This window comes from Pseudomonas oryzihabitans, from assembly GCF_032027545.1.
Classification (GTDB): Bacteria; Pseudomonadota; Gammaproteobacteria; order Pseudomonadales; family Pseudomonadaceae; genus Chryseomonas; species Chryseomonas oryzihabitans_F.
The window spans coordinates 1-54364 of sequence record NZ_JAVSJB010000011.1 but is presented as its reverse complement, the minus strand read 5'-3'; the positions used below and the strand labels follow the sequence as shown (position 1 = coordinate 54364).

Annotated in this window: 63 protein-coding genes, 1 tRNA gene and 4 pseudogenes (1 of these 68 cut by a window edge); 50 read left to right on the top strand and 18 right to left on the bottom strand. The window is 63.5% G+C overall.

All coding sequences use genetic code 11. The annotated features are described in order from the left end of the window. The 3 genes in view from RND78_RS18180 to RND78_RS18170 are tightly spaced (at most 21 nt apart) and all read left to right on the top strand, a layout consistent with a single transcriptional unit that may run on beyond the window. On the top strand, positions 1-426 hold the 3' portion of the coding sequence (locus RND78_RS18180) for an ATP-binding protein (RefSeq protein WP_312730932.1). The gene continues 1596 nt to the left of window position 1, outside the view; 426 of the gene's 2022 nt are visible here — the last part of the coding sequence; the start codon falls outside the window, past its left edge; its stop codon occupies positions 424-426. Between the two features lie 21 nt (positions 427-447). Next, positions 448-1008 carry a cob(I)yrinic acid a,c-diamide adenosyltransferase gene (locus RND78_RS18175; RefSeq protein ID WP_312730930.1) on the top strand — a complete coding sequence of 187 codons (561 nt, stop codon included), beginning with the start codon at positions 448-450 and terminating at the stop codon, positions 1006-1008. Then, entirely contained in the window at positions 1005-2063 is a 1059-nt protein-coding gene (locus RND78_RS18170; RefSeq protein ID WP_312730929.1) for an ion transporter, read from the top strand. The genes RND78_RS18175 and RND78_RS18170 overlap by 4 nt, the downstream gene beginning before the upstream one ends. Here the strand turns inward: RND78_RS18170 and RND78_RS18165 are convergent. Beyond that, positions 2044-2898, bottom strand: a complete 855-nt coding sequence (locus RND78_RS18165; RefSeq protein ID WP_312730927.1) for an ATPase — start codon at positions 2896-2898, stop codon at positions 2044-2046. The two genes, RND78_RS18170 and RND78_RS18165, sit on opposite strands and share 20 nt — an antisense overlap. Before the next feature lie 252 nt (positions 2899-3150). On the opposite strand from RND78_RS18165, the gene RND78_RS18160 reads away from it, so the two are divergent. Further along, positions 3151-3447 carry a hypothetical protein gene (locus RND78_RS18160; RefSeq protein ID WP_312730926.1) on the top strand — a complete coding sequence of 99 codons (297 nt, stop codon included), beginning with the start codon at positions 3151-3153 and terminating at the stop codon, positions 3445-3447. Here the strand turns inward: RND78_RS18160 and RND78_RS18155 are convergent. Then, a complete protein-coding gene (locus RND78_RS18155; protein WP_312730924.1) occupies positions 3423-4367 on the bottom strand; it encodes an NAD(P)-dependent oxidoreductase in 945 nt (314 codons plus the stop codon). The two genes, RND78_RS18160 and RND78_RS18155, sit on opposite strands and share 25 nt — an antisense overlap. An 83-nt stretch (positions 4368-4450) precedes the next feature. After that, positions 4451-5350, bottom strand: coding sequence for a LysR family transcriptional regulator ArgP (locus RND78_RS18150; protein ID WP_312730923.1), 900 nt, complete (start codon positions 5348-5350; stop codon positions 4451-4453). A 98-nt stretch (positions 5351-5448) separates the two neighbouring features. Between RND78_RS18150 and RND78_RS18145 the strand changes: the two genes are divergently transcribed. Both RND78_RS18145 and RND78_RS18140 read left to right on the top strand, forming a co-directional pair. Beyond that, positions 5449-6048 (top strand): LysE/ArgO family amino acid transporter, encoded by a 600-nt coding sequence (locus RND78_RS18145; protein ID WP_312730920.1) that lies wholly within the window; start codon positions 5449-5451, stop codon positions 6046-6048. 62 nt (positions 6049-6110) lie between these two features. Further along, positions 6111-7076 carry a HAMP domain-containing protein gene (locus RND78_RS18140; protein WP_312730919.1) on the top strand — a complete coding sequence of 322 codons (966 nt, stop codon included), beginning with the start codon at positions 6111-6113 and terminating at the stop codon, positions 7074-7076. A 7-nt stretch (positions 7077-7083) separates the two neighbouring features. On the opposite strand, the gene RND78_RS18135 is transcribed toward RND78_RS18140, so the two are convergent. Further along, positions 7084-7698, bottom strand: a complete 615-nt coding sequence (locus RND78_RS18135) for a pseudouridine synthase (protein ID WP_312730916.1) — start codon at positions 7696-7698, stop codon at positions 7084-7086. Positions 7699-7748: 50 nt separating this feature from the next. Here RND78_RS18135 and RND78_RS18130 point away from each other — a divergent pair, with 50 nt between their 5' ends. Further along, on the top strand, positions 7749-8780 hold the full coding sequence (locus tag RND78_RS18130; protein ID WP_312730913.1) for an MBL fold metallo-hydrolase: 1032 nt from the start codon (positions 7749-7751) through the stop codon (positions 8778-8780). A 40-nt stretch (positions 8781-8820) separates the two neighbouring features. On the opposite strand, the gene RND78_RS18125 is transcribed toward RND78_RS18130, so the two are convergent. The 4 genes from RND78_RS18125 to RND78_RS18110 all read right to left on the bottom strand — a co-directional run bounded on the left by RND78_RS18125 (position 8821) and on the right by RND78_RS18110 (position 11723). Further along, positions 8821-9282, bottom strand: a complete 462-nt coding sequence (locus tag RND78_RS18125) for a hypothetical protein (RefSeq protein ID WP_312730910.1) — start codon at positions 9280-9282, stop codon at positions 8821-8823. Continuing rightward, entirely contained in the window at positions 9279-9938 is a 660-nt protein-coding gene (locus RND78_RS18120) for a SatD family protein (RefSeq protein ID WP_312730909.1), read from the bottom strand. The genes RND78_RS18125 and RND78_RS18120 overlap by 4 nt, the downstream gene beginning before the upstream one ends. A 371-nt stretch (positions 9939-10309) precedes the next feature. After that, positions 10310-10645: a protealysin inhibitor emfourin gene (locus RND78_RS18115; RefSeq protein ID WP_312730908.1), complete on the bottom strand. Its 336-nt coding sequence runs from the start codon at positions 10643-10645 to the stop codon at positions 10310-10312. A 16-nt stretch (positions 10646-10661) separates the two neighbouring features. Beyond that, positions 10662-11723 (bottom strand): M4 family metallopeptidase, encoded by a 1062-nt coding sequence (locus RND78_RS18110; protein WP_312730906.1) that lies wholly within the window; start codon positions 11721-11723, stop codon positions 10662-10664. Positions 11724-11856: 133 nt separating this feature from the next. On the opposite strand from RND78_RS18110, the gene RND78_RS18105 reads away from it, so the two are divergent. Next, positions 11857-11930, top strand: a tRNA-Gly gene (locus tag RND78_RS18105). A 510-nt stretch (positions 11931-12440) separates the two neighbouring features. Here the strand turns inward: RND78_RS18105 and RND78_RS18100 are convergent. Continuing rightward, positions 12441-12722, bottom strand: a complete 282-nt coding sequence (locus tag RND78_RS18100) for a HigA family addiction module antitoxin (protein WP_312730904.1) — start codon at positions 12720-12722, stop codon at positions 12441-12443. A 12-nt stretch (positions 12723-12734) separates the two neighbouring features. Continuing rightward, positions 12735-13013, bottom strand: a complete 279-nt coding sequence (locus RND78_RS18095) for a type II toxin-antitoxin system RelE/ParE family toxin (RefSeq protein WP_312730902.1) — start codon at positions 13011-13013, stop codon at positions 12735-12737. A gap of 216 nt (positions 13014-13229) precedes the next feature. Here RND78_RS18095 and RND78_RS18090 point away from each other — a divergent pair, with 216 nt between their 5' ends. From RND78_RS18090 to RND78_RS17965, 26 genes and pseudogenes are all read left to right on the top strand, one after another. Further along, positions 13230-13454, top strand: a complete 225-nt coding sequence (locus tag RND78_RS18090) for a tail protein X (RefSeq protein WP_312730900.1) — start codon at positions 13230-13232, stop codon at positions 13452-13454. Between the two features lie 22 nt (positions 13455-13476). Continuing rightward, positions 13477-13791: a phage holin, lambda family gene (locus tag RND78_RS18085; protein ID WP_312731064.1), complete on the top strand. Its 315-nt coding sequence runs from the start codon at positions 13477-13479 to the stop codon at positions 13789-13791. Continuing rightward, the gene (locus tag RND78_RS18080) at positions 13788-14594 is read left to right on the top strand and encodes an N-acetylmuramidase family protein (protein ID WP_312730897.1); all 807 of its coding nucleotides are present in this window, start codon (positions 13788-13790) and stop codon (positions 14592-14594) included. The genes RND78_RS18085 and RND78_RS18080 overlap by 4 nt, the downstream gene beginning before the upstream one ends. Further along, a complete protein-coding gene (locus RND78_RS18075; RefSeq protein WP_312730894.1) occupies positions 14591-14788 on the top strand; it encodes a hypothetical protein in 198 nt (65 codons plus the stop codon). The genes RND78_RS18080 and RND78_RS18075 overlap by 4 nt, the downstream gene beginning before the upstream one ends. Further along, positions 14785-15141, top strand: a pseudogene (locus RND78_RS18070) (LysB family phage lysis regulatory protein); the annotation flags it as partial. The gene RND78_RS18075 and the pseudogene RND78_RS18070, both read left to right, overlap by 4 nt. After that, the gene (gene lysC / locus RND78_RS18065) at positions 15062-15331 is read left to right on the top strand and encodes an Rz1-like lysis system protein LysC (RefSeq protein ID WP_312730892.1); all 270 of its coding nucleotides are present in this window, start codon (positions 15062-15064) and stop codon (positions 15329-15331) included. The pseudogene RND78_RS18070 and the gene lysC, both read left to right, overlap by 80 nt. Continuing rightward, entirely contained in the window at positions 15315-15830 is a 516-nt protein-coding gene (locus RND78_RS18060; RefSeq protein WP_312730889.1) for a phage tail protein, read from the top strand. Before lysC ends, RND78_RS18060 begins: the two co-directional genes overlap by 17 nt. Before the next feature lie 90 nt (positions 15831-15920). Beyond that, positions 15921-16202, top strand: a complete 282-nt coding sequence (locus RND78_RS18055) for a phage tail protein (RefSeq protein WP_312730887.1) — start codon at positions 15921-15923, stop codon at positions 16200-16202. A 68-nt stretch (positions 16203-16270) separates the two neighbouring features. Continuing rightward, a complete protein-coding gene (locus tag RND78_RS18050; RefSeq protein WP_312730884.1) occupies positions 16271-16861 on the top strand; it encodes a phage baseplate assembly protein V in 591 nt (196 codons plus the stop codon). Next, positions 16858-17202 carry a GPW/gp25 family protein gene (locus RND78_RS18045; protein ID WP_312730881.1) on the top strand — a complete coding sequence of 115 codons (345 nt, stop codon included), beginning with the start codon at positions 16858-16860 and terminating at the stop codon, positions 17200-17202. The genes RND78_RS18050 and RND78_RS18045 overlap by 4 nt, the downstream gene beginning before the upstream one ends. Continuing rightward, positions 17199-18107 (top strand): baseplate J/gp47 family protein, encoded by a 909-nt coding sequence (locus tag RND78_RS18040; protein WP_312730879.1) that lies wholly within the window; start codon positions 17199-17201, stop codon positions 18105-18107. Before RND78_RS18045 ends, RND78_RS18040 begins: the two co-directional genes overlap by 4 nt. A 2-nt stretch (positions 18108-18109) precedes the next feature. Then, complete coding sequence (locus RND78_RS18035; RefSeq protein ID WP_312730877.1) at positions 18110-18724, top strand: phage tail protein I; 615 nt, start codon at positions 18110-18112, stop codon at positions 18722-18724. After that, positions 18721-20847: a phage tail protein gene (locus RND78_RS18030; protein ID WP_312730875.1), complete on the top strand. Its 2127-nt coding sequence runs from the start codon at positions 18721-18723 to the stop codon at positions 20845-20847. Before RND78_RS18035 ends, RND78_RS18030 begins: the two co-directional genes overlap by 4 nt. An 11-nt stretch (positions 20848-20858) precedes the next feature. Then, on the top strand, positions 20859-21389 hold the full coding sequence (locus tag RND78_RS18025; protein ID WP_312730872.1) for a hypothetical protein: 531 nt from the start codon (positions 20859-20861) through the stop codon (positions 21387-21389). Beyond that, positions 21386-21817: a hypothetical protein gene (locus RND78_RS18020; RefSeq protein WP_312730870.1), complete on the top strand. Its 432-nt coding sequence runs from the start codon at positions 21386-21388 to the stop codon at positions 21815-21817. Before RND78_RS18025 ends, RND78_RS18020 begins: the two co-directional genes overlap by 4 nt. Positions 21818-22039: 222 nt before the next feature. Further along, positions 22040-22945, top strand: a complete 906-nt coding sequence (locus RND78_RS18015; protein ID WP_312730867.1) for a baseplate J/gp47 family protein — start codon at positions 22040-22042, stop codon at positions 22943-22945. Further along, entirely contained in the window at positions 22935-23504 is a 570-nt protein-coding gene (locus RND78_RS18010; protein ID WP_312730864.1) for a phage tail protein I, read from the top strand. The genes RND78_RS18015 and RND78_RS18010 overlap by 11 nt, the downstream gene beginning before the upstream one ends. Next, entirely contained in the window at positions 23504-25363 is a 1860-nt protein-coding gene (locus tag RND78_RS18005; protein ID WP_312730861.1) for a hypothetical protein, read from the top strand. Before RND78_RS18010 ends, RND78_RS18005 begins: the two co-directional genes overlap by 1 nt. Before the next feature lie 10 nt (positions 25364-25373). After that, positions 25374-25799 carry a phage tail assembly chaperone gene (locus RND78_RS18000; RefSeq protein WP_312730859.1) on the top strand — a complete coding sequence of 142 codons (426 nt, stop codon included), beginning with the start codon at positions 25374-25376 and terminating at the stop codon, positions 25797-25799. 175 nt (positions 25800-25974) lie between these two features. Continuing rightward, positions 25975-27141 carry a phage tail sheath protein gene (locus RND78_RS17995; protein ID WP_312730857.1) on the top strand — a complete coding sequence of 389 codons (1167 nt, stop codon included), beginning with the start codon at positions 25975-25977 and terminating at the stop codon, positions 27139-27141. Between the two features lie 45 nt (positions 27142-27186). Then, a complete protein-coding gene (locus tag RND78_RS17990) occupies positions 27187-27702 on the top strand; it encodes a phage major tail tube protein (protein ID WP_312730855.1) in 516 nt (171 codons plus the stop codon). 53 nt (positions 27703-27755) lie between these two features. Then, the gene (locus tag RND78_RS17985; protein ID WP_312730853.1) at positions 27756-28061 is read left to right on the top strand and encodes a phage tail assembly protein; all 306 of its coding nucleotides are present in this window, start codon (positions 27756-27758) and stop codon (positions 28059-28061) included. An 8-nt stretch (positions 28062-28069) separates the two neighbouring features. Continuing rightward, positions 28070-28189, top strand: coding sequence for a GpE family phage tail protein (locus RND78_RS17980; protein ID WP_081049684.1), 120 nt, complete (start codon positions 28070-28072; stop codon positions 28187-28189). 16 nt (positions 28190-28205) lie between these two features. Further along, entirely contained in the window at positions 28206-30722 is a 2517-nt protein-coding gene (locus RND78_RS17975; protein ID WP_312730848.1) for a hypothetical protein, read from the top strand. A 5-nt stretch (positions 30723-30727) separates the two neighbouring features. Beyond that, positions 30728-31171, top strand: coding sequence for a phage tail protein (locus RND78_RS17970; protein WP_312730846.1), 444 nt, complete (start codon positions 30728-30730; stop codon positions 31169-31171). After that, positions 31168-32451: a contractile injection system protein, VgrG/Pvc8 family gene (locus RND78_RS17965; protein ID WP_312730844.1), complete on the top strand. Its 1284-nt coding sequence runs from the start codon at positions 31168-31170 to the stop codon at positions 32449-32451. Before RND78_RS17970 ends, RND78_RS17965 begins: the two co-directional genes overlap by 4 nt. 98 nt (positions 32452-32549) lie before the next feature. Here RND78_RS17965 and RND78_RS17960 read toward each other — a convergent pair whose 3' ends face one another. Then, positions 32550-32726, bottom strand: a complete 177-nt coding sequence (locus RND78_RS17960; RefSeq protein ID WP_312730842.1) for a hypothetical protein — start codon at positions 32724-32726, stop codon at positions 32550-32552. Positions 32727-33121: 395 nt separating this feature from the next. Beyond that, on the bottom strand, positions 33122-33466 hold the full coding sequence (locus RND78_RS17955) for a helix-turn-helix transcriptional regulator (protein ID WP_312730840.1): 345 nt from the start codon (positions 33464-33466) through the stop codon (positions 33122-33124). A gap of 84 nt (positions 33467-33550) precedes the next feature. Between RND78_RS17955 and RND78_RS17950 the strand changes: the two genes are divergently transcribed. From RND78_RS17950 to RND78_RS17920, 7 genes are all read left to right on the top strand, one after another. Next, the gene (locus tag RND78_RS17950) at positions 33551-33781 is read left to right on the top strand and encodes a DNA-binding protein (protein ID WP_312730837.1); all 231 of its coding nucleotides are present in this window, start codon (positions 33551-33553) and stop codon (positions 33779-33781) included. 85 nt (positions 33782-33866) lie between these two features. After that, on the top strand, positions 33867-34163 hold the full coding sequence (locus RND78_RS17945) for an ogr/Delta-like zinc finger family protein (RefSeq protein WP_312730835.1): 297 nt from the start codon (positions 33867-33869) through the stop codon (positions 34161-34163). Beyond that, a complete protein-coding gene (locus RND78_RS17940; protein ID WP_312730833.1) occupies positions 34160-34357 on the top strand; it encodes a hypothetical protein in 198 nt (65 codons plus the stop codon). Before RND78_RS17945 ends, RND78_RS17940 begins: the two co-directional genes overlap by 4 nt. Before the next feature lie 79 nt (positions 34358-34436). Further along, a complete protein-coding gene (locus RND78_RS17935; RefSeq protein WP_312730831.1) occupies positions 34437-34682 on the top strand; it encodes a hypothetical protein in 246 nt (81 codons plus the stop codon). After that, a complete protein-coding gene (locus RND78_RS17930) occupies positions 34679-34900 on the top strand; it encodes a hypothetical protein (protein ID WP_312730828.1) in 222 nt (73 codons plus the stop codon). Before RND78_RS17935 ends, RND78_RS17930 begins: the two co-directional genes overlap by 4 nt. Before the next feature lie 11 nt (positions 34901-34911). Beyond that, positions 34912-37749, top strand: coding sequence for a toprim domain-containing protein (locus tag RND78_RS17925; RefSeq protein ID WP_312731061.1), 2838 nt, complete (start codon positions 34912-34914; stop codon positions 37747-37749). 86 nt (positions 37750-37835) lie between these two features. Next, a complete protein-coding gene (locus RND78_RS17920) occupies positions 37836-38042 on the top strand; it encodes a helix-turn-helix transcriptional regulator (protein ID WP_312730827.1) in 207 nt (68 codons plus the stop codon). Positions 38043-38051: 9 nt separating this feature from the next. On the opposite strand, the gene RND78_RS17915 is transcribed toward RND78_RS17920, so the two are convergent. Beyond that, positions 38052-39248, bottom strand: a complete 1197-nt coding sequence (locus tag RND78_RS17915) for an integrase family protein (protein WP_312730823.1) — start codon at positions 39246-39248, stop codon at positions 38052-38054. Between the two features lie 733 nt (positions 39249-39981). Between RND78_RS17915 and RND78_RS17910 the strand changes: the two genes are divergently transcribed. From RND78_RS17910 to ilvA, 4 genes and pseudogenes are all read left to right on the top strand, one after another. Next, entirely contained in the window at positions 39982-41130 is a 1149-nt protein-coding gene (locus RND78_RS17910; RefSeq protein WP_312730820.1) for a fatty acid desaturase, read from the top strand. A 9-nt stretch (positions 41131-41139) separates the two neighbouring features. Then, positions 41140-41871: pseudogene (locus RND78_RS17905) on the top strand (2OG-Fe dioxygenase family protein). Between the two features lie 10 nt (positions 41872-41881). Beyond that, positions 41882-42784 carry a DMT family transporter gene (locus tag RND78_RS17900; RefSeq protein ID WP_312730817.1) on the top strand — a complete coding sequence of 301 codons (903 nt, stop codon included), beginning with the start codon at positions 41882-41884 and terminating at the stop codon, positions 42782-42784. 20 nt (positions 42785-42804) lie between these two features. Continuing rightward, positions 42805-44304, top strand: a pseudogene (gene ilvA, locus RND78_RS17895) (threonine ammonia-lyase, biosynthetic); the annotation flags it as partial. Between the two features lie 355 nt (positions 44305-44659). On the opposite strand, the gene RND78_RS17890 reads toward ilvA, so the two are convergent. Then, a complete protein-coding gene (locus RND78_RS17890) occupies positions 44660-46837 on the bottom strand; it encodes a response regulator (protein ID WP_312730811.1) in 2178 nt (725 codons plus the stop codon). Between the two features lie 248 nt (positions 46838-47085). On the opposite strand from RND78_RS17890, the gene cycA reads away from it, so the two are divergent. Beyond that, entirely contained in the window at positions 47086-48465 is a 1380-nt protein-coding gene (gene cycA / locus RND78_RS17885; protein WP_312730809.1) for a D-serine/D-alanine/glycine transporter, read from the top strand. A 16-nt stretch (positions 48466-48481) separates the two neighbouring features. Here the strand turns inward: cycA and RND78_RS28355 are convergent, their stop codons facing one another. From RND78_RS28355 to RND78_RS17870, 3 genes and pseudogenes are all read right to left on the bottom strand, one after another. Continuing rightward, complete coding sequence (locus tag RND78_RS28355; protein WP_409457076.1) at positions 48482-49207, bottom strand: DUF4113 domain-containing protein; 726 nt, start codon at positions 49205-49207, stop codon at positions 48482-48484. A 102-nt stretch (positions 49208-49309) separates the two neighbouring features. Beyond that, positions 49310-49429: pseudogene (locus RND78_RS28350) on the bottom strand (hypothetical protein); the annotation flags it as partial. 155 nt (positions 49430-49584) lie between these two features. After that, the gene (locus RND78_RS17870) at positions 49585-49821 is read right to left on the bottom strand and encodes a helix-turn-helix domain-containing protein (RefSeq protein WP_231357025.1); all 237 of its coding nucleotides are present in this window, start codon (positions 49819-49821) and stop codon (positions 49585-49587) included. A 103-nt stretch (positions 49822-49924) separates the two neighbouring features. On the opposite strand from RND78_RS17870, the gene RND78_RS17865 reads away from it, so the two are divergent. From RND78_RS17865 to RND78_RS17855, 4 genes are all read left to right on the top strand, one after another. Beyond that, a complete protein-coding gene (locus tag RND78_RS17865; RefSeq protein ID WP_312730804.1) occupies positions 49925-50494 on the top strand; it encodes a hypothetical protein in 570 nt (189 codons plus the stop codon). Beyond that, the gene (locus tag RND78_RS17860) at positions 50491-51870 is read left to right on the top strand and encodes a DEAD/DEAH box helicase family protein (RefSeq protein WP_312730801.1); all 1380 of its coding nucleotides are present in this window, start codon (positions 50491-50493) and stop codon (positions 51868-51870) included. The genes RND78_RS17865 and RND78_RS17860 overlap by 4 nt, the downstream gene beginning before the upstream one ends. Before the next feature lie 227 nt (positions 51871-52097). Continuing rightward, entirely contained in the window at positions 52098-52337 is a 240-nt protein-coding gene (locus RND78_RS28345; RefSeq protein ID WP_409457075.1) for an antitoxin Xre/MbcA/ParS toxin-binding domain-containing protein, read from the top strand. 87 nt (positions 52338-52424) lie between these two features. Continuing rightward, positions 52425-52610, top strand: a complete 186-nt coding sequence (locus tag RND78_RS17855; RefSeq protein ID WP_312730798.1) for a hypothetical protein — start codon at positions 52425-52427, stop codon at positions 52608-52610. A gap of 100 nt (positions 52611-52710) precedes the next feature. Here RND78_RS17855 and RND78_RS17850 read toward each other — a convergent pair. Continuing rightward, positions 52711-54364 (bottom strand): AAA family ATPase (locus RND78_RS17850; RefSeq protein WP_312730796.1); only part of this gene is annotated, 1654 nt, incomplete at its 5' end.

Genomic DNA, 54364 nt, shown 5'->3' with positions numbered 1-54364 from the left:
CGCACCCTGTCCATCATTCGTGAATTCGATCCGACCCTGGGGCCAGTGCCGGTGATCGCCAACGAGCTGGAGCAGGTGCTGCTCAACCTGCTGAAGAACGCCGCCCAGGCCATCCACCTGCGCGATGACGAGGAAGAAGGCGAATACGGTCGCATCACCCTGCGCACCAAGTTGCGCGGCGGCTGGGCGGAGATCCAGGTGGAGGACAACGGCATCGGCATCCCCGAAGACATCTGCAAGCGCATCTTCGAGCCCTTCTTCACCACCAAGGAAGTGGGCCAGGGCACCGGCCTGGGGCTGTCGGTGTCGTACTTCATCATCACCAACAACCACAAGGGGCAGATGGAGGTGCATTCCACGCCCGGCGTAGGGACCTGCTTCACCCTGCGCCTGCCCCTCGTCCAGGCCGATTTCGACGCGGCCTAGGACCTGATCAGGAGCAGCGCCATGGGTTTTCGCCTCACCGAGATCTACACCCGCCAGGGCGACGCCGGCGACACCGGCCTCGCCGACGGCAGCCGAGTGCCCAAGGACCATCCGCGCATCGAAGCCATCGGCGCGGTGGACGAACTCAACAGCGCGCTGGGCCTGCTGCTCGCCGACCTGGCCGAAGACGCGCGCCTGGCCGAGGTGAGCGAGGCCCTGGCGCCCTGCCAGCACCGGTTGTTCGATCTCGGCGGCGAGCTGGCCATGCCCAGCTATCGCGCCCTGCAGCCGGTGGAAATCGAGCGTCTGGAGCAGGCCATCGATTACTGGAACGCCGAACTGGGTCCGCTGGAGAACTTCATCCTGCCCGGTGGCTCCCGCGCCGTGGCCCAGGCCCATGTCTGCCGCACCCTGGCGCGCAGTGCCGAACGCCGCTGCCGCAGCCTGCACGCGGTCGAGCCGCTGGAAGGCCAGGGCCTGGCCTATCTCAATCGCCTGTCCGACCTGCTGTTCGTCGCCGCGCGCATCGTCGCCCGACGCCAGGGGGTGAGCGAGGTGCTCTGGCAGGCTGCGCGGCCATGAGCAGCGCGCCCACCGCGCCACCCCCGCGTCGCCACGAGGGCCTGCTGGCGCTCTGGGACGGCCTGATCCTGATCCTGGTCTGCGTCAACCTGGCGCTGATCCTGTTCGACAGCCTCTATGCCCTGGGGCCGCTCAATCTCGCCCTGGCTTCACTCTTACCGGGCTTCCACGCCTTCTATGGCGAACGTATCCACGCCCACTTCACCAGTATCGACCTGGTGTTCGTCGCCTTCTTCATCGCCGACGTGCTGCTCGGCTGGCTGGTGGCGGTGGTCGAGCGGCGCCATGCCCGCTGGTATCACTATCCCTTCATCCACTGGTACGACGTGCTCGGTTGCATCCCCCTGGGCGGCTTCCGCCTGCTGCGGGCGCTGCGCATCATCTCGCTGCTGCTGCGCCTGCAGCGCCTGGGGCTGATCGACATGCGCCACTGGCGGCCCTACCGGCTGTTCGATCACTACTACCAGTTGCTCATGGAAGACCTGTCGGACCGGGTGATGATCAAGATCTGCGGCGAGTTGCAGGACGAGTTGAATACCCGTGACGACTTCTCCCAAAACGTCATCGACCGGGTCATCCGCCCGCGCAAGCAACGGCTGATCGACGGCATGGCCCTGCGCATCCAGACGTTGGTGGAACAGGGCTACGCGCAGAATCGCGCGACCCTGGAGCGACTGGTAGGGGACGTGGTGCAGCGCGCGTTGGACGACAACCCCGATCTCGCCCGCCTCAAGCGGCTGCCCATGGGCGAGCGCCTGGCCGACACCCTCGACGGGGTGCTCACGGATATCGTCAACGGCCTGGTGCGGGAGGCGGCGGCCAGCCTGCGTACCCGTGACTTCCGCGCCCTGGCCAGTCGCCTGGCCGATCACGGCTTCGACCAGAGCCTGCCCAGCGGCGCCCAGGACAGTGCCCTGGACGACGTGCTGGTGGAAATCCTCGAGGTCTTCAAGCAGAAGGTCCTGCAGCGCCGGCTCGATCAGCTCGATGGCGAACTCTGGCCGCAGGAATGGCAACGTAGCGAGATCGATCCGCTCAACGCGCCCCGGCGCTGATCTGCTGCTGCAGGTTCTGCACCTGGCTCTGCAGGGTGGTGATGTTGCGCGTGGTCTGCAGGCGGAAGGCGTCGAATTCCTTGCTGTCCGGGCCGACCGGGCGGGCGTCCAGCTCGCTGCGCAGCACCAGTAGATCCTGCTGGACGTCGCCCAGTGCCTGGCTCTGGCCGCTCTGTTTCTTCAGCGTGGCGATGTCTGCCTGCAGCGCCTTGTTCTGGGCGTTCAGACTGGCCACCTGCTCGGCCAGGTTGCCGGCCTGGGCCACGCCGTTCTTCAGCGCGGCCTGCTCGTCGGCCAGCGCCTTCAGCCGCGTGTCCACCTCGGTACTGCCGGTCTGCACGGTCTGCACCGCCGTGGCGAGATTCTGCAGGCGATTGTCCTGGGCCTGCTGGTTGTCGGTCACGCCCTGTTGCTGCCGAGTGAGCTCGGCGACCTTGGTCTGCAGCGTCTTGACCTGCAGCAGCAAGGCCTCGCGGCTGGTGGTGCCGGAGGATTCGCTTTCCACCAGCTTGCCGGAGATGTCTCGCAGGCGGCCCTGGGCATCCTCGCTGATGCGGGCGAAGTTTTCCTGGGTGGCCACCACCTGCTCCTGCATCAGCAGCAGTTGCTGGTGACTCCACCAGGCGACGCCGGCCAGCGCCAGGGTCAGAGCGGCGACCAGCACCCACAGCGGCGCGGTGGAGGGGCTGCGACGAGGCGAACGGGAGTGCCTGGCGGCAGGCTCACGATAGGTGTCGTCGGGATCGACCGGCTGGCGACCGACGGGGCGGCGATCATCACGCTCCGGCGTCAGACTCGGTACGTTGTCCATTTCATCGAGAAGATCGTTGCGCATGGCAGACCTGTGAGCAAAGGCGGGAAGACGAAATCGCGGCCAGTATAGCGGTCGTCACGACCAGCGCGCGGTAGCCGGCTGGGGCTTTCATTACGGGATCGTGCACCGAAACGCAGTCTGCGTCGATATCACTGCGCCATCACGGCGCAGGGTCAGCCGCTGTAGCTATTACCGAGCCCGCTTTTCCTGACGATAGCGCTATTGGTATGTGCTTTGCGTCACAAACTACCTCAAGCCAAACGGGAGGTGAGCATGGAATACAGCAAGGCATTCTTCGATTGCCTCGGCGCACTGCGTCGTCGACTGCGGCAGGAGCAAGGCCTGGTGATTCGCTTCGACGAGGCCGAGGCGGTTTCGCGAATGCTGGCGGCCAGCCAGGCCTCGGACGACCCTGAAACCCGTGAACTCGGCGAGCGCCTGGCGAGGCTGAGCGGCTTGGTGCCGGTGGTGGCCCCGCTACCGTCCGTGGCGGAGACGGCGGGCTCGACCTATGTCAGCCAGGAATTTCTCGCGGCCACCCGCCGCTACACCGGTCCGCTGCGCGGCTGACGCTGAACCGGACGATATTCCTCCAACGCCGCCCAGCAGCCGGCCTCTGGGCGAAAGCCGAAGGCCTCCTGGGCGGCGCGGACATCGAGGGTGAAGGGGCGATCCAGTAGTTCGGGCCAGCGCGCCTCCTGGCGCGGGGTGCGCAATCGCGCATAGAGCGCGCGCGGACTAAAGGCCGGCGCCTGGGTCACCGCCGGCAGCTCGAAGCGCCGCAGCAGGAAGTTGATGGCATCCCAGCACACCAGCGGCTGGCCGTCGCTGAGGTTGAACACCTTGCCACTCGCGGCCGCGGGCTGCTCCAGCAGCAGCGTCACCAGCGCCTGGCGCAGGCTGGCGGCGCTGGTGAAGTCCCAGCGATTGAGGCCGTTGCCACGGCGCCAGAGTTGCTTGGCCTTGGCGCGTTCGAGCAGCCAGCGCGCCCAGTCACGGTCGGCCAGGCCAAGCACCTGCGCCGGACGCAGCACCGTCACCTGAGGGCCGAATTCCCCGGCGGCCAGCGCCAGGCGCTCCAGTTGCAAGCGCAACTGGGCCTCGACGCCGCGGGGCTTGATCGGCACCTGGTCTTCCTTGAGCCCTTCGCCGCCGCCTTCGTAGACCCGGGCGGAAGAGACGTAGACGAACTGGGCCACCCGCTGCTGCAGGCAGGCTTCGATCAATACATGGCCCTGGCTCAGGGCCGCGGTGGGCGGTACGCCCGCCACGTCGGCGCAATGGGCGATGGCGTCGATATCGTCGCACAGGGCCACCACCTGCTCGGGCTGGTCGAGCAGCGCCGGACGATACTCGGCGCCACGCTCGACCAGGGCGTCGAGGGTCGCGCCAGGTCGTCCGTGCACCCGCACCAACTGGCCACGGTCGAGCAGATCGCAGGCCAGGCCTGCCCCGAGCGCTTCGCTGGCGCCCGTGATCAAGATACGCATGTCGCTAGGATTCCCCAAAAGGTGCCGCGGCCGCGCCGTGGCGACCGGGCGGCCAGTGTAACCAAAGCCCCGGACGGGCGCCGCTAGTCACGTACCAGCCAGTCGCCGGCGCTGCGCTCCAGGTGCCGCGTCAGGGCCTGCAAGGCGGCGCCGCCATTGCGCCAGTGATGCCAGAACAGCGGCACGTCCACCCAGAGCCCCGGCGCCAGGTCGACCAGGGCGCCACTGGCGCGGGCGGCAGCGCTCTGGATGTCCGGCAGTAGGCCCCAGCCGATGCCGCTCAGGGTCATCTGCAGGAAGCCTTCGGCGGAGGGACAGAGGTGGTAGTCGAAGGGATCGGTGATGCCCAGCTGCTCCAGGTAGCGGTGCTGCAGCCGGTCGTCCGGGCCGAAGACGATGGCCGGTGCCCGCGCCAGCGCCAGCGCCAGCGCCCGGGGGTCCGGCAGGCGGGCCAGTTGCCGAGCACGGAATTCCGGACTGGCCAGGGCCCGATAGCGCATGGCACCCAGGGCGCTGACCCGGGCGCCGGCCAGGGGCTGGCCACTGGCGCAGAGACAGGCCGCCACTTCGCCCGCTCTCATGCGCCTGAGCACCACGTCCTGGTCTTCCACCACCAGATCCAGCAGCACCCCTTGCGCCCTGACCCAGGGGCCGACCGCCAGCGGCCACCAGTTGGCCAGGCTGTCGGCATTGAGGGCGATGCGTAGCCGTTGCGGCGCCTCTTCGGCCAGTCCCGGTACCTCGCTGCCCAGGTCCGCCTCCAGCAGTCGCACCTGCTGGATATGCCGCAGCAGGCGCAATCCCGGCGCGGTGGGCTGGGGTGGCGTCTCCCGGACCAGCACCGCCTGGCCGACCCGGGCTTCGAGCAGCTTGATGCGTTGGGAGACGGCCGACTGCGACAGCCCCAGCCGCCGGGCGGCCCGTTCGAAACCGCCCTCTTCCACCACGACGGCCAAGGCCTCGAGCAATTTGTAGTCGATCATCGATTTGGCTAATGCTGCATAAGGAATATTGGTTTTTCTTATACCCTCGAACCCGGCAAGGTGGCAGCCATTCCACGACGGCAAGGCACCTTCACCTAATGAATAGCTACTTCACCGGCCTCTTGACCATGGCCAGCCTGATCATGGCGCTGGGCGCGCAGAACACCTACCTGCTGGCCCAGGGACTGCGTCGCGAGCACCACCTGGCCATCGCCGCCTTCTGCCTGACCTGCGACGTGATCCTGGTAGCCGCAGGTGTGCTGGGCCTGGCCGCGCTGATCCAGCACAGTCCGTTGCTGGTGGTGATACTGCGCTGGGGCGGCGGCGCCTTCCTGCTCTGGTACGGCGCCCAGGCCTTGCGCCGGGCCTGGCGGCCAGCCGCCCTGGGCAGCCTGGAAGCCGTGAGTCCGCGTAGCCGGCGCCAGGCGCTGCTGGCCGCGGCGGCGGTCTCCCTGCTCAATCCCCACGTCTACCTGGACACGGTATTGCTGGTGGGTTCGCTGGGCAGCCAGCAGACGGCGCCCCTGGCCTATGTGTTCGGTGCCGCCACCGCCTCCCTGCTGTGGTTCTTCGGCCTCGCCCTGGGCGCTGCCTGGGCCGCACCCTACCTGGCACGCCCCCGGGTGTGGCGGTTGATCGATCTGCTGGTGGCCCTGGTGATGTTCGCCGTGGCTGCGCAGTTGCTGCTCTCCGCCTGAGACTGGCCTTGACCGCGCGGGAGCCCTAAGCTGCGACTCTGCTTTCCGTATCGAGATCCGTCATGCCCTTTGCCCGCTCGCTCCGTAGTCAGAGCCTGCTGCTTTTCGGCGGCAGCCTGCTGCTGATGCTGCTGATCGCCCTGGCCGGCTTCGCCCTGCTCTCCCGCGAGTTGAATCGCTACCAGAGCCTGGTGGAGGGCCCCTTGGAACGTCTGGTGGAGATCGACGACACCCACCTGGCCTTCAAGATTCAGGTACAGGAATGGAAGAACCTGCTGCTGCGCGGCAGCGATCCGGACACCGCCGAACGCTACTGGCAGGCGTTCCTGACCCAGGAGAAAGAGGTCGACCAGCGCTTGCAACGCCTGGCTGCCAGCGTCGACGAAGATCTGCGGCCGCGCCTGACGGCCCTGCGTGCCCAACATGCCCGGCTGGGCGAGCGCTATCGCGCCGGCCGCGCGGCCTACCTGGCCAATGGCCGCGATCCGCAACGGGGCGATGCCGAGGTCCGCGGGATCGACCGGGAGACCGCCGAAGGCTTCGCCACCCTGGTGGCCGAGTTGCACGGCCGCACCGCCGCCCAGGTCGCCACCATCCGTGCCGAAGCCCAGCGCGACATCCTGCTCGGTGGCCTGGCGCTGTTGCTCTGTGGCGGCGGCCTGCTGTTCCTGGGCGTGCGTCTGGTGGAGCGGCGACTGGTCGATCCATTGGTAGCCTGCGCCCGGCAACTGGGCCAACTGGCCCGTGGGCGTTTCGGCGAACGCCTGCCGGTCGGGCGGGACGACGAGCTGGGCCGCCTGACCCAGAGTACCAACCTGTTGCGCGACGCTGCCGTGCAGCACACCCACGACCTGCGCCATCAGGCCGCCGAAGTCGAAGCCCTGAGCGCCCTGCTGGCCGCCCAGCTGCTGACCGAACCCGGCCAGCCACCGCGGAACCTCGACACTCAGATGCTGAAGGACGTCAGTCGGCGCCTGGCCGATGTCGCCCGGGATCTGCAGGACGCCGCCACCCAGCGCCAGGATTGACGCCGAGCTACAGGGCCGGCGGCACCTCGCGCCACTCACCCGGTGCCAGGTCGTCGAGTGTCCAGGGCCCGATCCGCACCCGTACCAGACGTAGCGTCGGCAAACCTACCGCCGCCGTCATCCGTCGCACCTGGCGATTGCGCCCTTCGCGGATGGTCAATTCCAGCCAGGCGGTCGGCACGCTCTTGCGAAAGCGCACCGGCGGATCACGCTCCCAGAGCGCGGGTGCCCCGGCCAACAGCCGTGCCTCGGCGGGCAGGGTCGGACCATCGTTAAGCTCCACGCCCTGGCGCAGCCGTTGCAGTTGCTCTTCGGTAGGCGTGCCTTCCACCTGGGCCCAGTAGGTCTTGGGTAGCTTGTGCTTGGGATCGGCGATGCGCGCCTGCAACTGGCCATCGTTGGTCAGCAGCAGCAGGCCCTCGCTGTCGCGATCGAGCCGGCCAGCAGGATAGACGCCCGGCACTGCGACGAAGGCCTTCAGGGTCGCGCGGCCATCGGCGTCGGCGAACTGGGTCAGCACATCGAAGGGCTTGTTGAGCAGCAGCAACCGCGGCGTGGCCGGCGGCGCCTTGGCCTGGCGACGGGGCCGGGGGCCGGCAGCGGAGCGGGGATTTCGCGACATGGGGATCTAAGGGGTAAGCTGGGTCGTTGAGTCTAATCCTCCGAGGTCCCATGCGCATCTTTCGTCCGCTGTGGCTGATCCATCTGCTCACCCTGGCCGGTTGCGCCTCCTCCGCCTATGAAGGCCCGTGCACCGACCATTTCGATGGCGAGCGCTTCGTCAATCTCGCGCCCCGCGAGGACAAGAGCCTCTGGACGCTGCTCAAGTGGCAGTTCACCCGGACGCGCCCCCAATGGACCTGGCAAGACGGGCCTACCGTGCCGACGCGACCGGAAGCCCGCGTCGAGGGCGGTGAGTTGCGAGTGACCTTCGTCAACCACGCCACTCTGCTGATCCAGTACCAGGGCCTGAACATCCTCACCGATCCAGTCTGGTCGGAACGGGTCAGTCCTTTCAGCTTCATCGGTCCGAAACGCTATCACGCCCCCGGTGTGGCGCTGGACGACCTGCCCCCGCTGGACCTCATCTTCGTCAGCCACAGCCACTACGATCATATGGACCTGGCGACCCTGAGACGCCTGGCCGAGCGCGCGCCCCTGACGCCGGTGGTGACGCCGCTGGGCAATGCCGAATTGATCCGCCGCGAGACCGGCTTCGTCATGGTGACGGAACTGGACTGGTGGCAGAGCCTGCCGCTCAAGGACGCTATCCGCCTGCACCTGGTGCCGGCGCAACACTGGTCGGCGCGCAGCCGTTTCGACACCAACCGCCGGCTATGGAGCGGCTTCGTGCTGGAGGCGCCAACGGGACCGGTCTACTTCGCCGGTGATACCGGCTGGGGCCCGCACTTCGCCCAGATCCGCGAGCGGCTGGGCGCGCCCCGCTTTGCCGCCCTGCCCATCGGCGCCTACGAACCGCGCTGGTTCATGAAGGACAGCCACCTCAATCCAGACGATGCCGTGCGGGCGCACCAGGCCCTTGGCGCCGCGAGCAGTCTGGGTATTCACTTCGGCACCTTTCCGCTGAGCGACGAGGAGCAATTCGCCCCGCCTCGCGATCTGGCCAATGCCCGGGCACTGCACGGATTGGCGGACGCCAGCTTTCGCACCTTGGCGCCGGGCGAGGCCTGGTCGGTGCCCTGAGGTCGCGTTGCCGAGAACGCCTGGCTCTTCCGCTTCGGTGTCAGACGCCGCCTTTCGTCGTTCCCATCAGCGGCGGTAGCGATGAGCCGCTCAGCCAATCCAGCAGAGTGGCTCTCATGCCGATCCCCAGCTGCTGGTCATAGATCATCCAGGCACCTGTGACCAGAATGGCCCAGAGAATGCTGAACAGCGAACCGACCAGGAAGTATTCGGCGAAGTCCTGCTGATCCAACTCCTTGAAGCGGGCCACGGTCTTCAGCGCGATCACCGCGGCCAGGATTTCCCAGCTGTTGCTCAGCAGGCCCGCTGCCAGTAGCAGGCGCTCGAGCCAGCCGATGAGCCGCCCTGCCGAGTAGGCACTGGCCGTAGCTGAACCGGCCACCTGGGGTCGCTTCAAGCCGATGAGCAATGTGCGACAGAGGACGTTGCCCAGCACGGTGAGCAAGAAGAGCGCACAGCCCGTGTAAACCAAGGCATGCAGCCCAAGCAGCAACCCGGTCATCTTGCGTCCCCTCGACCATCCAGAGCGGCCAGCACCTCCAGCATGGCGTTCCACTGATGAACGTAGGCATCGAAGTGGCCGGAGGTTCTTATCTTGTAGATGCTCTTGACCGACACCCGACGCTGCTCGGCCAGCGCCGCGACGGCCTGCCCCCCCAGCAACGCCGCTATATCGCTCAATTGACGTTGGGTCCAGCCACTTTCGATCACCGTCAGGCCAACCCCTAGCGCCTCGAGGGCCGTTTCCAATAGCGGCTCTTTCGACAACGAAAAACCATAGCGGGAAATCGCTGGCTTCTCATTGAGCTTGTGCCGGGCGCGACTCAAGCCGGGGCCCATCATGTTCCAGGCCTGCTCCCTATTCACCGCCGTCTCTATCTCGACCAGCCCCAGCACGAAACGACAGTCGATAGCGCGTTGCAACAGGTCCAGGCGCATAGCACGCAACAATCTGGCCGCGGCATCCAGGGAGGTCAGCAGCCCTTGGAATTCATCCCCCAGCGTGATGGTGAGCGGCGAGGCCAAGTCTGCAGCGTAGTGGCGATTGTGCTGCGCCACGGACTCATTGAAGGCCCGGTGCAACGTAGCGACATCGGCGGCGCCCTCGCTGTGCACCAAGTCCCCCATCAGCACCGCGAATGTCTGAGCTTTTTTCACCTGCTTTTGGTTCCTTTCCGCCAATACAACCAAAAATGGGCGAATAACTTTTTTTCACCCGTAAACGGTAGAATACCTGCAGTTTGACGGCTCTCTTGGCGAAAAGAAAGACGAGGGCTTTTCCCGCCATCCCGCTATCCTTAGAACCTGTTCACGATCTCGCGAGCTAGCGCCAAACAAGGCCTAGGCGGCCCCACGAAAACACCTGAGGAAGCGGACCGGGCTTGCGCGCGAGCTTACGAGTGGTAAATGAGCATTGCGACGGGGCCACCTAGGTGGTGGCTGGCCTTCCAAGGCATTTTCAACGCCGTTTGGCCGACGCGCAGCAGATCATGAACAGGTTCTTACAGCTAGGCGCCATACGCAGGTGCTCACTCGACCAAGCCTTTGTCCCACAGCCGCACCAGCTCGCTGGGGGCGCGGTCCTCGGGAATCAGCAGGGTCAGTTCGTCTTCCTGCTCGGCAGGTTCCGGTCGGAAACGCAGCTCCACCTTGAAGTAGCGCTGGTCACCGCGTCCGACCTGGGTCGGCTCGCCGGACTCCGGCAGGCAACGTTCCAGTACCGAGCAGATGCGCCCGCGTTGGGCACTGTCGTACTGGCCGAATTCGATCTCCCGCGGCTTGCTCAGCGCATGCAGGGGCGCGAAGCCCCCCTGTCGCGAGAGCCGCACCACGGTGTCCTTGCCCAGGGGGGGTAGTTCGCGCATCGCGGTACTCCTTGCGTTAGCTAAGGGTGACACCCACGCCAGCCCAGGCCTCTTCGACCGCCTGCACCTCGGCCGACTCGGCACCGAAGCGGCGCCCGGCGTTGGAGACGGTCAAGCGGGCGAAGGCGGCGAAGTCCGCATCGTTGGCCAGGCGACTGTCGCAGAGGGTGTCATACCAGATCGGTCCGGCCTTTTCCCAGGCATGGCCACCCAGGGCCAGCGCGGCAAGGTAAAAGGCCCGATTGGGAATACCCGAGTTGAGATGGACACCGCCATTGTCTTCCCGGGTCTCGATGTAGTCACGCATATGGCCGGGCTGGGGGTCCTTGCCCAGGGTCGGGTCATCGTAGGCCGTTCCCGGCTCGGCCATCGATCTCAGGCCCTTGCCGTTGATCCGCTCGGTGAGCAGCCCGGTGCCGATGATCCAGTCCGCCTCGGCGGCCGTCTGCTTGAGCTGGTACTGCTTGACCAGGATGCCGAAGACATCGGAGACCGATTCGTTGAGCGCGCCGGACTGGTTGAAGTACACCAGCCCCGCTTCGCTCTCGGTGACGCCATGCACCAGTTCGTGGGCGATGACGTCCAGGGCGATGGTGAACCTGTTGAAGATCTCGCCGTCGCCGTCGCCGAACACCATCTGCTCGCCGTTCCAGAAGGCGTTCTGGTAGTCCTGGCCATAGTGGACGGTGCCGGCCAAGGGCAGGCCCTGACCGTCGATGGAATTGCGGCCGAATACGTCATTGAAGAATGTGAAGGTGGCGCCCAGGTAGTCGTAGGCTTCGTCCACCGCCACATCGCTGACGGCTGCCTGCCCCTCCTGACGTACCAGGCGCCCCGGCAGCTGCATGGCGTTGCCGGCATCGAAGATGCTGCGTTGCGGACTGGCATCATCGGTCCGCGGCAGGGAGCCAACCGGTGCCTGGCGTACCCCGGGCCGGCCGGGATTGTGCAACAGGCTCTGGACATGGCTCAGGGTGGTCAGCGCGCAGGAGCGCTGGTGCTCGTCGCCATGATCGATGATGCGGCCAAGAATATAGGGGGGAATCACCCCCTGGATGGTGCCCTGGTTGCGAGACATGCGCGCCCTCCTCCTATGGGGACAGCGTCCCCGGTCACCGCTGCGTGCGGCCTCTACTGCTTGGACCGCAAAACCACCAGACGACTCCCGCCTCTTCACCCCGGCGCAGGCTTCTGGTACAAAGGCACCCCACGCGGGCGTCGTATAATGGCATTACCTGAGCTTCCCAAGCTCATGACGAGGGTTCGATTCCCTTCGCCCGCTCCAGATTTTATGCGGCTTTCAGCGGTGAGAGCCAGTCGCCAGGCAAGCTGGTGACAGTTTTGGTGACAGTTGCCGTCCAGCGCCGCACCGACCTCTACCCACCCTCCTCCCGGCCAATAGCCCCTTTTCAGCGCCGGGCCAGGGGCTGGCGTTACCGCCGTTACCCACCTTTCGAAAGCCTCTGTACGCCTTGGCCGACCTGGCTTTCGGCCGTTTTTCGTGGCTGTTCCCTGGCCGTTATCCAGGGTTCTTAAGTAACAAAATGGACTGTTACCCAAGATTCTTCAGAACCCCTCTGGCAAGCGGCTTCGCGTCTGAAGAACGGTCGCGGTAACGCAGGCGGAACGCGCCGACGGCAAGGTCTGGACGCCAGGCCAGACGCGGCCTGTAGCCCAAACCGACGCGGCGGCGGAACGCGGGTAACGGCAGGCGTACCCCCTACCCGTACAGGATTCCCCCAGGCATGCAAAAGCCCCTGGCAGCTCGCGCTGTCAGGGGCTTTTGCATTGCGGCTCAGGCGGCGGCGATTCGCTCGACCGCCGGCTGTTCGGCTTGCTCGGCCTGCCACTGGTCGTAGGCGGCCTGCATCGACAGCCAGAAACGGGCAGTGGACAGGCCGGCGCGCTCCAGACGCACGGCGAGATCGGCACGAATCGGCTTGCGGCCGTGCACCACGCCGGACAGGTAGACGCGACTGAAGTGCAATCGGCGCGCGGCCTCGGCGATCTTGATCGGGGTCTCCTCGAGCACCGTTTCCAGAACGGCGCCGGGATGCGGGGGACTGTGCATGGCCATGGGGCCTCCTGTTCAGTGGTAGTCGAGATAGTCGAGCAATTCGGTATCGGCGCCGTCGAAGCGAAAGATCACCCGCCAGTTGCCGCTGACGGACAACGACCAGTAGCCGGCCAGGTTGCCCTTGAGCGGATGCAGGCGGAATCCGGGCATGTCGATCTCCTCCGGCGCCGCGGCCTGATCCAGTACCCCCAGCACCAGGCTCAGCCGCCTCGCGTGGGCCGCCTGGATGCCCCGGGTGCTACCGGTCTCGAAGAAGGCTTTCAGGCCCTTGTGCTTGAAGGTCTTGATCATCGGCAAAGTGTAATCTTTTGGTTTACACCCAGCAATACCTCTCGTCCCTCTGCTTGTCACCTACCCGCCTACAACTCCCACGCGTTGCCGCGTCGCGGTGGTCGTTCGACCATGACCAGGACTACCTCTATGCCGACGAGACCCCGGCAGGGTCGACCCAACTCCAACTTGTCCTTTCTCCCGCCCGAACCGGCCGCGTCCCGAGGAGCTGCGCTGATGACCACCGTTCTGCGTACCCAGCAAGGCGACACCCTCGACCTCGTCTGCCTGCGGCACTACGGCTACACCCGCGGCGTCACCGAGGCCGCTCTCGACCACAACCCAGGCCTCGCCGAATTCGGCCCGGTCCTGCCCATCGGCACCCCCGTCACCCTGCCAGATGTCCCCACCACGGCCACCGCCGGCACCGCCGCGCAACAGCCGGTGAACCTCTGGGATTGATCCCATGCGCGAGAAACCCGACATGCCCGACCGCCCCGATACCTGGGCCTTCCTGATCGCCTGGTTCCAGGACCACTGGCCTTCCTTCTATGCCGGCCTGATCGGCACGGGAATCGCCGCCCTGCGGGTCGCCTACGGTGGCGGCAGCTGGCGCCAGATGCTGCTGGAGGCACCGCTGTGCGGCCTGATCACCGTCAGCGCCTGTGGCGGCTTCGAACTGTTCAACCTGTCCAGCACCACGGCGCCGTTCTTCGGCGGGATCATCGGCCTGCTCGGCGTCGAAGGCGTACGCAAGCTGGCCGATCGCTACCTCGACCGCAAGGTGGATATGCAATGAGCGCGCCCCTGCGCCAGGGCGACCAGGGCCAGGCGGTCTGCGACCTGCAGGCTGCCCTGCGGGCCCAGGGTCTCGACCTGGACACGACGGGCGCCTTCGACGCAGCGACCCTGGCCGCCGTACAGGCCTTCCAGCGGCGTGCCGGCCTGCCGGCGGACGGCCTCGCCGGTCCGCGCACCCTGGCGGCCCTGGCCGGCCCCACGGATTCCCGCCAGCTCGCCCCAACCGATCTGCAGCGCGCCGCCAGCACCCTGGCCGTGCCCCTGGCCGCTATCCAGGCGGTCACCGAGGTCGAATCCCGCGGCAGCGGCTTCCTCGACGACGGCCGCCCGGTGATCCTCTTCGAACGCCATGTCTTCTACGCCCGCCTGGTGGAACGTCGCGGCCGCGCCACGGCCGAGCTGCTGGCCCAGGACTATCCCACCCTGGTCAATCCACAACCCGGTGGCTACGGTAACGGCGCCAGCGAATGGCAACGGCTCACCCTGGCCCGCCAGCTCGACGAGAACCTGGCCCTGGAGTCGGCCAGCTGGGGCCTGTTCCAGATCATGGGCTACCACTGGCAGACCCTGGACTACGCCGATATCCAGGACTTCGTCGCCCGGATGACGAGCGGCGCGGCCGCGCACCTGGAGGCCTTCGTGCGCTTCCTGCACGCCCAACCCGGGCTGCTGCAGAGCCTGCGCGCCGGCAAATGGGCGGACTTCGCCCGTGGCTACAACGGGCCCGGCTATGCCCGCAATCTCTACGACATCAAGCTGGCGCGCGCCTTCGCCCGCTACCAGGCGGAGTCCGCTCGATGAGCCACGACCCGCAGCGCCCCAATCGTGATGGCGACGTCTTCATCCTGCCGGCCGGTGCGTCCCTGGAGGACGCCGAACGCCTGGCCGAGGCCATCCAGCGCACCAGTCCGGGGGTCAAGGCCATCGTGGTGGTCGGCGATCCCCGCCACTTGGATCGCGCGGCGCTCGACCACGCCGGCTGGCGACCGCTATGAACGGGCTGGCGGCACGGCTGCTCGGTGCCCTGGCGCTGCTGATCGGCTGCGTCCTGCTCAGCCTGTGGCTGCATGCGCAGCAGTTGCGCCTGCAACTGGCCGGCGCCGAGCTCGACAGCGCCCGCCAGGCCGCTGGCACGGCCCAGGCCGAACTGCGCCAGCTGCAGCAGGTGCTGGACCAGCAACGCACCGCCCAACGCCAACTCCAGACCACCCAACACGACCTGCGCCGCGAGCTGGATCTCCGCCGGCGCCGGTTGCAGGAGCTCGAAGATGAAAACCGCGATCTCAAGGCCTGGGCTGCTCAGCCTCTGCCTGCTGCAGCTCGCCGGCTGCGCCAGCGCCCCACCCTCGACGGTGCCGGTGCTTACCGTGACTGGCTGTCCACTGGTGACGCCCTGCCAGCTACCGGCCACGGCGCCGCGCAGTAACGGCGACTTGCTCGCCGACGCCGACACCTTGGAGGCAGCGTGGGCCGACTGCGCCGCCCAGGTCGACCAGATCTACACCCTGCAGCAGGCCCACCATGAACAAACCCGCTAGTCTTCGCGCCCAGCTGCTCGCCAGCATCCCGGAACTGCACGACAACCCCGACCGCCTGGCGCTCACCGTCACCCAGGGCCGGCTGCACTGCACCGGCGCCACCAGCCTGTCCTGGGAGTACGCCTACCAGCTGCGCCTGAGCCTCAGCGACTTCGCCGGCGACGTCGACCTGGTGCTCCTGGCACTGCTGCTCTGGGTACGGGACAACCAGTCCGACCTGCTGGTCAATCTCGACCAAGCCGCCCAGGGCATCGGTTTCGAGCTGACCGCGACCGGCCTGACCCTGCTGCTGCCGCTCACCGAAAGAGTGGTGACCGAGCGCCAGGCGGACGGCTCCTACCAACTGAGCCGCCCCGCCGAGCCACACTACAGCCCCTACCTGGACGCCGGTACCTGGCAGCTGTCCACGGCGGATGGCGACCTCAGCCAATGGCAGTCCAGCGCCGCTGGGGATGCCGTGGCGCTGGCCATGCCGCATCCCAAGCGCAGCCAGGGCTGAGGCGATTGCTGGTCGTCGTCGCGACGTCGACCGGCGCCCGGGCGCGCAACGTCGCCCTGCTGGCCAGCATCAAGTATTGAAGGAGTGCCCATGGACAAGCTCGTCTATCAACTCGACCATGCCGGCTTATATCTGGGCGAGACCGTCGCCGACGCCTCGCCGCTCGATCCCGGCGTCTATCTCCTGCCGGCGCGTTGCGTGGAAACGCCGCCGCCCCCCCGTTGGGAGGACAGCCAGTGGCCGCGCTGGAACGGCAGCGCCTGGCACCTGGTCAACCGGCCCAAGGCCTTCGCGGCCGGGGACCCGCTCGACAAGCTCAAGGCCTTCCTGGCGGCCAACCCGGACGTCGCCCGGCTGATCGGCACCGCCTGAGCTTGTCGGCCACGTGCCGACAACGCCCACTAGCTGCGTGGCGCCCGGGCGAGCGCCATGCTGGCGGCATGAACGAATTCGCCGCGCTCTCCCGCCTCCTCGAGAACCTGATCCGCCTCGGCACCATCGCCGCGGTGGATCACGGCAGTCTCACCGAACCACGCGCCGCCCGCGTCCGCGTGCAGAGCGGTGAATTGCTGACCGGCTGGCTGCCCTGGCTGACCCTGCGCGCCGGCAGCAGCCGCGAGTGGGATCCGCCGACCCTGGGCGAGCAGGTCGTGCTGCTCAGCCCCAGCGGCCAGACCCCCCAGGGCATCGTCCTCTGCGGCCTGTTCAGCCAGTCGCTGCCAGCCAATGGTGATCGCGCGGACCTGCATCGACGCACTTACCCCGACGGCGCCGTCATCGAGTACGACAGCCAAGCCCATCGCCTCAGCGCCGTGCTGCCCGAAGGCGGGGTCACCCAGCTGACCAGTACCGGGGGCATCACCATCGTCGGCCCCATCACCCACCAGGGCGACTACACCCAGACCGGCAACCAGCATGTCACCGGCAAGGTGACCGTGAGCCAGGACGTGGTGGCAGCCGGCATCAGCCTGGTCAAGCACACCCACGGCGGCGTCCAGAGCGGCGGCAGCCAGACAGGAGCACCCGCATGAATCGCAACACCGGCCAGGCCCTGGGCGACCTCGAGCACCTGCAGCAATCGGTCACCGACATCCTCACCACGCCGATCGGCAGCCGCCTGATGCGGCGCGACTACGGCTGCGACCTGTTCCGCCTCCTCGACCAGCCGCTCAACGCCGCCCTCGGCCTGCAGGCCAAGGCGGTCGCGGTGATCGCCCTGCTGCGCTGGGAGCCGCGCCTCAACCTCACCCATATCGATCTGGTCCAGGGCGAGCGCCCCGGCCAGGCCTTCATCGAGCTGGAGGGCTACAGCACCGTCAACGACGCGGCCGTCAGCCTGCGCGCCCCGCTGCTCCTCGGGGGCCTGTCATGACCACCTTCACTCCCATCGACCTGAGCCAACTGCCGGCGCCGAGCGTGGTCGAGCCACTGGACTTCGAAAGCCTCCTGCAGGCGCGCAAGGAGCGATTGGTCAGCCTCTGGCCCGCGGCCGAGCAGGCCACCCTGCGCGCCCGCCTGGCGCTGGAATCCGAGCCGTTGACCAAGCTGCTCGAGGAAAACACCTATCGCGAACTGCTGCTGCGCCAGCGCGTCAACGAGGCAGCCCAGGGCACCATGCTGGCCAAGGCCCGTGGCAGTGACCTGGAGCAGATCGCCGCGGGCGTCAACCTGACGCGCCTGGTGGTCACCCCCGCCAACCCCAGCGCCGTACCGCCTACCGCCGCCGTGCTGGAAACGGACGACGCCCTGCGCGAGCGGGTGCAGATGGCCTGGGAAGGCCTCAGCGTGGCCGGGCCGCGCAATGCCTACATCCTGCATGCGCGCAACGCCAGCGGTCAGGTGGCCGACGCCAGCGCCACCAGCCCCAGCCCCGCCGTGGTGACCGTTACCGTGCAGAGCCTGGACGGCGACGGCAGCGCCTCGGCCGAGTTGCTGTCCACCGTCAGCCAGGCCCTCAATGACGAAGACGTGCGCCCGGTGGGTGATCGCCTGATCGTGCAGTCCGCGCAGATACTTACCTACCAGGTCAAGGCCGTGCTGCACCTGGCCAATACCGGTGCCGAGGGCGAAGTCATCCTGGCTACGGCTCGCCAGCAGTTGGCCGCCTATGTGAATCAGCGCCGCCGTCTCGGCGTGCGGGTGTCGCGCTCCGGTATCGACGCCGCGCTGCACGTGGCTGGCGTGGCCTGGGTGGAGCTGCAGGACTGGCAGGACCTGACCCCCACCGAAGCCCAGGCGGCCTACTGCACCGCTACCAGCGTCACCCTGGGCGCCTGACCATGAGCAACCGGCTACCGCCCAACAGCACCCAATTGGAACGTCTCGCCGCCGAGGCCCTGGCCGGCATCGGCGAGGTACCGGTTCCACTGCGCGACCTGGCCGATCCCGACCGCTGCCCCGAGGAATTGTTGCCCTACCTCGCCTGGGCCCGCTCGGTGGACCGCTGGGACAGCACCTGGAGCCCGGAGACCAAGCGCCAAGTCATCAAGTCGGCGTACTTCGTCCACGCCCACAAGGGCACCATCGGCGCCCTGCGCCGGGTGGTGGAACCCCTGGGCTACCTGATCCGTGTCCGCGAGTGGTGGCAGGAGAGCCCGACCGGCACTCCAGGCACCTTCCGCCTGGACGTCGGCGTGCTCGACAGCGGCATCACCGAGACCATGTACGACGCCATGAGCCTGCTGATCGACGATGCCCGCCCGATCGGCCGGCACCTGGTCGGCCTGGCCATCAGCCTGGAAACCCGCGGTGTCGCCAACCTCGGCATCGCGACTTACCAGGGCGAGATCCTCAGCGTCTACGCCTACCAACCCGACGCCATCGTCGTCAGCGGCCAGGCCCTGCTCGGCGCCGGCAGCACCCACATCCTCGACACCCTGAGCATCTATCCATGAGCCAGACCTACTACGCTATCCTCACGGCCATCGGCGAGGCCAAGCTGGCCAACGCCGCCGCGCTCAACACCACCTTGAAAATCGCCAAGATGGCGGTCGGCGATGGCGGTGGCGCGGTGCCCACGCCCACGCGCACCCAGACGGCCCTGGCCGGCGAGTGGTACCGCGCCGGCCTCAATACCCTGAGCGTCGATCCCAACAACAGCAGCCAGATCATTGCCGAACTGGTCATCCCCGAGGCCAGCGGCGGCAACTGGATCCGCGAGATGGGCCTGTACGACGGCGACGGCAACCTGATCGCCGTGGCCAATACCCCACCCAGCTACAAGCCGCAGCTAGCCGAAGGCTCCGGCCGCACCCAGGTGCTACGCATGATCCTGGTGGTCAGCAGCACCAGCTCCGTGGAATTGAAGATCGATCCCAGCGTCATCCTGGCCACCCGGCAATACGTCGACGACGCCATCACCGTGGCGGTCAACCGCCTGGACAACAAGCAGTCGGTGCGGGTGGCCACCACGGCGAACCTGGCCCTGTCCGGCACGTCCACGGTCGACGGCATCGCCCTGGCCGTGGGTGATCGCATCCTGGTGAAGAACCAAGACACCGCCAGCCAGAACGGCCTCTATCTGGTCGCGCCCGGTACCTGGAATCGTGTTCAGGATGCCGACGCCAATAGTGAGGTCACCCCGGGCCTGACCGTCTACGTCGAGCAAGGCACCGCCCAGGCCGATACCCTCTGGAAGCTGGTCACCGATGCGCCCATTTCCTTGGGGACCACGGCGCTGAACTTCGCTGACATTACCAGTGGCTACGCGCCGCTCAAGTCGCCGACCTTCACCGGCGATCCCAAGGCGCCAACGCCGCCGCGCTTCGACAACGACACTAGTCTTTCCACCACCGAGTACGTCAAGGCAAAGGGCCTTGAGTTCTCAGCGATTAAGGACATCGACGCAGTCGGCGCGACCCTGGTAGCTGATGATGTCGGCAAGGTCATTCGGATCAACCTGCCGGCGACCGGCGCCGTGGTGCTGCCTGCTCTGTCCGCGCTGCCGGTGGGGGCTGCGCTGCTGCTCAAGAACACCTCCACTTCGACCCTGGTAGTGGTTACGCCCGCAGCTGGCGAGACCTTGTCACAGGCGTTAACGCTGCCCCCGCTGTGCTCGGCTTTGCTGGTTGCTCGCCCTGAAACGCAGGGATGGATGGTGCTCGGCGGTGCCGCTGAGGCGTTCGCGGCTGTCAGCTCGAACGTTATCGGTCAGCTGGGATTGCGAAACCGGCTGATCAATCCGTCGTTCTACTACTGGCACAGAGGCGCGACCCGGACGCTTTCGGGCCAAGGCCTCTACATCGCTGATCGATTCATCGCGAACAGCGGTAGCGGCGTATGTACCGTCGCTGGTCGAGTGCATGGTGCGGGTTCTGGTCTTGGCATTAGCTATCTCAACTGGCAGCAAACGACCGCTAGCAGCAACTCGCCATCCCTGACGCAGCGGGTAGAGTCGGTGCGAACGCTGGAAGGCAAAAAAGCGACCTTTTCGCTTTCTGGGTCGGCGTCTGTCGCTCTGAACTGCACCGTCATTCTTCGCCAATACTTCGGAAGTGGCGGAAGCCCCAGCGCCACGGTCGATACCGTAGTTGGCAGCATCACCCTGCAAAATGTCGGTCGTCAGTCAATCACGTTCGATGTCCCTTCTATCAATGGAAAGACTATCGGGACGAATACCGACGACTTCCTCGAAATATTGTTGCTCATGCCGTCCGGCGCCACTTTTACCTTCAATACCTGGGATTGGCAGCTCGAAGAGGGAGCCATTGCGACGCCGTTTGAGATAAGGCCACTAGCGCTGGAGCTCATGCTTTGCCAGCGCTACTGCGAAGCCGGCTATTACCTGCTGGAAGGCTACTGCACCAGCGGCGGTGGCGCCGGCATCAGCTATTGGGTCGAGTTCAAGGTCCCGAAGCGGGCTATTCCGACCGTCACGCTGTCGGCTACGGCCGGCGTGAACATGGGCGCACATGCCGTCCAGGGTGCGAGTTCTATCGGCTTCCAGCCTCGAGCCGCTGCAAACAGCGCAGCGCAATCCTACATCTCCGGCAACTACCTGGCCGAAGCCGAACTCTGAGGGCGAACACCATGACCAATCCCCTATACAAACTGGCCACCGGCGGCGTGATTCGCCTGAGCGATGGCGCCTTCATTCCGCAGGACCAGGCGAATCGCGACTTCCGTGCCTACCAGGAATGGATCACAGCAGGCGGGACTGCTGCCCCGGAGTACTCTCTGGAGCAGCTCAAAGCAATTGCCCTGGCCAACCTGGATACCAGCTGCGCTGCCAGCATCACCGAAGGCTTCACCTCCACCGCCCTCGGCACCGCCTACGGCTATCCCTCCAACGCTACCGCCCAGAGCAACCTGCAGGCTTCCGTGCTGGCCTCACTCATTCCCGGCCTGGCCGAGGACTGGACCACCCCCTTCTGGTGCCAGGACGCCACCGGCACCTGGGCCTACCGCCCGCACACCGCTGCCCAGATCCAGCGCGTGGGCACCGATGGCAAGGACGCCATCAATGCCTGCATCGCCCGGAAGATCCAGCTCGAAGAGCAACTGGCCAAGGCCACCACCGTCGCCGAGGTCGAAGCCACCACCTGGACGCCACCGCAGTGATCCGCCTGGCCCTGTACAAGGCGCCGGGCGACACCTACGACCGCCTCATCCGCGCCTGGACCCGCAGCCCCTACTCACACTGTGAGCTGGTGCTACCGGACGGCCGTTTCGTCACCAGCTCGCCGCGGGACGACGGCGTGCGCGCCAAGGTGATCGACCAGGACCCAGCGGTCTGGGACTTCCTGCCCCTGCCCTGGATCCAGGCCGCTCACGTCGAGCAGCTGCTCGAGCAAGAAACCGGCGCCGGCTACGACTGGCTCGGCATCCTCGGCAGCCAGGTGCTCCCCGCCGGCATCCAGAGCCGGTCGCGCTGGTTCTGCTCCGAGTTCTGCGCCCAGACCCTGGGCCTGCCGCTGCCCCAGCGCTACAGCCCCGGCCAGTTGGCCGAGGCCGTGCGCTGGGCGTCGAGTCTGCGCCCGATCTTGTAACGGCGCCCGCTACAACTCCCACCCCGCGCCCCCTACGCGCGAATCCGCCAGCCTGTGCAGCGTAATCCTTCCCAGCGCCTCCCACATGACTGATCCAACAACGCCCTGGCGCCCGTCCTCCTTCGGGCGTCGCCGCCACCAACCTCACCCCATCCGCGCTCTAGAAGAGCGGGAGCGTGCGTCTGGCACCTCCCGTTTGCCCCATATCAGCGGAGTCCACCCATGATCGACCTCTCCCAACTCCCCCCGCCTACCGTGGTCGAGACCCTCGACTACGAGACGCTACTGGCCCAGCGCAAGGCGCGTCTACTCGCCCTCTGGCCGGCGGCCGAGCAGGCAGCCCTGGCCGACCGGCTAGCTCTGGAATCCGAGCCGCTGACCAAGCTGCTCGAGGAGAACACCTACCGCGAGCTGCTGCTGCGCCAGCGTATCAACGAAGGCGCCAAGGCCACGCTGTTGGCCTATGCGATCGGCGCCGACCTGGAGAACCTGGCAGCTTGGTATGGCGTCACGCGGGCGCTAGTGACCCCGGCCGACCCTGATGCCAAGCCACCCCGCGCAGCCGTCTACGAAAGCGACGAACGCCTGCGCCAGCGCACCCAGCTGGCCTTGGAAGGCTTCACCACCGCCGGCTCGCGTAACGCCTACCGCTACCACGCCCTGTCCGCCTCGCCTCAGGTCAAGGACGTGGCCATCCTGCGGCCGCTCCAGGGCATGGTTCGGGTGGTGGTGCTCGCGGCCGCGGGCGACGGCGCTCCCGACGCGGCCCTGCTGGCTCAGGTCGCGGCCGCCCTGGATGATGAAGACGTACGCCCGCTGTGCGACACCGTCGAGGTCAGCGCCGCCGCGGTCCTCTCCTACCAGGTCAAGGCCACCCTGCAGCTCTATCCCGGCCCCGAGCTGACCGTGGTCCGGCAGAACGCCCTGGCAAAGGCCGAGGCCTATGTCACCGAGCGCCATGCCCTGGGCAAGGATGTCACCCGCTCCGGCCTGTTCGCCGCCCTGCACCAGAGCGGCGTGCACAACGTGCGCCTGGTCAGCCCGGCCAGCGACCTCGCCGTGACCGCCGAGCAGGCGGCCTATTGCAGCGCCATCAGCCTGACCACGGAGGTTGCCGATGATGCCTGAGTCGCTGCTGCCACCCAACCGCACCCGTCTCGAAACGGCCCTGGCCGAGGCCAACGCCGACCTCGCGGCGCTGCCGGTGCCACTGCGTGACCTCTGGAATCCCTGGCAATGCCCGGCCGGCCTGCTGCCCTGGCTGGCCTGGGCAGTCTCGGTGGACGACTGGGACGCCAACTGGGGAGAGGACAGGAAGCGCCAGGTGATCGCCGACTCGGTGCGTATCCATCGCCACAAGGGCACCCGCGGCGCGGTGCGCCGGGCACTGGCCAACCTGCTCGGCAACCAGGACTTCACCCTGCTCGAAGGTGCCCAGGGCGGTCACTACGACGCCAGCTACCTCTACGACGGCGAACGTTTCCACGGCCATGCCGAGCACTGGGCCCAGTACCGGCTGTACGTCAAGCAACCCATCAGCGTCGCCCAAGCGGCGCTGATCCGCAGCACCCTGGCCGACGTGGCCCCGGCGCGCTGCGAACTGCTGTCTCTCAACTTCACCGCCGCGCTCAACGACCACAGCGGCACCTTCCTCTACGACGCAAGCTATACCTATGGAGTCGCCTGATGGCCAATCTCACCGAACAAAACCAGTACGAAGACGGGATCTACCAGATCGAAAAAAGCGACCCGGTGGTCGGCGGTGCGGACGGCATCTCCAACCGCCAGGCCAACCAGTTGGCCAACCGCACCCGCTGGCTCAAGGCACGCCTGGATGGCCTGCTCGACTCGCCAGCGCTGACCGGCAAGCCCACCGCCCCTCGTCCAGCGCCGGGTACCACCAGCGACCAGCTGCAGACCGCGGCTGGCGTCCTGGCCCAATTGGCGGCCTTCGGTGTGGGTACCGAGTCGGTGAGTGGCCTCAATCTGGACCTCAACCAGGCCGGGCTCGGTATCACCGTTCGCTACGAGGGCACCCAGAGCAAGGCCGTCGCCCAGAACTACCCGCGCGTTACCGGCAGCGACTCCGCACTGGTCGCCTTCGACGTCATCACCCATGGCTCGGCCACCCGCACCGTGCAGCTGGCCACCGAAATCTTCGGCACCTCCGGTACCCGGGCACGTTCCTTCATGCGCGTCCGGCACGACAGCACCTGGTTCGATTGGCGCGAGCTGGCGATGGCCGACACCCTGGCCAAGGTCGCCACCGGCGGTCGCTTCGCCGATCTACCGACTGAAATTGCCCACTGGCTAGCTGGAAAGTCAGCAGCCAAGGGCCTGAAGGTCGTCTACCTGCAAAACCAGGAAGAAACCGGAAACGTGGCACTGGAAATGGCGAATAGCGGTGGCTACACCGTTTGCTCGCTGCAGGCCGTTCAGGACGGTAATGGTGGCTGGGCCCATTGGCTTTCCTACACCCCTCCAGGTGAGGCGACGAAGGACAGACGAGTCGGTTGGCTGGGGATCTCTACCGGCGGGGAGGTAAAGATCGGCAGCGCAACACTGCCGGCCGGCCGTACCGGTCAGCTACTGAGCAGCGAAGGCGACCAGAGCGTCAATGGCACCAAGCGCTTCAGCGGCGAGGTCCAGACGACCAACTCGAACAGTTGGCGCCATGTAAACGGCGACTACGGCTACTTCTGGCGCCACGATGGCGCCGCCCTCTACCTGCTGCTCACCGCCAAGGGTGATGCCTATGGCAGCTGGAACGATCTACGTCCCTTCGCGGTGAATCTGACTACCGGCCGGGTAGCCATATCTTCCGGGCTCGAGACCCTGACCCCAATTACCAACGACAGCTCGAACAACGCGGCCAACACCGCCTGGGTCCAAACCGAGATGGCGCGGAAAAAGGCGATGTACCGCTTCCAGAACTCTGGCACCTGGACCTGTCCAGCCGGTGTGACCAAGGTCTGGATCTCGGGTTGTGGCGGTGGTGGCGGCGGCGGCGGTGCCGCTGGATACGATGGGAACAACGTGTCCGGGACCGGTGCCGGCGCAGGTGGCGGCGCGGGTAATTCCGTGGTCCGCACCCCCATTGATGTCGTTCCTGGAACGTCCTACGCCATCACGATTGGCGGCGGCGGCTCAGGTGGCCTGACGGGAGCCGTCGCGTCGACTGGTGGCCAGGGCACGGCTGGCGGATCTACGGCCTTCGGCAACCTGCTCACCCTCGCGGGTGGTGCTTCTGGCGCGCCTGGCAATGTCAGCTACGGGGCTGGCGGAATCGCGACCGGCATAGGCGCCACCTCTGGCGGCGATGGTCAAACCGTCAACAAAGGTGGCAATGGCGGCTCGGGTGGCAGTGGTCCGTTTGGCACGGGCGGCGGGGGCGGTCGTGCCGGCAACGCCAACGGCCAGCCAGGTGGCAATGCCGCTGGTTTTGGCACGGGCGGCGGCGGTGGTGGCGGTGGCTACGCCGGAACATCCGGTACGGGTGGCGCCGGCGGCGCCGGCATGCCGGGACTTCTGATAATCGAACATTGAGAGAATTACCATGCGCTACGCACATTTCGACCCGATAAGCCGCGCCATCCTCGGCTGGCTGGATACCGAGGCCTTCAGCTATCCCGAGCTTCCACCACAGGAACAATTGATAGAGGTGTCCGACACCGACTGGGACCTCAGGACCGGCGACTGCTGGTATCTGGATACCGGCGATCTGGTAACCCAGGCCCCTGCGGTTGACCCCTTGCTCGAACTCCAGGGGCAGATGCGGGTATGGCGAGACAACCAGCTGACCGTGACCGACCGCCTGGTCAACCGCCATCGCGACGAGGTGGATCTCGGCGGGGACAAAACGCTTTCTCCCGAGAGTTACCAGGAACTGCTGATCTATCGTGACGCCTTGCGCAACTGGCCAGCGACGCCGGGCTTTCCACAGGCTGACCAGCCCGCGCCGCCCGTCTGGCTCTACCGCTAGCCCACCCCGTATCGACAAGCCCCCGCCCGCGGGGGCTTTTTCATTTCTGCGCCAAATCACCCTTTCACCCTGGCGCCTTGTATCCCCAGCGCCCACAACCCCCCCACCACGACAGGCGCCAGGGATTGCGCCAGCCTGTGCAACGTCACCTCACCATCCGCGCAGGCAAACCCTCATGGCTGACTATCATCACGGCGTCCGTGTCCTCGAGATCAACGAAGGCACCCGCTCCATTTCCACCGTTTCCACCGCGGTCATCGGCATGGTCTGCACCGCCAGCGACGCCGACGCCACCGCCTTCCCGCTGGACACGCCCGTCCTGCTGACCAACGTCCAGGCCGCCGTCGCCAAGGCCGGCACCAAGGGCACCCTGGCGGCCTCGCTACAGGCGATCGCCGACCAGGCCCAACCGCTCGTGGTGGTGGTGCGGGTCGCCGACGGCGCCAACGCCGCCGAACTGACCAGCAACATCATCGGTGGTGCCGCCAATGGCAAGTACACCGGCATGAAGGCCCTGCTGGCCGCCAAGGCCCAGCTCGGCGTCACCCCGCGCATCCTCGGCGTGCCCGGCCTGGACACCCTGGAAGTGACCACCGCCCTGGTGGCCATCGCCAAGCAGCTGCGCGGCTTCGTCTACGCCAGCTGCAACGACTGCGCCACCAAGGAAGACGCGGTCACCTACCGCGGCAAGTTCGGCGCCCGCGAGCTGATGCTGCACTGGCCCGACTTCCTGGCCTGGTCCACCGTCGACGACAAGACCGTGACCGCCAACGCCACTGCCCGCGCCCTGGGCCTGCGGGCCCAGCTGGACCAGAGCACCGGCTGGCACAAGACCCTGTCCAACGTGGCCGTCGACGGCGTCACCGGCATCAGCAAGGACGTGTTCTGGGATCTGCAGAACACCGCCACCGACAGCGACTACTTGAACAGCAAGGAAGTCACCACCCTGATCAACCACGACGGCTACCGCTTCTGGGGCTCGCGCACCACCAGCGCCGATCCGCTGTTCGCCTTCGAGAACTACACCCGTACCGCCCAGGTGCTGGCCGACACCATGGCCGAGGCGCACTTCTGGGCCAACGACCGGCCCATGCACCCGAGCCTGGTGCGCGACATCGTCGAAGGCATCAACGCCAAGTTCCGCGAGCTGACCCGCCAGGGCTACCTGCTGGGCGGCGAGTGCTGGTACGACGCCGAGGCCAACGAGAAAGAGTCGCTCAAGGCCGGCAAGCTGTTCCTCGACTACGACTACACCCCAGTGCCGCCGCTGGAAGACCTCACCCTGCGCCAGCGCATCACCGACCGCTTCCTGGTCGACTTCGCCGCCCGCGTCAACGCCTGAACCTGATCCGGCGCGCCCCCTGGGCGCGCCTCTGGAGAGCATCCCATGGCCCTGCCCCGCACCCTCAAGAACCTCAACCTGTTCAACGACGGCAACAGCTACCTCGGCGTTGCCAAGTCCTGCACCCTGCCCAAGCTGGCGCGCAAGATGGAAGCCTTCCGCGGCGCCGGCATGAGCGGCCCGGTCAAGGCCGACATGGGCCTCAGCGATGACGGTATCCAGCTGGAATGGACCCTCGGCGGCCTGGACCTGACGGCGCTCAAGCAATTCGGCGCGGTCGGCGCCGACGCCGTGCCGCTGCGCTTCGCCGGTGCCTACCAGCAGGACGACAGCGGCGACGTCACCGCCGTGGAGATCGTCGTGCGCGGTCGCCACGAATCCATCGAGATGGGCGAAGCCAGTGCCGGCGGTACCACCGAGCACAAGATCACCACCACCTGCAGCTACTACAAGCTGACGGTGGATGGCGTCACCGTCATCGAGATCGACCTGATGGCCTTCATCGAGAAGGTCGACGGCAAGGATCGTCTGGCCCAGCAACGCGCCGCCCTCGGTATCTGACCCCTCCCGGGCCCGCTGCGGCGGGCCCGATCCAGCCTGCAAGGAATTCCCCCATGACCGCTACCACCCAAGACAACCTCGTGGTCCTCGACCAGCCCGTGCAGCGCGGCGAGACCCGTATCGAAGAGCTCGCCCTGCGCAAGCCCACTGCCGGCGAACTGCGCGGCGTGTCGCTCTCCGAACTGCTCAACCTCAACGTCGACGCCATCGTCCGCATCGTCCCGCGCATCAGCCAGCCCAGCCTGAGCGAAGCCGAGGTGCGCGCCCTGGACCCGGCCGACCTGGTCGACCTGGGCGGGAAGATCGTCGGTTTTTTGCTGAAGAAGTCCGACAAGGCGGCGCTCTTCCCCGCCACGTAGAGGACGCGATGGCGGACCTCGCCATCACCTTCCACTGGCCACTGGACCAGCTCGATGCGATGAGCCTGGCCGAATTGATGGACTGGCGCGAACGCGCCCGTATGAGAGCCGCTCCCGATGGCGAATGATACCCAGACCCGCAGCATGTCATCCGCCACAGGGAGGATTCAGGCCGCCATCAACCTCCTCGAGCAGCGCCTGGCAGCCGCCCAGGCGGCTGCCCAGACCAAAGCTGAGCAACGCGGCGAGGCTTTCGACAAAGTCTCCGAGCGCCTGTCCGCCTTGCGCGAAACGGGCTCTGCCACCGTCGAGCAGAGCCTCGGCATGCTGAAGCCCGCTATAGAAGAAGCCAAACGCTTCAACGGGGAAGTCAACCGTATCGGCGCCCTCAATCTGGGCGAAGAGGCCACCGCCGACGCCGTCAAATACGCCAAGGCCATGCAGGTCTATGGCTCCAGCACTACCGAAAAACTAGGAGCTATGCGCCAGGCCCTGGTCGAGTTCAGCGACATCAACCAAGCCAAACTGGCTGCGCCCATCCTGGCCAAACTCCAGTTCGCCAATCAGGCCCTTTACGGCAAGGATGAAGGGACCGAGAAATCCGCCCAGTTCACCGCCATGCTGCCAGTCATCGCCGCGCGTGGCGGCCAGAACGACAAAGCCAGCTTCGAGGCCCAGGCTGATGCCGTGCAGAAGACCCTGGCCAACACCCAGGGGCGGGTCGCCCCGCCGGAATGGCTCAAGGTGCTGGAGAACGGCGGGCAAGCCGCACGCGGCCTGAGCGCCGACGCCTTCTACAACGGCCTCGAGCCGCTGGTGCAACAACTGGGCGGCGACAAGGTGGGCGATGGCCTATCGGCCAGCTACCGCAACCTTTACCAGGGCAGCACCACCGCGGCGGCGGCGAGCAAGCTGCAGAGCCTGGGCCTGGTCGATCCGGGTCGGGTCAAGACCAGTGGCGCCCACGCCACCCTGGACGCCGGCGCGCTCAAGGGCAGCGACCTGTTCGCCCAGGACCAGGCCGCCTGGCTGCAACAGGTCCTGCTGCCAGCGCTCAAGGCCAAGGGCATCAGCGGTGACCGCCAGGTCCTCGACACCCTCCGCACCATCCTGCCCAATCAAGCCGGTGCCGAACTCTTCACCCAGTTCTATCAGCAGCGCAAACAACTCGAACAGAGCAGCGCCAAGACGCGCGCCGCCGCGGGTATCGATAGCCTGGTCGCCCAGGCGCAAAAAACGCCTGAAGGCGCGGAGCTCGAGCTGCAGGCACGCAAGGCCGATCTGTACCGGCAGTTGGGCGCGACCATCCTGCCCACCTACGTCAAGGCGCTGGAAATCGTCGCGGCGGTCACCCAGAAGGTGACCCAGTGGCTGGAGGACAATCCCAAAGCCGGTGCCGTCCTGGTCGATCTCGCCGTGGGTGCGAGCGTCCTGTCCGCTACCTTCGGCGCCCTCGCCGTGGGCCTGGCCGGTGTGATGGCGCCCTTCGCGCTGTTCAAAGGCATGCTGAGTCTGACCGGCCCTGCGCTATTCGGCACCCTCGAGCTACTGGCTAAGCTAGGTGGCGGTACCCTGAGCCTTGCCGGCAGCAGTCTGCGACTACTCGGCGAAATCGGCATGGGGGCCTTCAACCTGCTCATCAATGGCGTCCGTCTCCTCGGTGCCGCCATGCTGGCCAACCCCATCCTGGCCATCATCACCGGTATAGCGCTCGCCGGTGCCCTGATCTACGCCAACTGGGGCACCATCGGCCCCTGGTTCACGGGTCTCTGGGAAGAAATCAAGCAGGGCGTTTCCGGAGGTATTGGTGGCATCGCCAGCGTGCTGCTCGACTTTTCACCAATCGGCCTGATCTACCGGGGCTTCAGTGCCTTGCTCAACTACTTCGGCTTTGACCTCCCGAGCAAGCTCAGCGAACTGGGCGGACAGCTGTTTGGCGGCCTGCTCGATAGTCTCGGCACGAGTCTGACGTCCATCCAAGAAACCTTGCTGCCCTTCTTCGATAGCTTGTGGGAAAACGTCAAGCAAATAGCTGCAGAGGGTCTGAGCGGTGTCGGCACCCTGATCCTGAACTTCTCACCAGTTGGCGCGCTGTATCAGGCTTTTTCCGGTTTGCTGGACTATTTCGGCCTGGAACTACCAAGCCGATTCACCGAGATGGGCGGCCAATTGCTGAGTGGTCTGGTTAATGGCATCAGCTCTGGTCTAGGTGCTGTCCAAGAAGCCATAGGTAATGCTGGAAACAGCGTCATCAGCTGGTTCAAGGAAAAGCTCGGCATCCACTCACCGAGCCGCGTCTTCGCCGATCTCGGTGAATTCACCATGGCAGGTCTCGCCCAAGGTTTGGCCAACGGTGAAGCTGGTCCCTTGGCCCAATTGACCGCGACTACGCAACGTCTGGCCGGTGCCGGCGCCCTGGCTCTTGGACTGGGTGCCACTGCCACACCGGCCCTGGCTGCCCCCTTGGCCGTCGACGACCACCTACCTCTCGCCAGCACCGCGGCCACAGCCCCCATCGGCAGTGACGTATTCAACATCACCATCAACGCCCCGGCCAATGCGGACGCCCAGTACATCGCCACCCTGGTGCGCAACGAGATCGCCCGGGAGAAAACCGAACAGGCCGCGCGCAACCGCAGTAGCCTCCGAGACTGGAGTTGACCACCATGATGATGGCCCTCGGCACCTTCGTCTTCAGCCTGCACACCCTGGCCTACAGCGAGCTCAAGCGGGATACGGCCTACAACCATTCCGTGACCAAGCGCGTCGGCGCCCAGCCGGCCCGCCAGTTCGTCGGCAAGGGCGAAGACACCATCACCCTGCCCGGCTGGCTGGCGCCCGAGCTGGCCGGTTCGCCCACCAGCCTCGATGTGCTGCGCCTCATGGCCAGTACCGGCAGCGCCTGGCCACTGATCGAGGGCTCCGGCCGGATCTATGGCCTCTGGGTGATCGAAAGCCTCAACGAGACCAAGACGATCTTCTTCTCCGACGGCACTCCACGCCGCATCGGCTTCAGCCTCGTCCTCAAGCGCATCGACGACAACCAGGCCGCCGAATTCCTCGGGACCGCGCTGGCCGCCAGCAACGGCCTGCTGCGGAAGATCCTATGATCAGCGAAGTGCTGGACCCCACCACCGGCCAGTTGCGCCGCACCTCCCTGCGAGGGCCAAACCAGGGCGCCTATCCCCAGCCGATCTATCGCCTGCAGCTCGATGGCAAGGACATCAGCGATCGCCTGGCGCCGCGCCTGGTCAGCCTGGAGCTGACCGACAAGCGCGGCCTGGAGGTGGACGAGTTGACCCTGACGCTGTCCGACCACGATGGCCGCCTGCCCCTGCCCCCGCTCGGCGCCACCCTTCGGCTGGAGCTGGGCTGGAGCAACACCGGCCTGGTCGACAAGGGCACCTACCTGATCGCCGAGATCAACCACAACGGCGCGCCGGATCTGCTCAAGCTACGCGCCCGCAGCGCCGACCTGAGCAAGAGCTTCAAGACCCAGCGCGACCAGAGCTACAGCAACACCACCCTGGGCGAGGTGCTGCGCATCCTGGCCGCACGCCAGGGTCTTGCCGCCGTCGTGGATGCCACCCTCGAGGCAAAACCGATTCTCCAGCTGGACCAGGCGCGGGAGTCCGATGCCAACCTGCTGACCCGCCTGGGCGAAGAGTACGACGCCGTCGCCACGGTCAAGGCCGGTCGCCTGCTGTTCATGCTCAAGGGCCGCAGCAAGACGGCCAGTGGCAAGGACCTGCCGCACATGATCCTCAACCGCCAGGACGGCGACCAGCACCAGTACCTGCTCACCGTCCCCAACGACGGCGTCCGTGCCTATTACTACGACGTGGATCAGGGCAAGCGCCTGGAAGAGGTGGTCGGCGACGGCAAGAATCCCCTCGACCTGCGCCACACCTATGCCAACAAGACCCAGGCGCACCAGGCGGCCGAGACGGAATGGCAGAGCCTGCAACGCGGCGCCGCCACCCTCTCCTATCACCTGGCCCTCGGCTGCGCCGAACTCATCCCGGAACTCAGCTATACCCTGACGGGCATCAAGCCGGAGATAGACGACATCATCTGGTACGGCGGCGATGTCAAGCACAGCCTGAGCGTGGATGGCGGCTTCGTCAGCGAGCTCAGCGACCTGCAGGCCAGGCAACCGGAGGACCTGGTCGCGGATCTGGTCACCGAGGTGCCGCCGAACTACAGCGGCGTGCTGGCTTATTACCGGGACCCGGCGACCGGCAAGCAGGTCAGCCTGACCCAGGGCGACCAGCGCAATCCCTACCACCTGCGCTTTCTCTACTCCAATAAGGAAGCCGCGCTCAAGGCCGTGGAGCGTGAGGTCAAGAAGATCGAGGAGCGCCAGGGAACGACCAAGCCGTCGAGCTGAGGCCAGACACCTCCGAGGCAGGACGATAGCGAAACTCGTGGATCTGCAGGTGAGCCAGACCGATACGACCGGAAGGGGCCTGGCGAGTCCGGGCGGACTCAGTGCGGGCGGGGCAGAAAGCGCGGGGTGACGGCCGGCTGGTCGGTCCGCGGGGGCAGCGGCCCTTGCACCTGCAGCAGGCTGTTGGCCAGGCGGCAGAGGGTCAACTGGTCGCTGCAGGACAGCTGTCGAAAGGCCTGTACCAGCTCCATCTCGACGCGAGTGGGGAGCAGCACCGGTTGTCGCTCATGCCATAGGTATGTCAAACGCGCCTGATCCATCGGTCGCCGCCTCCAAAAAATACTGTATACAGATACAGTACATTTTTGTGATGCGGATCGCCAAGTGCTTCTCGTCGCAGTTGCGCAAAAGCTTGCCAGGCGGCTCGCAGCCCCGGTCTAGGCCATGCGGGCGGGCGGGCGCTGTCCCCAGAACCTGTTCACGATCTCGCGAGCTAGAGACAAACAAGGCCTAGGCGGCCCCACGAAAACAGCTGAGGAAGCGGATCGGACCCGCGCTCGGGTTTACGAGTGGTAAATGAGCATTGCGACGGGGCCGCCCAGGTGGGGCTGGCCTTCCAGGCCGTTTTCAACGCCGTTTGGCCGACTCGCAGCAGATCGTGAACAGGTTCTCAGGACGGTCCGACATCCAGGGCGCCGTCGGCCACCGCCATGGCGAAGGCCATGCGCCGCACGGCGTCCCGGCTGGCGTCGGACATGCCCCGGAAATAGCCGAGCAGCTCCACCTCCGCAGTGGACAGCGCCGACTCGGTGACGGGCAGGGCCTCGCCAGTCACCACGAAGTGGATGTCCACGCCGTGCGGGCGCAACGCCGCCAGGTAGTTCGCATCGGGACTGCGATCGCCCTTCTCGTAGTTGAACTGGCTGGTCTTGGTCACTCCCGCCAGGGCGGCGAAATCGGCCTGGTTAAAGCCAAGCCGAAGACGCTCCAAACGCAACCGGTCGCCAATTTTCAACAAAAGCCTCCCTCGGCGATTGACTATTCAACATTTGTTGAATATCGTTCACCTCAATTACTTCAAATCACACGAATGTTAACTATGGCCGACACCTATGCCACCGAGCAAGCCTGTAAAGAGGCACGAACGCGCCTGGAACTCCAGGGTATTTCCGTGAAGGAGTTCGCCCTGCGCCACCAACTCAACCCCAGCACCGTCTACGCGGTGCTCAACGGCCAGAAGAAATGCCTGCGCGGCGAAGCTCATCGCAGTGCGGTGCTGCTCGGCATCAAGCCGGCGACAGCCATGCCCGACAGCCTTCCGCACGCCTGAACGGCGGCGCCCCGGAATTCGCTGGAGTCCGTCATGTATGCCCTGAACCAACCCCTCAGCCACGCCTTCCGGAGGCCCGCCCATCATGAGTGAATTCCGCCTGGTCTGCCCGGCTTGCAACGGTCCGCTGGTGATTCGTTGCAGCAAGGGCGAAACCCCCTGCTTCCGCTCGCTCTGGTACCAGTGCAAGAACCTGGCGTGCGGCGCCACCTTCGGCGGTACCCAGACCATCGACTACCAGCTCAGCCCCTCGGGACTGGCCGCGCCGCGCCTGGTGCTGCCGCTGGCACCGTCGCGGCTCAAGCGCGCCGCTACCGAGGCCAGCCGCATGACCAGCAACCAGAAGGACCTGCTGGACCCGCTGGAGGAACCCACGCCATGACCCACCATGACCTGCCGCCCGCCGGCTTCCGCCGCCGGCGTGAAACCCAGCCGCCAGGCCCATGGCTCGACCTGGCCGCCAGCAGCGCCGACCACCTGGTCCTGGTCGACACTCATGGCCAGCGCTACCGCATCCCGGTCAAGGACGTCTGCGCGGCCCTGATCGAAGCGCCCGCACGCACTTCCAGCCGCTAAACCACCCGCCGCTACGCCCCCGCCATGCCCGCCTTGCGTGGGTAGGGGCGAGCTGCGCCCCGAGAGGGAGAACCACGCCATGCCTGCCAACCTCCGCATCCCGCTCCAGCTCTCCGCCGCCCAAGCCCGGGCCTACCTGCGCTGGCTGGCCGCCCAGTATCGCGCCGGCCTGCAGGAACACTGGTGGGACGACCGCTATCGCACGGTCCCGGCCGGTCCCCTGCGGCGCTGGCGTATCCACCACGACCACCCGGCGCTGGCCGCCGTGGCCGGTACCGCCCGCGCCCTGCGCGATGAATTGCGCAACCTGGAGAAGCGCCCGTGAAGCTCTGCCTCGATGTCACCCTGACCCGCGATCCGCAGCAACCGCCGCGGATCGTCTTCAACCTGCCATTGCTGCAGGTGCGGCAGGCCTACAGCTGCGCCCAGTTGCGCGAGATCGCCCGCAGCTTCCAGATTCTCGCCCACGACGCCGAGCGTCAGCCGCAGGGTGCACTGCGCCTGGTACGCGACCTGACCGAGGATGCGCAGGTGACCCCTTGACCCGCTACCCCATGGACCCGCAGCTGCGCGCCGAGCTGCTGCCCCGCCTCGAGCGCGACCTGGGCCTCAGGCTCAGCCCCGGCACCCACTACCTGCGCAAGGGCGAATGCCCGGCCTGCCACCAGCGCGAGTTGTTCACCGACGCCGACGCCCCCTGGGTGGTCAAGTGCGGTCGCGAAGCCAGGTGCGGCCAGAGCTGGCACGTCAAGGAGCTGTTCGCCGACCTCTTCGACGACTGGTCGGAGCGCTTCAAGCCCAGCGCCAGCGCCCCGGCCGCCAGCGCCGACGGCTACCTGCAATTCGCCCGTGGCTTCGACCTGGGTCTGATCAAAGGCTGGTACAGCCAGGAAACCTACTGGGATCGTGCCCAGGGCATCGGCTCGGCCACGGTGCGCTTCCCCCTGGCCAAGGGCGGCTACTGGGAACGGCTGATCGACCGCCCGGCACGCTTCGGCAAGCAGAAGGCGCGCTTCCAACCCGGCGCCAGCTACAAGGGCGTCTGGTGGTGCCCGCCGGACCTGGACCTGCTGCAGGTCGAGGAACTGTGGATCGTCGAGGGCATCTTCGACGCCATCGCCCTGCGCCACCACGGCCTCGCCGCCGTCTCGGCCATGAGCAGCAACGCCTACCCGGAGGAATCCTTGCAGGAGTTGGCGCGGCTGCGTGGCGGCCGCCTGCCACGGCTGGTCTGGGCGCTGGACAACGAACCCGGCGCCCAGCGCTACACCCGTCGCTGGGTGCGCCAGGCGCGGGCGCTGGGCTATCCCTGCACCGCCGCGCAGATCCCCCAGCCCGGGCGCAAGCTGGACTGGAACGACCTGCACCAGCGCTGGGCCTTCGAACCCGAGGCGACGCAGCGCGACGAACAACGCGAGCGCGACCTGGCCGAAGCCCGCCACCACGGTGCCCTGCTGCTGGCCGAGACCGCCAGCGCAAAGGCCGTGCTGCTCTACGAATGGCGCGAGCGCCACGAATTCCATTTCACCTTCGACAATCGCCTCTACTGGTTCAAGCTCGACCTGGACAAGTACAACAAGGCCCTCACCCACCTCGAGGAGTCCGAGCGCGACGAGGATCGCCAACTCACCAGCCAGCAGCAGCGCGACAAGGCCATGCGCCTGGCCGGCAACGTGGTGGAGATCGCCAACTGCGCGCCCCAAGCGCTGTACTTCCAGCGCAACGAGATCACCGACGAATCCTGGTACTACTTCCGCGTCGACTTCCCCCACGACGGCCCGGCGGTGAAGAACACCTTCACCGGCGCCCAGGTCGCCGCCGCCAGCGAATTCAAGAAGCGCCTGCTGGGCATGGCCGCCGGCGCCGTATTCACCGGCAGCGGCACCCAGCTGGACAAGCTCATGAAGGACCAGCTGTTCGGCCTGAAGACCGTGGAAACCATCGACTACGTCGGCTACAGCCGCGAGCACGGCTGCTACGTCTTCGGCGACCTGGCGGTGCGCGACGGCCAGTTGCACCGGGTCAACGACGAGGACTACTTCGACTTCGGCCGGCTGCGCCTCAAGACCCTGCAGAAGACCATCGGCCTCAAGCCCAACCCCGCCGTCGGTGACTACCGCAGCGACTGGCTGCCCCTGCTGTGGACCTGCTTCGGCAGCAACGGCCTCACCGCCCTCACCTTCTGGTTCGGCTCGCTGTTCGCCGAGCAGTTGCGTGCCCGCTACCAGTCCTTCCCCTTCCTGGAAGCCACCGGTGAAGCCGGCGCTGGCAAGACCACCCTGCTGACCTTCCTCTGGAAGCTGTTCGGCCGCGCCGGCTACGAGGGCTTCGACCCGTCCAAGTCCTCCACCGCCGGCCGCAGCCGGGCCATGGGCCAGGTCGCCGGCATGCCCATCGTGCTCATCGAGGGTGATCGCAACGACCCCGAGAAGGCCCACGCCAAGAGCTTCGACTGGGACGAACTCAAGGACTTCTTCGGCGGCGGCACCCTGCGCACCCGCGGCATGAAGACCGCCGGCAACGAGACCTACGAACCGCCCTTCCGCGGCACCATCGCCATCAGCCAGAACGCCCCGGTGAGCGCCTCCGAGGCCATCCTCACGCGGATCGTCAAGCTGCACTTCACCCGCCCGGTGCTCACCGACGCCAGCCGCGCCGCGGCCGACAGCCTGAGCCGCATGGACGGCGCCGCCCTGAGCTACTTCCTGCTGCTGGCCACGCGGCGGGAAGCCGAAGTACTGGCGCTGTTCCACGAGGCCTTTCCGCGCTACGAGGCCAAGCTGCGCCGCCTCGGCGACAGCTGCTTCTGCTGCGGCGCGCCGCTTGCCGCCAACGAGCACCGCTGCCGCAGTTGCCAGAACGAGTTGATCGGCCACCTGCGCATCGAGCGGATCGTGAAGAACCACGCCATGTTGCTGGCCCTGCTCGACGGCCTGGGCCTGGTGGTGGAACTGCCGCCGGGCATGGTCGCCGAGACCCAGCGCGCCCTGGTGCGCATCGCCCTGGAACGCCAGGCCGCCATCAGCGCCGATCACCCGGCGGTGACCGAGTTCTGGCAGGTCTACGACTACCTGCAATCCCTCAGCGGCGATCCGGTGGTCAACCACAGCCTGCACGGCTGGGAGATCGCCATCAACCTCAACGAATTCGTCGAGCGCGCCGCCGAGCACCGCCAGCGCCTGGCCGACCTCGGCACCCTGAGAGAGCTGCTCAAGGACAGCCGCCAGTTCAGATTCATCGACAACAAGGTGGTCACCAGCCGCATCCGCGCCCTGCAGAAGCAGCGCAATCCGCTGGAAGACCGCCCGGACAAGGTGCGCTGCTGGGTGTTCGCCAATCCCCACTACAGCCCCGCCGAACACGGCCGCCCCACCAGCCGGAGTCCGGCATGAACAGACCTACCCCACGCACGCCGCGGCAGCCGTCGCGTACCCCGACCGCCGCCGGCCGTGCCGGCCACCCGAGGAGATAGAGCACCATGGCCATCCAACTGGACAGATTCCTGCGCGAGGACGAGGTGCTGCGGGTCACCTCCCTGTCGCGCGCCACCCTCTGGCGGGCGATCAAGGCCAAGCAGTTCCCTGGCCCGGTGAACCTCAGCGCCGGCCGCGTCGGCTGGCGCGAATCGGCGATCGCCGCCTGGCAGGTCGATCCCATGCGCTGGAACGCCGACGGTGCGGCCTGAAGCGCGCGCTCAGCGCATCACGTTTTTTTCCAGCCACTCCGCCCAGGCCTCCAGGCCGGCGCGCTTCTCGGCGAAATAGTCGTAGCGGTCGTAGTGCTTGGAGGAGACATCATTGAAGGCATGGCCCTGGATGCGATCGCGCAACTCCTTGCTGAGGCCCGCACTGGCCATCAGCGTCTTGCAGGTCCGCCGCAGGTCGCGCAGGGTGAAGGGCGCGGTGAAGGCCTCGGCATGGCGCCGATAGAGGTTGGTCACCGCCCGCGACAGCGACTGCACATTCAGCGACTGACCCGGGACGCGGCCCTGGAACGGATAGGCACCCTTGGCATCGATCTCCGCCATGGTCTGCAACACCTGGCGCATCGGCGCGTTGAAGGGCACCACATGCAACTGCCGCTCACCCTGCACCCGGCCCTTGCTGCTGCGGATCACCAGGTGATCGTCCTGGTACAGCGCCCGCTCCGACGCCAATAGCTGCTCCGGCCGCTGCCCGCCGGCGGCGATCAGGAAGCGGATCAGCTCGGCGGTGGTCAGGGACAGCTGCGCCGGCAACAGCTGCCACAGGGTGCGCAATTCCGCCTTCGACAGCGCCCGGTCGCCCGGCTGCTCCCAATCCTCCTGCACCGGAATGCTCGCCACCGGATTGCTCTGCAGCCCGAAGCGCACCTTCACCTGCAGATAGCTGCGTGGGTTGTACTCCTGCTCCAGGCCCACCTGGAAGGCCGCATGCAGCTGGGATCGCAGCCGGTTGCAATAGGTGGTCACGCCCTGGTCGATCATGCGGCTGAGGATGTCGCGGATCTGCGCCGGCCCCACCAGCGCCGCCGGCCGCCGCACCAGCTCCGGAAAAGGCTCGCTCACATAATGGCGAAACGACCAGGCCACGTTGCCCGCCGAGGCCGCCCCCTCCCCCTCCAGCTTGGCCACGTAGGCCGACAGCAACTCCTGGAAGGTCCCGGCGGTCACCACCACCTCGGCCTCCGCCCGACATTTATCCCGCGCCTGGGTCAGTGACAGCTCCGGCCAGTTGCCCAGCTTGGTCAACTTCTTCGCACCCGCCACGTGGCGCTGGAAATAGAATTCCTTCGTCCCGCTGGGCCGCACCTTGAGCACCAGCACCCCTTCCCCGCGCGCCCCGCGCCCGTCGGAGGTGACATAGTCCTTCTCCCGCGGCTTGAGTGCACGGATCTGCCGTTCGGTGAGCATCTGGTGACAGTTCCCGGTGACAGTTGACCTGAAGCAAGGTGAGACGACCTGAGACGACCCCGGACCCAACACCCTACGCGAAGCCCTCATTCTACAAGGCTTTCGAGCCAGGCTGAAAGCAGAAGAGATCGCCTGAGATAGCAGGCGGCAGAGCTTCCCAAGCTCATGACATGGCATTGAGTTCCTGTACGCACGCCATTCAGTTACGAGTGCTGCAAAGGTTCAGATGCAGCATGGCTTTCCTGGCTCATGCAGACCGCGACAGCCTTTCACGCCTTGCCAGGACCTGTCTGAAAAGTCGCCCAGCGAAGGGTCGGGCCGCCCCGCGAAAAAGGCCGAGTAAACGGACCGGGCTCGCGTGCGAGTTTACGAGTGGTAAATGAGCATTCCGATAGGGCAGCCCAAGCCAGGCAGGCGATCCAGGTCTTTTTCAACGAAGCATCACCGATGCGTGGACACTTTTCATACAGAGCCTAAAGACCTTGCAGCCATCCGACCCAAGCCAGCCATACCCTCTGTTTTTAAATGAAAAAACGTTACCGGAAGTGGCCATTTGCTGCCATATCACCTATGCACCCAGCGCAAAGATAATTTTCCCCAGAGCGGTATTGTTGCTTTTTTATTTGTTTTCTAGAGTAGTCCGCCTTCGGCAGCTGAAGTCTCCTGATGTCGCAGCAACTCGATACCCATCAGTTTCGAGCAGATGGAAAGTTACTAATTAAGGAGCGATAGATTGAGTAAAAAATGCGATCTTCATTACTCGGAAATGGTTCGTAAAAGCTATCAAAGGCTACCTGGCCAGGGTTTATGGACCTGGATAACCGCCAAAGAGTTACCCGACCGAGAAACGATGTGGCACTCGACTGGATTGGAGTGCCTACTGTGGTCATGCCTATGGTTTTTCGGCGGAATAGCAGGCGCCATTGCAATTTTGCAATCAGATATCAACTCGATCTGGCTACTGCTGCCCACCCTCTTCACGGTGGGAGGTGCCAGATATATCGTCGCCACCATAATTCATCACGCAGTGCACCATACTGTTTTTGACACGCCGCTTGCCAATAAAGTCGTCGCTGAGGTCTTTTCAACCATCACCCTTGTCCAACCCTATGAAAGCTATCGCCGCTTTCATGTCTTCGAGCATCATGGCAAGGACTTTTCAACCGGGGAGGATCAGGATCTCGCAGCCATCTATAAGCTGGGGCTATGTCCAGGACTTTCGGTCCCGGAACTCAAGCTTATTCTACTGGCCCAATGCATAAATCCGATATTTCACCTGAACTTCTTCTTTGGAAGGATAAAGTCAAACATAGTCGGGGTCCCTCTATATCGGCTTGCCATGACGGTGGCGTGGCTGTCAATACTGACGTGCACTGCCTACTGGCTAGGATTAAAAGACTTTCTCGTAGCTATCTTGCTTCCCTGTACGGTGCTGTACCAAATCTGCTCGCTATTGCATTTAGTGACCGAGCACGCATGGGTGATCAGGGCAGAGGACGAAACGGTAAAACAGTCCCACCATCAAAACAGCCTGGGCCGCTTTTGTGGCGAAGCCGTTCCGCATCACCACAGCAAAGTCGTCTCTTCGATCATGTGGGCAGTGTGGGGATTCAAGCATTTAGCCTGGCATATTCCTTGTCGAATCCTCTTCGTCCAAGGCTCGCTGGCAGTGCACGATTGGCATCATAGACACGGTGGCAAAAGAGATTGGCCCAATGCCATCCAACATCGAGAGGAAGAAGTCCAGAAAGAAAAATCCCAGGGTGTATATACCTATACGGACATCTGGGGCTTCTCGAACTGCGTCGAATACGCCCTAACCCGGATCAGCGAATCAAGCCTGACCATAGATACGACCAACCTGTCGTACAGACTGAACTAAGGATAACGTATGGACACTGTCATGCAGGATACGCCCCTCAAGAGCAACCCGCTGAACATCGTGAATGGATTTCGCTATGTTCCTGGCGACCAATACCTGGAAAACATCACATTCAAGCAACTGAAAGACTTCAAGCAGTTCTATGCGCAGCAGGTCGCCGAAGACCCCTATGCCCCCGGCGTTCGCGATCGAGCCATGATCAAGCTTGTTTTCAATCCTTATTCACTGAAACTCAGCGTGTCGAATACCCAGAACTATTTTCAGTCTTATGGAGCAAACGAAACGGACGGCGGCAAGGTCAGAGTTTTTCCACCGCTTTCTGAATCGATCGTTGACGACCCTCTGTTCCTAACGGTATTACGCAAAGATGCCGAACTGATGCGTGAATATTGAAACCGCATGGGTAAAGATGAGCTCAACCTGAGCATCCACCTTATCAGGTACAAGTCCATCGAAGGGGGCGCCTCATATAGCTCGCCGGTATGGCTGCATCTAGACGACGAACCGCTTGTCTTCATCCACCTGATCAATCTTACAGAAAACGCACTAGGTGCAGACAATGTGATTTCCGAGATGGACAATAAGCCGAAGCATGTCCTTAGATTAACCAAGCCTCTCGACACCTTAGTTGTGGACACCATGAAAAAACATGCGGTAACTCCCCTTGGCTCTACGGGAGGAGTCGCTTATCGAGACGTCATGCTGGTTAATCTCGAAGCAGAAGTACAACAAAAGAAATAAGGAGTGCGTGATGGCCCTGACGGATGAAAAACAAGGGCAGATAACCATGGCAATTGCCATGGTTATCTCCGGCACGATTGGCTACTTCGTACTCAAATCTGGCCAGTCGCCCTTGAACGTCGTTTTCTTTCGCTGCGTGATTGGTGGAGTGGGATTGGCCGGGTACTGTTTGTTCAAGGGCTATCTGAAGAACCTACATCTCAGCAAGCTCCAGCTTTTCTTGCTATTTGCTGGAGCGATCACCCTGATCTTCAACTGGGTCTTCCTCTTTACCGCTTACAACTTAACCTCAATCGGCATAACCACTATCATCTACCACCTTCAACCATTTTTCCTGCTGTTTTTCAGCATGCTCGCATTGAAGGAGAAGTTCAGCAGATCGAGTTTCTGTTGGCTGGCGGTGGCCTTTTTCGGCTTGGCCGTAATAGTCAGCCCGGAAGGCAATGGATTCGACAGTAGATTCCTTCTAGGCTGTGCGAGTGCCTTGTGTGCCGCTATGCTGTATGCCATCACCACCCTGATGACGAAAAAGCTCTCGGGGATCGTCCGACCAGAAGTGATTGCCACGAGCCATATGGCTATAGGGGCAGTCATATTCTTGTTCCTGGCGGATTTTTCCAAACTGCCTGAGCACCCTGAAGCGTGGAGAAGCATTTTCATTCTGGGCGCTTTCCACACGACCATCATGTACCTAATGCTCTATACCGCCTTTAAAAAAGCCAGCACCTCCAGCCTGGCCATTTTAGGATTCATATACCCGATAGTGGCTGTCGTGGTGGATTACTATGCGTTCGGCCATCTCATCAGGCCGCATCAAATCATAGGAGCAGCGTTGATTCTGGTAGCCGGGATCTCTTACAACCGAGGCGTTAGATTTCCAATCATAGGACGGCGCCAGGAGATCGAGACGTGAGCCACGACATAGCAAGAGACATTGCAACCTCACTGACGGAAAATGAAGCTCTTCCGTTATATGACCTAGTTGAAAGGACACCGCTTGGCGAAGCCAAAAAACTTTCAGCCAAGCTCGGAAACAGAATCTTCTTGAAAAGGGAAGATATGCAGGGAGTAAGATCCTTCAAGATCAGGGGTGCTTACAAGAAGCTTCTTTCTCTATCCAAAAAGCAGCGCGCCTACGGAGTGATCACCGCCTCTGCCGGCAATCACGCACAAGGCCTGGCTTGTGCAGCACGCCACCTCGGTTGTGCAGCCACCATAGTCATGCCCGCTACCACGCCCACCATTAAAATAAAAGGAGTCCAGGAGTTCGGTGCAAACGTCATTTTGCACGGCGATACGTTTGCTGAGGCCCTCTCGCTTGCTCACCAGCTCCGTGACGCAGAGGGACTTGAGTTCATCCATCCCTTTGATGATCTTGAAGTCATCAAAGGACAAGCCACCATGGCGTTGGAGCTTCTAGAGCAGCGTCCTGCAGGCATGGACTATATATTCGTTCCGATAGGAGGTGGCGGCCTTATTGCCGGTATCGCAGCCATCATCAAACACAATTCCCCCAATACGGTAATCGTCGGCGTGGAGCCAGATGACGCAAACTGCATGCAAAGAGCGATATCGCTCGGCCAACCCAGCAAATTATCGAGTGTTGGAATCTTTGCTGACGGCGTCGCGGTAGACCTGGCAGGAAGCATCACCTACGACATTTGCAAAGACACTATAGACCACATAATAACCGTAAATTCGGATGAGATCTGTACTGCTATCAAGGACGTTTTCGAAGACTCACGCGCGTTGCTCGAGCCTTCTGGTGCCCTCGCAATTGCCGGCGTAAAAAAATTCTTCGCCAACCGGAACGTGGAAAACAAGTCAGTCGTAGCCATATGCAGCGGATCCAACCTGAACTTTGACCGACTAGGCTATATCTGCGAGCGCGCCCTCTTGGGTGACAAGCAAGAAAAGCTGTTTGCAGCCATTATTACTGAACAGCCTGGAAGCCTGAAGAGCCTCTGCGCAAAGGTAAAATCGCTGAACATCACTGAGTTCAACTACAGGCGGTGCCTGGGCGACAAAGCAGCCGTCTTCATTGGGCTGAAGAAAACCAACGAAACTCAAGAAAGCGCCTTTTTCCACGAAGAAAACCTGAACGGCATCCGCGTGATCGATCTGAGTCACGACGAAGTAGCGAGAGCTCATGTCCGGCACATGATCGGCGGAAAGTTATCCCATACACGCGAGACCATCTATAGAATTGCCTTCCCCGAACGACCCGGCGCCTTTCACAATTTTCTCACCTGCTTGGAGGAGCCGACGGCCATTACCCTACTTCATTATAGAAACCATGGAGCGGCACAGGGCGATGTGATTATAGGACTGGAGTCAGCGGCGAACATAGAAGAGCCATTCGAACAAAGAATGGACCAGCTAGGCTATATATACGACGTAGTCACCACCAATGAATCCCTTTCGATATTCTTGGATTCCGTTCCATACCACGACAGCCACTTCAGCGCCGTAAAATCCACGTCCGCTTCGCTGGTTTTCTAGCGAGATATGGCGCCCTGGAAAGGCCGCAGGCCCCCTCCAGGGTGTCTATCAGGCGTAAGCATGAACGGCGCTTTACGCCTTGTCAGTCTGGCTCGCCGGTAGACCGTTGCAGGCGCTCGCCTTTCCCTCCGTTACGTGGAGCGTTTCTCTTATCGGCACACCGTCGCACTCGGCACTGAACAGTGATCTTTGGCGATGGCCTCACCCCTGGCGACTCTCTGCTAGCACCAGCGGATCGCCGAAGGTAAAGATGAACCTGGCAAAGGGGTTGGAAGAGGGTGGACGTTTACCCCTCCACCAACCCCTTCACCCGCTGCGCCAGGGTGTCTACGGCGAAGGGCTTGGTCAGGATGGCCATGCCCGGTTCCAAATGGCCGTCGCTGAGCAACGAGGTTTCGGCGAAGCCGGTGATGAAGAGCACCTTTAGTGCCGGGCGATGGACGCGGGCGGCGTCGGCCAGTTGGCGGCCATTCATGCCGCCGGGCAGGCCGACGTCGGTGACCAGCAGGTCGACGCGGGCATCGGAGTGCAGCACTTCCAGGCCGCCAGCGCCGTCGGCGGCCTCGATGATGACGTAGCCCAGTTCGCGCAGCAGGTCGGTGACCAGCATGCGGACGGTGGGCTCGTCGTCGACCACCAGCACGGTGGCATTGGCCCCTTCCAGGGTGCCTGTGAGATCGCAGGCGAGCGCAGGTTCGCTCGGACATTCCGCCGGGCGCAGGGGCAGGTAGAGGCAGACGGTGGTGCCTTCGCCCACCTTCGAGCGCAGGCGCAGCTGGCCGCCTGACTGGCGGGCGAAGCCGTAGATCATCGACAGGCCGAGGCCGGTGCCCTGCCCCAGGGGTTTGGTGGTGAAGAAGGGTTCGCAGGCCTTGGCGGCCACCTCCGGGGTCATGCCGCTGCCGGTGTCGGCCACGCTCAGGTGCAGGTAGTGACCGGGAACCAGGTCGAAGCCGTCGGCACCCTGAGCTTCGATAAGGCGCTCGCTGGCCGCGATGAGGATGCGACCACCGACGGGCATGGCGTCGCGCGCGTTGATGCAGAGATTGAGCAGGGCATTCTCCAGCTGGGACTGGTCCACCAGCAGCGGCTGGTTGTCCGGCAGGCTGTTGAACTGCACCTGGATGGCCGGGCCGACGGTGCGCTGCACCAGGTCGAGCATGCCGCCCACCAGTTGGTTGACGTCGGTCGCCTCGGGCGCCAGGGTCTGGCGGCGGGCGAAGGCCAGCAGCCGGTGGGTCAGGGCCGCGGCGCGCTTGGCGCTGCCCTGGGCGGCCGTCAGGTACTTCTCCAGTTCGGTGAAGCGACCCTGGCCGATGCGCAGGCTCATCAGGTCGAGGCTGCCGGAGATCCCCGCCAACAGGTTGTTGAAATCGTGGGCGATGCCGCCGGTGAGCTGGCCGACGGCCTCCATCTTCTGCGATTGGCGCAACGCCTCTTCCGAGCGCCGCAGTTCTTCGGTGCGCTCTTCGACGCGCTGCTCCAGGGTGGCGGTGAGGTCGCGCAGATCCGCCAGGGCGCGGTCGCGCTCGTCGGCCAGGGCGCGGCGGGCATCCACGTCCAGCAGCACGCCGGGAAAGCGCAGGGGCGTGCCGTCCGGCGCCAGCTCGACGTGGCCATTGGCTTCCAGCCAGTAGTAGTGGCCATCGCGCCGGCGCACCCGGTATTGGTGGGCATAGCGGCCGCCGCGGCCGATCACCTCGGCGATGGCGGCGGCGAGCCCGGCCTGGTCGTCCGGGTGCACCGTCGCCACCACCTGGGCCAGGCTCAGGCCGTCGCGCCCCAGGGCCGGATCGAGACCGAAATTGATCGCGAAGGCTTCGTCGACGGTGAATCTGTCGGTGGGCAGGTCCCAGTACCAGGTGCCGATGATGGCGCCGGCGGCCAGGGCCAGTTGCACGCGCTCGGCGGCCGCCAACACGCTGCTTTCCGCGGCACGGGCGCTGTCGAGCTCGTCGATGCGCGCCGAGAGTTCCTGTTCGAGGGTGAGGTTGTGTCGCCGCAAGGCTGCTTCCGCCACGTCGCGCTGCCTATGGGCCTGGACGCTGGCGGTGGTTTCGGTGGTGATGTTGAGCATGCCGACGATGGACGCGCCATCCCGCAGCGGGCTGTAGGAGAAGCTCCAGTAGGTGTCCTCGGGATAACCGTTGCGGGTCATCACGAAGTGCTTGTCGACGAAGTGCAGGGCCTCGCCGGCCAGTACCCGGTCGATCAGCGGGCCGATCTCGTCCCACAACTCCGCCCAGACCGCCTGGACCGGCTGGCCCAGTGCCGCGGGATGCCGAGCGCCGAGAAAGGGAGCATAGCCATGGTTGTAGATCAGCGTCTGCTCGGTCCCCCAGGTAGCGCACATGGCGAAGGGCGAGGCCATCAGCATTTCATAGATGGCATCCAGCGCGGCCGACCAGTCGGCGCGCCGTCCCAACGGGGTGGTTTCCCAGGCGAAGGATTCGAGATAGGACAAGGGCGACTCACTGGCAGAGGCACGGATGGATCAAGCGGTCGCCCGGGTCCTCTGCATTGGGCCCGGTCGAGTCATGATAGGCAGCTACGCCAGTACCCACCAGCCCTACGAGCGACCGACGGTGCGAGGCCAGCCATCAGTGGTAGGACACGCCTGCGGCATGCTGTCCGGGCAAAACGACTGGCACCCCCGCCGCGCATCTCTTACCTTGTCCGCCCCCGCCGTTCCCTGCCAGGTATCCGCTCGTCATGTCCGCGTCACCTACTCCGCCCGAGGGGCTGCAACGCAGCCTGTCCAACCGTCATCTGCAACTGATCGCCATCGGCGGCGCCATCGGCACCGGCCTATTCATGGGCTCGGGCAAGACCATCGCCCTAGCCGGCCCCTCGATCCTGCTGGTCTATCTCATCATCGGCAGTGCGCTGTTCTTCGTCATGCGCGCGCTCGGCGAGCTGCTGTTGTCGGATCTGGACTACAAGTCCTTCATCGATTTCTGCAGCGATCTGCTCGGACCCTGGGCCGGCTTCTTCTGCGGCTGGACCTACTGGTTCTGCTGGATCGTCACCGCCATCGCCGATGTCATCGCCATCGCCGCCTACGCCCAGTTCTGGCTGCCGGGCCTGGCGCCCTGGATCCCGGCACTGCTCTGCGTGCTGCTCCTGCTGGGGCTCAACCTGGTCACGGTACGGTTGTTCGGTGAACTGGAATTCTGGTTCGCGCTGATCAAGATCGTCGCCATCTGCGCCCTGATCGTCACCGGCTTCGGCCTGGTGGCCTGGGGCTTCCAGTCGCCCGCGGGCAACGTGGCGAGCCTGGCCAACCTGTGGAACGACGGCGGCTTCTTCCCCATGGGCCTGGGCGGCTTCTGCGCCGGCTTCCAGATCGCCGTCTTCGCCTTCGTCGGCATCGAGCTGGTGGGCACCACCGCCGCCGAGACCGCCGACCCCAGGCGCAACCTGCCGCGGGCCATCAACTCCATTCCACTGCGCATCCTGGTGTTCTACGTGCTGGCGCTGGTGGTGATCATGGCGGTGACGCCCTGGCGCCAGGTAGTGCCGGACAAGAGCCCCTTCGTCGAACTCTTCGTCCTGGCCGGGGTGCCCATGGCCGCCAGCCTGATCAACTTCGTGGTGCTGACCTCGGCCACCTCCTCGGCCAACAGCGGCATCTTCTCCACCAGCCGCATGCTCTATGGCCTGGCGCGGGAAGGTCATGCGCCAAGCGGCCTCACCCGGCTCTCCCGGGCGGCGGTACCGGCGCGCGGCCTGCTGCTGTCCTGCCTGTGCCTGCTGCTGGGCACCGTGCTGATCTACCTGATCCCCAACCTGGTCACCGCCTTCACCCTGGTCACCACCCTGGCCGCGGTGCTGTTCATGTTCGTCTGGTCGCTGATCCTGCTGGCCTGGCTGGCCTACAGGCGCAATCGCCCGGAACGATTCGCCGCCTCGACCTTCCGCCTGCCGGGCGGACGCTGGGTGTGCTACGCCGTACTGGCCTTCTTCGCCGCGGTGCTGGTGCTGCTGACCCTGCAGGACGATACCCGCCAGGCACTGCTGGCCAGCCCGCTGTGGTTCCTGCTGCTGGGCGTGGGCTACGGCTGGCGGCAGCGGTCCGCTCGGGCGGTCTGACGCCAGGTCGCGGGGCTCAGCTCACCGTCCAGAGTTCGTCGACACAGGTGGTGTAGCGCGGACTGAGCAGGTCGCGGCGCATCTGCCAGGCCGGATCGCGGGGGATGCGCGCCGGCCTCAGGGTCTCGCGACCGAACTTGCCGTTGATGGCGTCCAGGGTCGCCATCAGCCGGGTACTGGCGGGGTCCGGCGGGGTGGCGAAGAGATCGGCGGCCAGCGCCTCGCGCGGACAGAGATCGAGCAGCAGGATTTCTGCCTTGGCGTAGCCGAAGCCGTCGCGAAAGATCTCGCGCAGGCCGGACTGGGCGTAGTCGTTGAGCAGCCGGGTATCGTCGCTGGGCAAGGGTAGATTGAGCAGGCTGGCATTGGCGTAGCGCCCCTCGTCGGCGCCATGCATGCCGGTTTGGATGCTGACCCTCAGAGCACGGCAGAGCGAGCCCTGGGCACGCAGTTTTTCCGCAGCGCGGGCGGTGTAGCTGGCCACCGCCTCGGCCAGCGCACCGAATTGGTATTGCCGCCGGCCGAACATGCGGCTGCTGCAGATGGTCTGGCGCGGCGCATCGAGTTCTTCGAGCCCCAGGCAAGCCAGTCCACGCAGCTCCCGGGCGGTCTTCTCCAGCACCACGCTGTATCTCTGGCGCAGCGACCAGGCATCCTGGCGCGCCAGCTCCCCGGCGGTGGTCACGCCGTCCGCGCGCAACCGGGCCGCCAAGCGTCGCCCGACGCCCCAGACGTCGTCCACCGGCGAATGGCGCAACACCCAGTCGTGCACCGCCGGCTCGCGCAGATCGAGCACCCCGCCGGTGCGTTCCGGCCAGCGCTTGGCCGCGGCATTGGCCAGCTTGGCCAGGGTCTTGGTGCCGGCGATGCCGACGCTGACCGGGATGCCTGTCCATTTTTGCACCCGTGCCTGCAGCCGGTGGCCGAGGGCGTCCAGGGGTTCGGGCAGGCCGGTCAGATCGGCGAATACCTCGTCGCGCTAAAGGTAAGTTAGTGCACTATGGACACACTCAATCACGCGTCACAGCTGTGCTCGCGAGACGCGCAAAGCGTCCACAGGTAACAGCGAACCTGATTGCAGCTCGCGGTGCAATGTCCATACCTGCGCACGTGGCACCACTACTCAACTGATGTAGGCTGACGCTGCAGGCGAGGCAGTAGGGTATGCGGCTGACATCTGAGCTGAATGGCTATGCGATACAGTTTCTCGATCGTGATATTGACCTCGCCCCTTTCCACTCGGCCCATATAGCTGCGATCTATCCCGCAAGCGAAGGCGAGCGCGTCTTGAGACATCCCTACAGATAACCTCTTCTCTCGAATTCTTTCCCCGAGATCCTTCGCCAGCGCCTGCATATCCGCCTCTTGTGACCAAGGCGGGACTATCAGTCGTTTCCAAGAACGCACGCGACGGATTATAATCCGCATTTCGCTAGCTTCAGCGATACTGGGCGCTCGTATGAAATCCGCAATATTCAGGCTGGACAGGCAGCTTTATGAGCTGCTCACGGATGAGCGGTGCCGACAATTTACGATTCGGTCATTGAGCGATTCGTACGCCATTCGCTCACGCGGACTGGCCGAAGGTTTGGATCTTTGGCGCTACATCTATGATCAGGTCCGGCGTCTCGTGCGTATGGGGTGGGTGGGCCAAGACTCAATCAAGCGCAGGCGTAATCAAATCTTTCATGTGATGACCATGCCGCCAGACATCACTTTGGTCCTTATTGATGCTAAAGCCACTACTACAGATACAGACGCAGTTTCCGATCAATCAATAGTTAGAGCAAGTAACCATCAGTGTCACTGGAGTCCAACAGAGCACTTAGAGTCGCTGGCTAAGGAAATTCGTTTAGACATGCTTACTGCGATGGGCGAAGCAGAGAGATACAAGCAATTGTTTACTGAGATACCAGTACTTAGAACCCAAATTGAAGGCGACTACTTGGAAGCCAGAGATCGCAGCTCAAAGCTCTTGGGTCACCTCCGCGCTATTGAAAACACACTTAAGATATTAGTTGTGCAATGAAAGAACTGCGTGAATGGCAACAAGCTTGTATTACAGGCGCCATGGAGCATTACCGCTCTTCTGCTCATTTTTTCTGCCAAGCCACCCCCGGATCAGGGAAAAGCAGGATGGCAGCAGAACTAGCGAAAGAAATGTTGAAGGCCGGCTTAATTGATCTTGTTCTCTGCTTCGCCCCTTCTTGTCAGGTGGTGGATGGATTAGAAAAGACCTTTTCCAAAGTACTCGGTCTACCCTTTAATGGGCAGCTGGGATCCGCAGGTGTTGCGTCGACATATCAAGCCATGGACTACCGATCGGCTGCATTTTGGAAATTGGTGGAAGATTACCGTGTGTTAGCAATCTTTGATGAAATCCATCATTGCGCAGGTCATGACCCCCTTCTCAGTAACGCGTGGGGCCAGACAATTCTACAAAGGTTGCAGGACAAAGCCACGTTTACGCTTGCTCTATCCGGAACTCCTTGGCGCTCCGACGAGCGGGCCATTGTTTTGGCTAGGTACTCGAATCCTGAAGGCCGTCTAGTCTGCGACTTCACTTATGGACTTAGGGAAGCCGTATCCGACAGAGTTTGCCGCACACCCCGCATCGTGGTCTTGGATAATAACTCCATACGCCTCACTGAGCAGTCAGATAGCGCTCCAATTGTCACTACTCATCGCAGTATCGCCCAGCTTCTAAATGAGAGCCCGATTTCATTCGAAAAACTCCTCAGTCACCCAGAACTGATAGAAAAGATTCTCTCCCTTGGGCAAAGCCGGCTTGAAGAGGTACGCAAGACCGTTCCTAATGCGGGAGGATTGATAGTGGCGACAAACATTCGCCATGCCAACCAGATCGCTGCAGCTTTGAGGCAGAGTGGTGAAGATTGCGTTGTTGTGACAAACCGGACGCCAAACGCGCACCAAGTCATTGAAGGCTTTAGAAACGGGACAGGTAGATGGATTATTGCAGTAGGGATGATCAGCGAGGGAACTGACATACCTCGCTTACAGGTTTGTTGCTACCTAAGTCGAATACGCACTGAACTACACTATCGCCAGGTATTAGGGCGGATTCTTCGACGCATTGGAGATGAGGATAACCGCGCTTGGCTGTACATCTTAGCCGAACCCTCTTTGCTTGAATTTTCACAACGTATTTCTCAAGACCTTCCTGACGACGTCACCGTCTTGGAAAATGTGCAGATTTCAAAACGTAGCGATGAAAATCTTCGCGCACCATGCAATGATGAATGGGAATTAAGCTCTGATCACCTCGACGTAAAAATAGGACGACTCAGCGCCGTAGAGGATTTCGACGTCACGGTCAGTGAGGATATTTTATTTTACGTAGAGCTTTCAAAGGACTTCAGAACCGAGATACTTTCTTTGTACTGAACCGGTCAACTCGCAATGAATGAATTTCAAAAGAGTCTTGGCAAGAGGGAAAACCGGAGGGGGAGGCAACAAGATGAGCCATTGCCAACGAAGTCCTCCGGCACCCAATTCATCATATCATCTTAAAAGCTCTGCGTTACAGAAACGAAGTGCAAACGAATAAACCAGTAACTGAGCAGCGATTTTCCGTGCACTCCATAGAAAATAATAGCGTGATTTTTATAAAGATGCCGCCAATTTCACACGCTTGCTGGAGCCTAAAGCAAAGAAACTATTTGATTCAGCAGACCCACACTTTATATAAGGCAATCGAAATTCTAGGTAGTTATAAATCCGCGCTGCGATGGTTTGAGTCGCCAGCACGGGGCCTCAATGGCGCCTCTCCCTGCCAGGCGCTTAATCAAAAATCTGGATACCTTGAAATTCAGCTTTTATTAACAAGAATAGATTACGGAGTATACATATAAAAACGACCATCATCATGTTAAAGCCGAACATTTGAAATATTTCTGATGTCAGGTGGAATTTTTTGAAGAAGATAGCAGGGGCTATGCATGACCAAACACCGTTCAAAATACCGAACCACTGAGAGTACCGTTACCATTGAAGCTGCCCTGCAAAAAATTGCGGCCAGCGGGCTTAAGGAGCGCTTCATGCAACAGGATCGCACTGGCGCTTACGAAGCCGAACTAGACATGGAACATAGTAACTTTGCCCGCAGCAAAAAAAACCGCCGGTGAAGATGATACAGAATAAGATCATCTATCAAACTACTGGCCGTAATGCAACGCTACTGTTTAAGACGGCGCACCGTTAAGCACGCCGCAGCATGATCAAACTCTAAAACACATTATCAGAATCTAAACCTGACGCCTCTTCGGCAATTGGCATAGTAGCCTGCGCAGCAGGAGACTCCATCGAATCAAAAAAGGACCTCAATGGAGCAAAAGCTTTTTGATTACCAACCTCATCTATATTAATCACAACCTCAGCGGCGCCAGCAGTAGTGCCGACTGCCTCGCCTATCGAATCATCTTCATCCGCAACCTCTTCCACAGGATCTAAATCTACAAAGTCCTGCCCCATCATCATCTTATAATGCGGCATATGATCCATTACCTTAAAGACCTTATAGAAAATCCTCATATAGCTTTGCGCCATTGCATCGCTGATCGCTACATACAATTCATCAGGCGAATAGTGGGAGCCATCGTTGACCCAGCTGATCAAAGACTGACATTGAATCTTTTCGTGCCCTTCAAACTTATCAATAATCGCGTGAATATTAATATTACCTAGAATTTTAAAATAATTCTCCAAGATTCTGCGCATAGTGTTTTGTATAGTCAGTGTTGGCAAAGGATTTTTCGTCAACTCTGCCCATAGCAACTGATACGATGTTTTAATAGGATTGCATTCAAAGCCCTCGACTTTAGAAAAATGACCAGGCTTACGTACCACCCAGAACGTCTCATCGTTGATAGAGTTGTCTGCAGCCCGCTGAGGATTGAAGCTAATCTCTTTGTGGAAGTGCACATTATGGGTCAATACAAAAATCTGTTTTAGATTATTTCCCTTTTGACGGACCTCCTGAAAAAGCTTCTTGATTAAGCTACTAACAATGAACAGAACATCGCTATCCAAACTTGAAACGGGGTCATCAATGACAACTATGCGATCAGTACTGATCCCCGACGCCGTCACACTTCCCTTAAGCAAATGGTAAAAATATAAGAAAGTGACAAAAGTCTTTTCGCCTTCGCTAAGGGTGGCCTTGGCCTCTGCCCCATTTTTTCTTATAAGTCGATAAGCGTTATCGGTACATGCAGCGTCCAAGGAGAAGCTGCTGAATCCGAAGTCTCTCAAAACCTTATTGATGGCATTTACGGTTGGTTTCACACTGGTCAGAGCGTTCTCAATGCTCGCAATTTCCGCTTCAGCCATAGCTATATCAATGTTTGCCCTCTCTATACTTGCACTGATCCCATCGATTGCCTTACTAATACGCGTAGCATCTCTGGAATAATCAGCGAGCGTATCCTTAAGTTCAACATCAAGAAGATAGCGCCATACCGCATCAGTTAAATTTTCTTGCTCAACCGAGAAACCTGACACAAGGCGATTATGCTCAAAAACCTCACGGTTCGCGGCATTTATCAATTCCGAAATTCTATTTGGAACTTCACCAATACGTTCCAAAGTCACTTCAGCGCTTGGGCTTCTTACCTTCAATTCAATACGCTGATTATTCACTAGCATAATTGCGTTCAGCGCCTGCAACTCAAGATCAAGCGTTGACTTATCCAAATGGGCACATTCTGAGGCCAGAACCATTTGAGCACGAACTATTACGTTTTCCACTACTGAGCGATATAAACTCTGAAACTGGGACAGCGCTTTGGTTTCAGCCTCGAACGTCGCATCAAAGTAGTCCGAAAGGCTCTTTTCAAATTCATGGGGAAGCTTCTGCTGGCAGAAAGGGCACCCATCGTCT

Coding starts and splice junctions, on each gene's coding strand:
- RND78_RS18175 (WP_312730930.1), top strand. CDS start 448: ATGGGTTTTCGCCTCACCGAGATCTACACCCGCCAGGGCGACGCCGGC.
- RND78_RS18170 (WP_312730929.1), top strand. CDS start 1,005: ATGAGCAGCGCGCCCACCGCGCCACCCCCGCGTCGCCACGAGGGCCTG.
- RND78_RS18165 (WP_312730927.1), bottom strand. CDS start 2,898: ATGCGCAACGATCTTCTCGATGAAATGGACAACGTACCGAGTCTGACG.
- RND78_RS18160 (WP_312730926.1), top strand. CDS start 3,151: ATGGAATACAGCAAGGCATTCTTCGATTGCCTCGGCGCACTGCGTCGT.
- RND78_RS18155 (WP_312730924.1), bottom strand. CDS start 4,367: ATGCGTATCTTGATCACGGGCGCCAGCGAAGCGCTCGGGGCAGGCCTG.
- RND78_RS18150 (WP_312730923.1), bottom strand. CDS start 5,350: ATGATCGACTACAAATTGCTCGAGGCCTTGGCCGTCGTGGTGGAAGAG.
- RND78_RS18145 (WP_312730920.1), top strand. CDS start 5,449: ATGAATAGCTACTTCACCGGCCTCTTGACCATGGCCAGCCTGATCATG.
- RND78_RS18140 (WP_312730919.1), top strand. CDS start 6,111: ATGCCCTTTGCCCGCTCGCTCCGTAGTCAGAGCCTGCTGCTTTTCGGC.
- RND78_RS18135 (WP_312730916.1), bottom strand. CDS start 7,698: ATGTCGCGAAATCCCCGCTCCGCTGCCGGCCCCCGGCCCCGTCGCCAG.
- RND78_RS18130 (WP_312730913.1), top strand. CDS start 7,749: ATGCGCATCTTTCGTCCGCTGTGGCTGATCCATCTGCTCACCCTGGCC.
- RND78_RS18125 (WP_312730910.1), bottom strand. CDS start 9,282: ATGACCGGGTTGCTGCTTGGGCTGCATGCCTTGGTTTACACGGGCTGT.
- RND78_RS18115 (WP_312730908.1), bottom strand. CDS start 10,645: ATGCGCGAACTACCCCCCCTGGGCAAGGACACCGTGGTGCGGCTCTCG.
- RND78_RS18110 (WP_312730906.1), bottom strand. CDS start 11,723: ATGTCTCGCAACCAGGGCACCATCCAGGGGGTGATTCCCCCCTATATT.
- RND78_RS18100 (WP_312730904.1), bottom strand. CDS start 12,722: ATGGCCATGCACAGTCCCCCGCATCCCGGCGCCGTTCTGGAAACGGTG.
- RND78_RS18095 (WP_312730902.1), bottom strand. CDS start 13,013: ATGATCAAGACCTTCAAGCACAAGGGCCTGAAAGCCTTCTTCGAGACC.
- RND78_RS18090 (WP_312730900.1), top strand. CDS start 13,230: ATGACCACCGTTCTGCGTACCCAGCAAGGCGACACCCTCGACCTCGTC.
- RND78_RS18085 (WP_312731064.1), top strand. CDS start 13,477: ATGCCCGACCGCCCCGATACCTGGGCCTTCCTGATCGCCTGGTTCCAG.
- RND78_RS18080 (WP_312730897.1), top strand. CDS start 13,788: ATGAGCGCGCCCCTGCGCCAGGGCGACCAGGGCCAGGCGGTCTGCGAC.
- RND78_RS18075 (WP_312730894.1), top strand. CDS start 14,591: ATGAGCCACGACCCGCAGCGCCCCAATCGTGATGGCGACGTCTTCATC.
- lysC (WP_312730892.1), top strand. CDS start 15,062: ATGAAAACCGCGATCTCAAGGCCTGGGCTGCTCAGCCTCTGCCTGCTG.
- RND78_RS18060 (WP_312730889.1), top strand. CDS start 15,315: ATGAACAAACCCGCTAGTCTTCGCGCCCAGCTGCTCGCCAGCATCCCG.
- RND78_RS18055 (WP_312730887.1), top strand. CDS start 15,921: ATGGACAAGCTCGTCTATCAACTCGACCATGCCGGCTTATATCTGGGC.
- RND78_RS18050 (WP_312730884.1), top strand. CDS start 16,271: ATGAACGAATTCGCCGCGCTCTCCCGCCTCCTCGAGAACCTGATCCGC.
- RND78_RS18045 (WP_312730881.1), top strand. CDS start 16,858: ATGAATCGCAACACCGGCCAGGCCCTGGGCGACCTCGAGCACCTGCAG.
- RND78_RS18040 (WP_312730879.1), top strand. CDS start 17,199: ATGACCACCTTCACTCCCATCGACCTGAGCCAACTGCCGGCGCCGAGC.
- RND78_RS18035 (WP_312730877.1), top strand. CDS start 18,110: ATGAGCAACCGGCTACCGCCCAACAGCACCCAATTGGAACGTCTCGCC.
- RND78_RS18030 (WP_312730875.1), top strand. CDS start 18,721: ATGAGCCAGACCTACTACGCTATCCTCACGGCCATCGGCGAGGCCAAG.
- RND78_RS18025 (WP_312730872.1), top strand. CDS start 20,859: ATGACCAATCCCCTATACAAACTGGCCACCGGCGGCGTGATTCGCCTG.
- RND78_RS18015 (WP_312730867.1), top strand. CDS start 22,040: ATGATCGACCTCTCCCAACTCCCCCCGCCTACCGTGGTCGAGACCCTC.
- RND78_RS18010 (WP_312730864.1), top strand. CDS start 22,935: ATGATGCCTGAGTCGCTGCTGCCACCCAACCGCACCCGTCTCGAAACG.
- RND78_RS18005 (WP_312730861.1), top strand. CDS start 23,504: ATGGCCAATCTCACCGAACAAAACCAGTACGAAGACGGGATCTACCAG.
- RND78_RS18000 (WP_312730859.1), top strand. CDS start 25,374: ATGCGCTACGCACATTTCGACCCGATAAGCCGCGCCATCCTCGGCTGG.
- RND78_RS17995 (WP_312730857.1), top strand. CDS start 25,975: ATGGCTGACTATCATCACGGCGTCCGTGTCCTCGAGATCAACGAAGGC.
- RND78_RS17990 (WP_312730855.1), top strand. CDS start 27,187: ATGGCCCTGCCCCGCACCCTCAAGAACCTCAACCTGTTCAACGACGGC.
- RND78_RS17985 (WP_312730853.1), top strand. CDS start 27,756: ATGACCGCTACCACCCAAGACAACCTCGTGGTCCTCGACCAGCCCGTG.
- RND78_RS17980 (WP_081049684.1), top strand. CDS start 28,070: ATGGCGGACCTCGCCATCACCTTCCACTGGCCACTGGACCAGCTCGAT.
- RND78_RS17975 (WP_312730848.1), top strand. CDS start 28,206: ATGTCATCCGCCACAGGGAGGATTCAGGCCGCCATCAACCTCCTCGAG.
- RND78_RS17970 (WP_312730846.1), top strand. CDS start 30,728: ATGATGATGGCCCTCGGCACCTTCGTCTTCAGCCTGCACACCCTGGCC.
- RND78_RS17965 (WP_312730844.1), top strand. CDS start 31,168: ATGATCAGCGAAGTGCTGGACCCCACCACCGGCCAGTTGCGCCGCACC.
- RND78_RS17950 (WP_312730837.1), top strand. CDS start 33,551: ATGGCCGACACCTATGCCACCGAGCAAGCCTGTAAAGAGGCACGAACG.
- RND78_RS17945 (WP_312730835.1), top strand. CDS start 33,867: ATGAGTGAATTCCGCCTGGTCTGCCCGGCTTGCAACGGTCCGCTGGTG.
- RND78_RS17940 (WP_312730833.1), top strand. CDS start 34,160: ATGACCCACCATGACCTGCCGCCCGCCGGCTTCCGCCGCCGGCGTGAA.
- RND78_RS17935 (WP_312730831.1), top strand. CDS start 34,437: ATGCCTGCCAACCTCCGCATCCCGCTCCAGCTCTCCGCCGCCCAAGCC.
- RND78_RS17925 (WP_312731061.1), top strand. CDS start 34,912: ATGGACCCGCAGCTGCGCGCCGAGCTGCTGCCCCGCCTCGAGCGCGAC.
- RND78_RS17920 (WP_312730827.1), top strand. CDS start 37,836: ATGGCCATCCAACTGGACAGATTCCTGCGCGAGGACGAGGTGCTGCGG.
- RND78_RS17915 (WP_312730823.1), bottom strand. CDS start 39,248: ATGCTCACCGAACGGCAGATCCGTGCACTCAAGCCGCGGGAGAAGGAC.
- RND78_RS17900 (WP_312730817.1), top strand. CDS start 41,882: ATGGCCCTGACGGATGAAAAACAAGGGCAGATAACCATGGCAATTGCC.
- cycA (WP_312730809.1), top strand. CDS start 47,086: ATGTCCGCGTCACCTACTCCGCCCGAGGGGCTGCAACGCAGCCTGTCC.
- RND78_RS17870 (WP_231357025.1), bottom strand. CDS start 49,821: ATGCAGGCGCTGGCGAAGGATCTCGGGGAAAGAATTCGAGAGAAGAGG.
- RND78_RS17865 (WP_312730804.1), top strand. CDS start 49,925: ATGAAATCCGCAATATTCAGGCTGGACAGGCAGCTTTATGAGCTGCTC.
- RND78_RS17860 (WP_312730801.1), top strand. CDS start 50,491: ATGAAAGAACTGCGTGAATGGCAACAAGCTTGTATTACAGGCGCCATG.
- RND78_RS28345 (WP_409457075.1), top strand. CDS start 52,098: ATGCCGCCAATTTCACACGCTTGCTGGAGCCTAAAGCAAAGAAACTAT.
- RND78_RS17855 (WP_312730798.1), top strand. CDS start 52,425: ATGACCAAACACCGTTCAAAATACCGAACCACTGAGAGTACCGTTACC.